At 62.2% G+C, this 55777-nt stretch carries 57 protein-coding genes (1 of these 57 running past the window's edge); 31 read left to right on the top strand and 26 right to left on the bottom strand.

All coding sequences use genetic code 11. The annotated features are described in order from the left end of the window. The first annotated feature begins 14 nt into the window (after positions 1-14). From LAD35_RS08725 to LAD35_RS08735, 3 genes are all read left to right on the top strand, one after another. Positions 15-845 carry an ABC transporter ATP-binding protein gene (locus LAD35_RS08725; protein WP_224152622.1) on the top strand — a complete coding sequence of 277 codons (831 nt, stop codon included), beginning with the start codon at positions 15-17 and terminating at the stop codon, positions 843-845. Between the two features lie 20 nt (positions 846-865). After that, positions 866-1762 (top strand): ABC transporter permease, encoded by an 897-nt coding sequence (locus LAD35_RS08730; protein ID WP_224152288.1) that lies wholly within the window; start codon positions 866-868, stop codon positions 1760-1762. Between the two features lie 224 nt (positions 1763-1986). Continuing rightward, the gene (locus tag LAD35_RS08735; RefSeq protein WP_224152289.1) at positions 1987-2613 is read left to right on the top strand and encodes a hypothetical protein; all 627 of its coding nucleotides are present in this window, start codon (positions 1987-1989) and stop codon (positions 2611-2613) included. 130 nt (positions 2614-2743) lie between these two features. On the opposite strand, the gene LAD35_RS08740 is transcribed toward LAD35_RS08735, so the two are convergent. Further along, the gene (locus LAD35_RS08740) at positions 2744-3856 is read right to left on the bottom strand and encodes an NAD(P)/FAD-dependent oxidoreductase (protein ID WP_224152290.1); all 1113 of its coding nucleotides are present in this window, start codon (positions 3854-3856) and stop codon (positions 2744-2746) included. 133 nt (positions 3857-3989) lie between these two features. Next, positions 3990-4928 (bottom strand): LysR family transcriptional regulator, encoded by a 939-nt coding sequence (locus tag LAD35_RS08745; RefSeq protein ID WP_224152291.1) that lies wholly within the window; start codon positions 4926-4928, stop codon positions 3990-3992. A 166-nt stretch (positions 4929-5094) separates the two neighbouring features. On the opposite strand from LAD35_RS08745, the gene LAD35_RS08750 reads away from it, so the two are divergent. Then, positions 5095-5796, top strand: coding sequence for a pirin family protein (locus tag LAD35_RS08750; protein WP_224152292.1), 702 nt, complete (start codon positions 5095-5097; stop codon positions 5794-5796). 72 nt (positions 5797-5868) lie between these two features. Then, on the top strand, positions 5869-6279 hold the full coding sequence (locus LAD35_RS08755) for a DoxX family protein (protein ID WP_224152293.1): 411 nt from the start codon (positions 5869-5871) through the stop codon (positions 6277-6279). A gap of 112 nt (positions 6280-6391) precedes the next feature. Here LAD35_RS08755 and LAD35_RS08760 read toward each other — a convergent pair whose 3' ends face one another. Together LAD35_RS08760 and LAD35_RS08765 are read right to left on the bottom strand one after the other, a co-directional pair. Further along, positions 6392-7141 carry a sulfurtransferase gene (locus tag LAD35_RS08760; protein WP_224152294.1) on the bottom strand — a complete coding sequence of 250 codons (750 nt, stop codon included), beginning with the start codon at positions 7139-7141 and terminating at the stop codon, positions 6392-6394. A gap of 66 nt (positions 7142-7207) precedes the next feature. Beyond that, positions 7208-8920 carry a SulP family inorganic anion transporter gene (locus LAD35_RS08765; RefSeq protein ID WP_224152295.1) on the bottom strand — a complete coding sequence of 571 codons (1713 nt, stop codon included), beginning with the start codon at positions 8918-8920 and terminating at the stop codon, positions 7208-7210. A 246-nt stretch (positions 8921-9166) separates the two neighbouring features. Here LAD35_RS08765 and LAD35_RS08770 point away from each other — a divergent pair, with 246 nt between their 5' ends. The 3 genes from LAD35_RS08770 to LAD35_RS08780 all read left to right on the top strand — a co-directional run bounded on the left by LAD35_RS08770 (position 9167) and on the right by LAD35_RS08780 (position 11988). Continuing rightward, a complete protein-coding gene (locus tag LAD35_RS08770; protein ID WP_224152296.1) occupies positions 9167-9634 on the top strand; it encodes a BON domain-containing protein in 468 nt (155 codons plus the stop codon). Between the two features lie 221 nt (positions 9635-9855). After that, entirely contained in the window at positions 9856-10875 is a 1020-nt protein-coding gene (locus LAD35_RS08775) for an LD-carboxypeptidase (RefSeq protein ID WP_224152297.1), read from the top strand. Positions 10876-11082: 207 nt separating this feature from the next. Beyond that, entirely contained in the window at positions 11083-11988 is a 906-nt protein-coding gene (locus LAD35_RS08780; protein WP_224152298.1) for an adenylate/guanylate cyclase domain-containing protein, read from the top strand. A 17-nt stretch (positions 11989-12005) separates the two neighbouring features. Here the strand turns inward: LAD35_RS08780 and LAD35_RS08785 are convergent, their stop codons facing one another. Together LAD35_RS08785 and mobA are read right to left on the bottom strand one after the other, a co-directional pair. Then, on the bottom strand, positions 12006-12338 hold the full coding sequence (locus LAD35_RS08785; protein ID WP_224152299.1) for a thioredoxin family protein: 333 nt from the start codon (positions 12336-12338) through the stop codon (positions 12006-12008). Between the two features lie 84 nt (positions 12339-12422). Beyond that, the gene (gene mobA, locus LAD35_RS08790) at positions 12423-13094 is read right to left on the bottom strand and encodes a molybdenum cofactor guanylyltransferase MobA (RefSeq protein ID WP_224152300.1); all 672 of its coding nucleotides are present in this window, start codon (positions 13092-13094) and stop codon (positions 12423-12425) included. 119 nt (positions 13095-13213) lie between these two features. Between mobA and LAD35_RS08795 the strand changes: the two genes are divergently transcribed. Then, positions 13214-14782, top strand: a complete 1569-nt coding sequence (locus LAD35_RS08795) for a hypothetical protein (protein WP_224152301.1) — start codon at positions 13214-13216, stop codon at positions 14780-14782. A gap of 222 nt (positions 14783-15004) precedes the next feature. After that, positions 15005-16204, top strand: coding sequence for a polyphosphate kinase 2 (ppk2, locus tag LAD35_RS08800; protein WP_224152302.1), 1200 nt, complete (start codon positions 15005-15007; stop codon positions 16202-16204). Between the two features lie 42 nt (positions 16205-16246). Here the strand turns inward: ppk2 and moaA are convergent, their stop codons facing one another. The 3 genes from moaA to LAD35_RS08815 all read right to left on the bottom strand — a co-directional run bounded on the left by moaA (position 16247) and on the right by LAD35_RS08815 (position 19883). Continuing rightward, positions 16247-17401 (bottom strand): GTP 3',8-cyclase MoaA, encoded by a 1155-nt coding sequence (gene moaA, locus LAD35_RS08805; RefSeq protein ID WP_224152303.1) that lies wholly within the window; start codon positions 17399-17401, stop codon positions 16247-16249. 121 nt (positions 17402-17522) lie between these two features. Continuing rightward, on the bottom strand, positions 17523-18146 hold the full coding sequence (locus LAD35_RS08810) for a DUF2889 domain-containing protein (protein WP_224152304.1): 624 nt from the start codon (positions 18144-18146) through the stop codon (positions 17523-17525). Positions 18147-18449: 303 nt separating this feature from the next. Next, positions 18450-19883: an aldehyde dehydrogenase family protein gene (locus LAD35_RS08815; RefSeq protein ID WP_224152305.1), complete on the bottom strand. Its 1434-nt coding sequence runs from the start codon at positions 19881-19883 to the stop codon at positions 18450-18452. 281 nt (positions 19884-20164) lie between these two features. Here LAD35_RS08815 and ppa point away from each other — a divergent pair, with 281 nt between their 5' ends. From ppa to LAD35_RS08865, 10 genes are all read left to right on the top strand, one after another. After that, positions 20165-20698, top strand: coding sequence for an inorganic diphosphatase (gene ppa, locus LAD35_RS08820; protein ID WP_224152306.1), 534 nt, complete (start codon positions 20165-20167; stop codon positions 20696-20698). Between the two features lie 231 nt (positions 20699-20929). Next, a complete protein-coding gene (locus LAD35_RS08825; RefSeq protein ID WP_224152307.1) occupies positions 20930-22045 on the top strand; it encodes an NAD(P)/FAD-dependent oxidoreductase in 1116 nt (371 codons plus the stop codon). A 265-nt stretch (positions 22046-22310) separates the two neighbouring features. Further along, the gene (locus tag LAD35_RS08830; RefSeq protein ID WP_224152308.1) at positions 22311-22628 is read left to right on the top strand and encodes a DUF883 family protein; all 318 of its coding nucleotides are present in this window, start codon (positions 22311-22313) and stop codon (positions 22626-22628) included. A 97-nt stretch (positions 22629-22725) separates the two neighbouring features. After that, positions 22726-23121 carry a phage holin family protein gene (locus LAD35_RS08835; RefSeq protein WP_224152309.1) on the top strand — a complete coding sequence of 132 codons (396 nt, stop codon included), beginning with the start codon at positions 22726-22728 and terminating at the stop codon, positions 23119-23121. Positions 23122-23219: 98 nt separating this feature from the next. Next, positions 23220-23546, top strand: coding sequence for a hypothetical protein (locus LAD35_RS08840; protein ID WP_224152310.1), 327 nt, complete (start codon positions 23220-23222; stop codon positions 23544-23546). A 450-nt stretch (positions 23547-23996) separates the two neighbouring features. Continuing rightward, complete coding sequence (locus LAD35_RS08845; RefSeq protein ID WP_224152311.1) at positions 23997-25001, top strand: BMP family protein; 1005 nt, start codon at positions 23997-23999, stop codon at positions 24999-25001. 248 nt (positions 25002-25249) lie between these two features. Then, on the top strand, positions 25250-26848 hold the full coding sequence (locus LAD35_RS08850; RefSeq protein ID WP_224152312.1) for an ABC transporter ATP-binding protein: 1599 nt from the start codon (positions 25250-25252) through the stop codon (positions 26846-26848). A gap of 9 nt (positions 26849-26857) precedes the next feature. After that, the gene (locus LAD35_RS08855) at positions 26858-27919 is read left to right on the top strand and encodes an ABC transporter permease (RefSeq protein ID WP_224152313.1); all 1062 of its coding nucleotides are present in this window, start codon (positions 26858-26860) and stop codon (positions 27917-27919) included. A 94-nt stretch (positions 27920-28013) separates the two neighbouring features. Beyond that, the gene (locus LAD35_RS08860) at positions 28014-28937 is read left to right on the top strand and encodes an ABC transporter permease (protein WP_224152314.1); all 924 of its coding nucleotides are present in this window, start codon (positions 28014-28016) and stop codon (positions 28935-28937) included. An 85-nt stretch (positions 28938-29022) separates the two neighbouring features. Further along, positions 29023-30294, top strand: a complete 1272-nt coding sequence (locus LAD35_RS08865; RefSeq protein ID WP_224152315.1) for an amidohydrolase family protein — start codon at positions 29023-29025, stop codon at positions 30292-30294. 96 nt (positions 30295-30390) lie between these two features. On the opposite strand, the gene LAD35_RS08870 is transcribed toward LAD35_RS08865, so the two are convergent. The 7 genes from LAD35_RS08870 to LAD35_RS08900 all read right to left on the bottom strand — a co-directional run bounded on the left by LAD35_RS08870 (position 30391) and on the right by LAD35_RS08900 (position 38681). Next, positions 30391-31410 (bottom strand): diguanylate cyclase, encoded by a 1020-nt coding sequence (locus tag LAD35_RS08870; RefSeq protein WP_396022780.1) that lies wholly within the window; start codon positions 31408-31410, stop codon positions 30391-30393. Next, positions 31407-32414, bottom strand: coding sequence for a chemotaxis-specific protein-glutamate methyltransferase CheB (gene cheB / locus LAD35_RS08875; RefSeq protein WP_224152316.1), 1008 nt, complete (start codon positions 32412-32414; stop codon positions 31407-31409). Before cheB ends, LAD35_RS08870 begins: the two co-directional genes overlap by 4 nt. Next, positions 32411-34618 carry a hybrid sensor histidine kinase/response regulator gene (locus LAD35_RS08880; protein ID WP_317986738.1) on the bottom strand — a complete coding sequence of 736 codons (2208 nt, stop codon included), beginning with the start codon at positions 34616-34618 and terminating at the stop codon, positions 32411-32413. Before LAD35_RS08880 ends, cheB begins: the two co-directional genes overlap by 4 nt. 85 nt (positions 34619-34703) lie before the next feature. Then, on the bottom strand, positions 34704-35387 hold the full coding sequence (locus LAD35_RS08885; RefSeq protein ID WP_224152318.1) for a chemotaxis protein CheW: 684 nt from the start codon (positions 35385-35387) through the stop codon (positions 34704-34706). Then, a complete protein-coding gene (locus tag LAD35_RS08890; protein WP_224152319.1) occupies positions 35371-36630 on the bottom strand; it encodes a CheR family methyltransferase in 1260 nt (419 codons plus the stop codon). Before LAD35_RS08890 ends, LAD35_RS08885 begins: the two co-directional genes overlap by 17 nt. Beyond that, a complete protein-coding gene (locus LAD35_RS08895) occupies positions 36627-37109 on the bottom strand; it encodes a chemotaxis protein CheW (protein ID WP_224152320.1) in 483 nt (160 codons plus the stop codon). The genes LAD35_RS08890 and LAD35_RS08895 overlap by 4 nt, the downstream gene beginning before the upstream one ends. 3 nt (positions 37110-37112) lie before the next feature. Next, a complete protein-coding gene (locus LAD35_RS08900; protein WP_317986739.1) occupies positions 37113-38681 on the bottom strand; it encodes a methyl-accepting chemotaxis protein in 1569 nt (522 codons plus the stop codon). On the opposite strand from LAD35_RS08900, the gene LAD35_RS22280 reads away from it, so the two are divergent. After that, positions 38680-38814 (top strand): hypothetical protein, encoded by a 135-nt coding sequence (locus LAD35_RS22280; RefSeq protein WP_263434677.1) that lies wholly within the window; start codon positions 38680-38682, stop codon positions 38812-38814. The genes LAD35_RS08900 and LAD35_RS22280 overlap by 2 nt on opposite strands. A 426-nt stretch (positions 38815-39240) precedes the next feature. Here the strand turns inward: LAD35_RS22280 and LAD35_RS08905 are convergent, their stop codons facing one another. The 6 genes from LAD35_RS08905 to LAD35_RS08930 form a co-directional block, all read right to left on the bottom strand. Then, positions 39241-39459: a hypothetical protein gene (locus LAD35_RS08905; RefSeq protein ID WP_224152321.1), complete on the bottom strand. Its 219-nt coding sequence runs from the start codon at positions 39457-39459 to the stop codon at positions 39241-39243. A gap of 466 nt (positions 39460-39925) precedes the next feature. After that, positions 39926-40720, bottom strand: coding sequence for a substrate-binding domain-containing protein (locus LAD35_RS08910; RefSeq protein WP_224152322.1), 795 nt, complete (start codon positions 40718-40720; stop codon positions 39926-39928). 246 nt (positions 40721-40966) lie between these two features. After that, positions 40967-41806: an anti-sigma factor family protein gene (locus LAD35_RS08915; RefSeq protein ID WP_224152323.1), complete on the bottom strand. Its 840-nt coding sequence runs from the start codon at positions 41804-41806 to the stop codon at positions 40967-40969. Positions 41807-41808: 2 nt separating this feature from the next. Next, positions 41809-42345 carry an RNA polymerase sigma factor gene (locus LAD35_RS08920; RefSeq protein WP_224152324.1) on the bottom strand — a complete coding sequence of 179 codons (537 nt, stop codon included), beginning with the start codon at positions 42343-42345 and terminating at the stop codon, positions 41809-41811. Between the two features lie 43 nt (positions 42346-42388). Continuing rightward, the gene (locus LAD35_RS08925; protein WP_224152325.1) at positions 42389-42763 is read right to left on the bottom strand and encodes a COG4315 family predicted lipoprotein; all 375 of its coding nucleotides are present in this window, start codon (positions 42761-42763) and stop codon (positions 42389-42391) included. Positions 42764-42865: 102 nt separating this feature from the next. Next, positions 42866-43762, bottom strand: coding sequence for a LysR family transcriptional regulator (locus tag LAD35_RS08930; RefSeq protein ID WP_224152326.1), 897 nt, complete (start codon positions 43760-43762; stop codon positions 42866-42868). Positions 43763-43886: 124 nt separating this feature from the next. Between LAD35_RS08930 and LAD35_RS08935 the strand changes: the two genes are divergently transcribed. Then, positions 43887-45056, top strand: a complete 1170-nt coding sequence (locus LAD35_RS08935) for an agmatine deiminase family protein (protein ID WP_224152327.1) — start codon at positions 43887-43889, stop codon at positions 45054-45056. Between the two features lie 24 nt (positions 45057-45080). After that, complete coding sequence (locus LAD35_RS08940; RefSeq protein ID WP_224152328.1) at positions 45081-46172, top strand: agmatine deiminase family protein; 1092 nt, start codon at positions 45081-45083, stop codon at positions 46170-46172. Positions 46173-46205: 33 nt separating this feature from the next. Here the strand turns inward: LAD35_RS08940 and LAD35_RS08945 are convergent, their stop codons facing one another. Then, entirely contained in the window at positions 46206-46898 is a 693-nt protein-coding gene (locus tag LAD35_RS08945; RefSeq protein WP_224152329.1) for an alpha/beta hydrolase, read from the bottom strand. A gap of 195 nt (positions 46899-47093) precedes the next feature. Beyond that, the gene (locus LAD35_RS08950) at positions 47094-48248 is read right to left on the bottom strand and encodes an IPTL-CTERM sorting domain-containing protein (protein WP_224152330.1); all 1155 of its coding nucleotides are present in this window, start codon (positions 48246-48248) and stop codon (positions 47094-47096) included. A gap of 449 nt (positions 48249-48697) precedes the next feature. Between LAD35_RS08950 and LAD35_RS08955 the strand changes: the two genes are divergently transcribed. From LAD35_RS08955 to LAD35_RS08970, 4 genes are all read left to right on the top strand, one after another. Beyond that, positions 48698-49201, top strand: a complete 504-nt coding sequence (locus tag LAD35_RS08955) for an MgtC/SapB family protein (protein ID WP_224152331.1) — start codon at positions 48698-48700, stop codon at positions 49199-49201. Positions 49202-49464: 263 nt separating this feature from the next. Then, positions 49465-49761 carry a hypothetical protein gene (locus LAD35_RS08960; RefSeq protein WP_224152332.1) on the top strand — a complete coding sequence of 99 codons (297 nt, stop codon included), beginning with the start codon at positions 49465-49467 and terminating at the stop codon, positions 49759-49761. Positions 49762-50010: 249 nt separating this feature from the next. Then, a complete protein-coding gene (locus tag LAD35_RS08965; protein ID WP_224152333.1) occupies positions 50011-50961 on the top strand; it encodes an IS481 family transposase in 951 nt (316 codons plus the stop codon). A 24-nt stretch (positions 50962-50985) separates the two neighbouring features. Continuing rightward, entirely contained in the window at positions 50986-51201 is a 216-nt protein-coding gene (locus LAD35_RS08970; RefSeq protein ID WP_317986740.1) for an MgtC/SapB family protein, read from the top strand. Here LAD35_RS08970 and LAD35_RS08975 read toward each other — a convergent pair. Further along, a complete protein-coding gene (locus LAD35_RS08975) occupies positions 51192-52118 on the bottom strand; it encodes a LysR family transcriptional regulator (protein ID WP_224152334.1) in 927 nt (308 codons plus the stop codon). The genes LAD35_RS08970 and LAD35_RS08975 overlap by 10 nt on opposite strands. Positions 52119-52197: 79 nt before the next feature. On the opposite strand from LAD35_RS08975, the gene LAD35_RS08980 reads away from it, so the two are divergent. The 4 genes from LAD35_RS08980 (at position 52198) to LAD35_RS08995 (ending at position 55251) form a co-directional block, all read left to right on the top strand. Then, positions 52198-52974 carry an SDR family oxidoreductase gene (locus LAD35_RS08980; RefSeq protein WP_224152335.1) on the top strand — a complete coding sequence of 259 codons (777 nt, stop codon included), beginning with the start codon at positions 52198-52200 and terminating at the stop codon, positions 52972-52974. After that, on the top strand, positions 52967-53368 hold the full coding sequence (locus LAD35_RS08985) for a GlcG/HbpS family heme-binding protein (protein WP_224152336.1): 402 nt from the start codon (positions 52967-52969) through the stop codon (positions 53366-53368). The genes LAD35_RS08980 and LAD35_RS08985 overlap by 8 nt, the downstream gene beginning before the upstream one ends. Positions 53369-53497: 129 nt before the next feature. Further along, positions 53498-54784 (top strand): TIGR03862 family flavoprotein, encoded by a 1287-nt coding sequence (locus tag LAD35_RS08990; protein ID WP_224152337.1) that lies wholly within the window; start codon positions 53498-53500, stop codon positions 54782-54784. Between the two features lie 2 nt (positions 54785-54786). Then, positions 54787-55251 (top strand): acetyltransferase, encoded by a 465-nt coding sequence (locus tag LAD35_RS08995; RefSeq protein ID WP_224152338.1) that lies wholly within the window; start codon positions 54787-54789, stop codon positions 55249-55251. 130 nt (positions 55252-55381) lie between these two features. Here LAD35_RS08995 and LAD35_RS09000 read toward each other — a convergent pair whose 3' ends face one another. Then, positions 55382-55777: the 3' portion of a GntR family transcriptional regulator gene (locus tag LAD35_RS09000; RefSeq protein WP_224152339.1), read on the bottom strand. It continues 240 nt past the right edge of the window; 396 of the gene's 636 nt are visible here — the last part of the coding sequence; its start codon lies beyond the right edge, outside the window — the gene reads right to left on this strand; its stop codon occupies positions 55382-55384.

Below are 55777 nucleotides of genomic sequence, written 5' to 3' on the forward strand. Positions count from 1 at the left end.
AGGCGGTTGCCAGCATGCAGCCGCCCAGCATTCTGCAGCCCCAAGGTGCTGCAGCGCCCGCCCAACAAGCGGATGCAGCGATTGAGTTTGACAAGGTGTCGCTGCGTTTCATCGCCCCCGACGGCACAGCCACCCTGGCGCTGCGCAATTTTTCGATGCGCGTGGCCAAGGGGGAGTTCATCGCCATCGTCGGCCCCACGGGCAGCGGCAAATCCACCACGCTCAACCTGATCACCAGCTTGCTGCAGCCCACGGTGGGTGAGGTGCGGGTCATGGGCAAAAAGGTGGAGCAGATCGATCCGCGCATCGGTTTCGTCTTTCAGGCTGATGCCGTGTTTCCCTGGAAATCGGTGCGCGAGAACGTGGCCGCCGGTCCGATCTTTCGGGGCAAGCCCCGTGAGCAGGCCCTCAAGCTGGCTGACGAGTGGATTCACCGCGTGGGACTGGCCAATTTTGGAAACCATTACCCGCACCAGCTCTCGGGCGGGATGCGCAAGCGCGTGGCGCTGGCCCAGACCTTCATCAACCAGCCCGAGATTCTGCTGATGGACGAGCCGTTTTCGGCGCTGGACATGCAGACCCGTACCCTGATGCAGGACGAGCTGCTGCGGCTGTGGTCGGGCTCTGGTGGCTCGGTGGTGTTCGTGACACATGACCTGGAAGAGGCAATCGCCCTGGCCGACCGCGTTTTTGTGCTGACCGCACGCCCCGCCACCTTGAAGCGCGTGTACGAGATCGATCTGCCGCGCCCCCGCGTCATGAGCGAGGTGCGCTACGACCCGCAGTTTATCGACCTGTCCAAGCGCATCTGGGATGACCTGCGCGAAGAAGTCCATATCCAGTAATACGAGGGAAGGAACACACCATGTCTGAACTCACTCTGAACCAGGGCATTCCCTCCGCGCAGGCGGCGCCCGAGCAGACCCCCGCTGCCGTGAGCGACGCCGCGCTGGCGCAGGAATCCATCGCTGCGCAGGCGGCCATCAAGCGCCGCAAGGCCGTCATCATCGCGCTACGCCTGCTGGTGCTCGTCGCGGTGCTCGGCGGCTGGGAAGTCTCTGCCCGCATGAAGTGGATCGATCCGTTCTTCTACTCGATGCCATCCATGATCTGGAGCCAGATTGTGGAATGGATGCGCGACGGCACATCGCAAGGCCCGCTGTGGCAGCAGGTGCTGGTGACGCTGGAGGAAACGGTGATCGGCTTTCTGATCGGCTCGATCGCCGGCGTGATCTGCGGCATTGTGCTGGGCCGCAACAAGCTGCTCTCCGATGTGTTTTCGATCTATATCCAGATCGCCAACTCGATTCCCCGCGTGGTGCTGGGTTCGGTGTTTGTGATCGCACTGGGCCTGGGCATGGCGTCCAAGGTGGCGCTGGCCGTGGTGATGGTGTTCTTTGTGGTGTTTGCCAATGCATTCCAGGGCGTGCGTGAGGCAGACAAGTACATGATTGCCAATGCCCAGATTCTGGGCGCATCGCCGCGCCAGGTGACGATGTCGGTCGTCATTCCGTCTGCCATGTCGTGGATTCTGGCCAGCCTGCATGTGAGCTTTGGCTTTGCGCTGGTGGGGGCCGTGGTGGGTGAGTTTCTTGGTGCCAAGGAAGGGATTGGCCTGTTGATCTCCACTGCGCAGGGCGCCTTCAATGCCAGCGGTGTATTTGCCGCCATGATCGTGCTGGCAGTGGTTGCGCTGGGGGCGGATTTTCTGCTCACCCGTCTGGAAAAGCGTCTGCTCAAGTGGCGCCCTGCGGCTTTCTGACGCAGTGCGAACCAAGGAAGGACGCCAATCTCATAGCTCATCCTCCTCGTCGGTAGTCCAAGCACTCCATGCTCTACCGGCCTTGTGCCACCTCTGCCAACCGAGGTGGCATTTTTTTGTCCGCTGTGCAGGAAGCAGCGGCAACCCGTGGCGCAGGGCGCAAGTCACAAGGCGGCTGGCTAGAATGGCGCGTTTTCAACCGCCTTGGCCTCAGTGCTTCTTCCATGTCCCGTTTGACCGTACCCGACCACCAGATAGGCAGCCCCACCTTTGCGATCAATATCGTGGTCAGGCCCTCGCCGGATGTGATGCAGGCGCTGGTGGCGCTGCAGGACCGGATCGAGGCGCTGGCGCCAGCGGGCATCTTTCACCGGGCGCCTGCGCCAACGCTGCACCTGAGTATTTTTCAGCTCGTCTGGGCGCGAACGCAGCATGTGGCCATCGGGCCGCAGGAATGGCTGGGGCTGGAGGCCGACACATTCACGGCCTTGCAGGCCCTGGCCCCGCGATACGAGCCATTTTTGCTGCACCAGGGGCAGGTTCAGGTGGGTGACAAGGCCATTTATCTGCAGTTTTCGCCATCCGCTGCAATGGATCGCCTGCGTGACGAGATCGAGCACCATGCCAGAGACCGTTTTCCCGGCAGGCACCGGCCACAGATTCAGCACATCACGCTGTTTCGCTACCAGCAGGCGGTGCCTTTGGCGCCCCTGGCCCACGGTTGTGCCCAACTGCCGCCATGGCAGCAGGCCTGGTCGATAGAGCAGATGGAACTGGGGCAGGAGACCGCTTATCCGCTGCTGGCAAGCCGCACGGTGGGCAATTTGGCCTTGGGCTCCAGCGAGACCTGACCGCCCTGGTGCATGGATTGCTCGGGCGAAAAAAAGGTACCAGCGGCTGCAGGGGCCACTGGTACCGGCCTGATGTCGCTATGAGAAGCGCTATCAGGCGGAGATAACGGAAGCGGTACCAGGCGAGGTATCAGGCCTTTTCGCCAAGCATGGCCAGGGCCAGTTCCAGCCCGGAGACAAATGCGTCTTCCACACGGTAACCCAGGCACCAGTCGCCAGCCAGGCCCACGCACTGCGACGCATCCCACAGGTGGCTGCGTGGCTTGCCTTGTGCATCCTTGGGCAGGGGGTTGATGGTTTTGGCGTAGCCCCATTGCACCACGCGCATCTCCGTCGGCGTGGCACGGATGCGGGTGAGTTCGGAGAATGCCTGCAGCATCTTGGCGGCCACGCGCTGGGGTTCGTCGTTTTCATGCTTGCGGGCCCAGTCGGGGCTGGCCTGCACAGTCCAGCGCTCCATCTTGCCGCGCCCGGGCTTGGAGGATTCACGCGCCAGCCAGGTGATGCGCGGGTGTTCGGTGCGGGCGGCATTCCACTGCGGGCCCATATTGGTCAAGGCCGGGTCCACGGCGTGGGCAAAGCTCAGCAGCAGGGTCCAGCTGGGGGCAATGTACACATCGCCCAGGTTCCAGTCGGCGGGCGGGGTGAGGTCGCTTTCCTCCAACAGCACCTCGGCTTCGGGGGCGGGGACGGCCAGCACCACGCCATCGAGCCCGGCGTAGACATGCACGCCGCCATCGGCGTCTTCGGTACGGATCTGCCATTGATCGGGGTTGAGCGCATCACGCTCGAAAGCCACGGCCTCCTCGCCCAGGCGCACGGCCAGCGGCGCGGCCCAGACCTGCAGCAGGCTGTCCATGGTGGGAACGCCCAGCAGGTGCGGCTCCATCGATGCCCGGCTGACCACGGCCTTGCCAGACGAATCCAGTGTGCGGATGGCGTTCACGCTCCAGGGCCGGGTGACGCCGGGGGCGGTGTCCAGCGCCTGCTGGAAGCGAGGGTCGCGCACGGTAAAGAACTGCGCGCCCAGGTCAAAGCTGCCGTGGCTGCCATCGCGGCTGGCCATGCGGCCCCCGACCTGGGTCTGTGCCTCGATCACGGTGACCTGGTGGCCCGCTTGCTGCAGCGTGCGGGCGCAGGCGATACCGGCCATGCCGGCACCGACGACGGCAAAGTGGCGCGGAGCGCCGGATTTTGGGGTTTGTTTGGATCGTTTGGGCTTGGGAGGGATGCGAGAAGGCATGCGAGACTTTCTGTTCTGGTTCGGCAAGCGGGACAAGGAAGAATCAGTGTTTCCAAAAAACTCCAGTGGCAATCGAAAGCTGGGCTTTCAGCGATCCACTCTACACGTTGTGGAAGGCAATTCTGGTCAGGATTTATCCCACGTAGTGGTTGTTGAGCAGTGAATCGCGCGTTGCCTGCGACTGTAGCCTGTCCAGCCACCATTGCAGGGCTTTGCCCGGCGCATTGCTGCACCACGCATAGCGCAGCTTGATCTTGCGCAATGGGCGCATCAACTCGCGCTCCACCAGCTGGCCGCTGCGCAGGTAGGGCAGGGTCATGTTGTCGGGCAGAAAACCCGCGCCAATGCCGCGTAGCTGGGCCTGCAGCTTGGCCTGCATGGTGTCGACGGTGAGCACGTCCTGGCCGCTCATCACGCCGATGGTCTGGCCTTGGCCGCTGCGCGACGAATCGGCCACCGCGATGATGCGATGGCGGCGCAGCACATCGTCGCTGATGGGCTGGATCTCGTCGGCCAGGGGGTGGTGCGGCGCCACCACGTAGCGGAAGGTGATCTCGCCCAGATCGAGCTGTTGCAGGCCGGACACGTTCGACGCATCGACCGCGATGCCGATGGCGAGGTCGGCCCGGCCGCTGGTGAGGGATTCGAGCGTGCCCGCCAGGATGCTGTCGACGATCTTCAGGCGCGTGGGCGGCGCAATGGCGTAGAAGGCCTCGACCAGCTCCAGCAGGGTGGTGCGCGAGATGACACCGTCGACCGCAATGCGCAGCTCTGGCTCCCAACCGGTGGCCACGCGGCGCACGCGGTTGGCGACGGCATCCACCTCCTGCAGCAGGCGCGCGCCTTCGCGCAGCAGCTCTTCGCCAGCTTCAGTGGGGCGAGCCTGGCGAGCGCTGCGGTCAAACAGCAGCACATCGAGGGCGTCTTCCACCTGGCGGATGCGGTAGGTGAGGGCGCTGGGCACCAGGCCCAGCTTGCGTGCAGCGGCGGCAAAGCTGCCGGTGTCGGCCACCAGTTGCAGCAGTGCCAGGGTGTCGGGGGTGAGTACATCGCGGTCGCGCAGTACGGCCATGTCAGGGTCCTTCGGCGTAGGGAGGGGCGGATGGGAAAGCACCATCAGTTTTTTTGAATGATGCCATCAAACCCGCAGTCTCACAGGAGGATGGCGCAGTTTTACAGTTACGGACATGGTGATGAACACGGCATTTCAGCGGTGTTTCACAAGAAGGAGATCAAAAATGTTGATGGTTCGTAAATCTGCCGATCGTGGCCATGCCGACCATGGATGGCTCCGTTCCAACCACAGCTTCTCGTTTGCAGGCTACTACGACCCCCGCTTCATGGGCTGGGGCAATCTGCGCGTGATCAACGAAGACCGCGTTGCCCCTGGTACCGGCTTTGGTACCCATGGCCACCGCGACATGGAGATCATCAGCTATGTGCTCGAAGGCAATCTGGCGCACAAGGACAGCATGGGCCACATCGAAGGGTTGCCCCCGGGCGATGTGCAGCGCATGAGCGCAGGCACCGGCGTGCAGCACAGCGAGTTCAACCATGCCGAGGGCGCGGAAACGCACTTTCTGCAGATCTGGATCGAGCCCAGCAAGACGGGCATTGCTCCGAGCTATGCGCAAAAGGCGTTCCCCGACGCCGAAAAGCGCGGCAAGCTGCGCCTGGTGGTGTCACCCGATGGTGCCGATGGCTCGCTGTCCATGACGGCTGATGCCCGCATGTACGCAGGCCTGCTCGATGGCGCGGAAACCGCCGAGGTGGCCATTGCCCCGGGTCGCAAGTCGTATGTGTATGTGGTCAAGGGAGAGGTTGCCGTCAACGGCACGCCGTTGCACACTGGCGATGCGGCCTACATGGACCAGGAAACGGCCGTGAAGCTGGACCAGGCCAAAAATGCCGAAGTGCTGGTGTTTGACCTGGAAGCTTGATCCATCCCAAACCCTGAAACGAGGCTACCCCCGCCCGCAGCCCGCGGGTGGGCAAGGCCAGAGGAGCGTTAAATGAATGCATTGCAAAATCCGCTGGCCTTGCTGGGCCGTATTCTGGTGGCCTGGTTCTTCGTGATTCCGGGTTTTGGCAAGCTCACGGGCTTTGCCGGCGCCGTTGGTTATGCCGCCTCTGCGGGCATGCCTATGCCCGAGATTGCCGTGGGCGTCGGCCTGTGTGTCGAGATTCTGGGCGGCCTGGCCATTCTGCTGGGCTGGGGCACGCGCTATGCCGCACTGGCGCTGGCGTTCTTCACCCTGGTGGCCAGCTTCTTCTTCCATGCCTACTGGTCGGTGCCCGCCGAGGCGCGCATGGTGACGCAACTGCTGTTCAACAAGAACATTGCCATCGTGGGCGGTTTGCTGGCCTTTGCAGCCTTTGGCGCCGGTGCCTGGAGCATGGACGCCAAGCGCAGAGCGGCATGACGGACTCCATGGATTTACCGCCCGCAGCTTGAGGCGGCTTCACAAGAAAGCCCTTTGCACCATGCAAAGGGCTTTTTTATGTGTGATGCATGAAAATGGCTTAGGGCAAGCGTCAGATTTGCGCTTTAAGCTCTGTTTTTTGTAGCGAATCATCCACGACACGGCGTTCGTCGAACACAAAGCAACTACCCTGGTAACCGGTGCCATCGGTTTCCTCAAAGTATTTCAGGATGCCGCCTTCGAGCTGGTAGACGTTCTCGATGCCTTCGTCCTGCATCAGGATTGCGGCCTTTTCGCAACGGATGCCGCCGGTGCAATAGCTCACCACGGTCTTGCCCGCCAGATCAGCCTTGTGGGCCCGCAGCTGGGCTGGAAACTCGGTGAACTTGCGGATGCGCCAGTCAATGGCACCTGTGAATGCGCCTTCATCCACTTCATAGTCGTTGCGTGTGTCGAGCGTCACCACGGGGCGGCCCGCATCATCGTGCCCCTGGGCCAGCCAGCGCTGCAGGTCTGCAGGCTTGACGGCAGGTGCGCGACCATTGGCCGGGCGAATCGCCGGGTAATCCATGCGGATGATTTCGGGCTTGACCACCACGCGCATCTTGCGAAAAGGCACCGTGCTCGACCAGCTCTCCTTGGGGGCCACGTCGGCAAAGCGCGCATCGGTGCGCAAGGCGTTCACCCAGCCATGCACGGCTTCGGCCGGGCCTGCCAGAAAGAAGTTGATGCCTTCTTCTGCCAGCAATACCGTGCCCTTGAGCGCCCATTGCGCCGCACGCTCGGCCAGCAGCTCGCGCAGCTGCTGCGCATCGGGCAGCGGAACGAACTTGTAGCAGGAGATGTTCAGAATGTCGGGCACGGCAGGGAATCTATCAAATTAATAGCGAAGGGCACCCTCCAGGTGGGCGCCAAAGGCCTATTTTACTTAGATCGAATACTCAATTGTGGCATTGGCCGTGTGTTGCGCCAGGGCCTGCAGAAACTCGGCGTCGGTGCGGTACAGGCGCAGGTGGGGGTTGTCCTGCAGCAGGCCGGCGCGCTTGAGGCGCTGCTCCACGGGCAGCTTCATGCCCACGATGTGCAGCAGGCCGCCGCGCTTGGCGGCCATGCGCTCCAGCCGCACAAAGGCTTCTACGCCGGTGATGTCGATCTGGTTCATGGGCTGGGCCAGCAGGGCCAGCTGCTTGTACTGCGGGTGGCGGGCCCAGTCATTGGCGGCGCGGGTTTCCAGCGCGGCGGCGGATGCGAAATCCAGCTCCGAATCCATGCGCAGCGCCAGCACATCGGGCGCCAGGGTCGGCAGATGCCACAGGTGGCGGTCGCGCAGGCTGCCGTCGGGGTGCAGGCCCACTTCCACAATGCGCGGGTGCAGCCGGTTGTACAGAAAGTAGCAGGAGCTCAGCAGAATGCCTGCCAGCACGCCCCAGTAGATGCGCGGCGCCGTGAGGATGGTGATGGCAAAGGTGGCCACGGCAATGCCGCCTTCGATGCGCGAGATCGCAAAAAGCCGCAGAATCGCCCGGGGCTTGACCAGGTTGGCGACGGCCGTCATCACGATGGCCGCCAGTGCCGATTGCGGCACATGGTAGAGCGCAGGAGTGAACCACAGCACCACGACTACCACCAGCAGGATGGAAAACAGGTTGGAGTAACCCGTCTTGGCCCCGGCCAGCAGGTTGACCGCCGAGCGCGAGAAGGAGGCGCTGGTGGCAAAGCTGCCAAACAGGCCTGCGCTCATCTTGGACATGCCCTGCGCAATCAGCTCCTGGCTGCTGTCCCAGCGGGTACCTGCCTGCTGGTGCTCCACCTGGGCGCTGGAAGCGGTCTCCAAAGCGCTCACCAGCGATATCACCAGCACGGGCATCACCAGAAGGCCAAATTCGTCCCAGCCCAGCAGGCCGGGCCAGACGAAGTGCGGCAGCCCCGACGGCAGATGGCCCACCACGGCGCCGCCTTTGTCCGCAAAACCGCCTGCCCAGCTGACGATGCCGGTGATGCCAATGACGAAAATGGCTGACGGAAACGCGGGCCGCCATTTTTTAGCCAGCACCAGGCCTGCAATGCTCAACACGCCAAACAGGATCGAGCGCCAGTCGAACAGCCCGAGCGACGGGTTGTCCCACACGGTGGCCCAGTCGCTTTTCATGCCCAGCAGGCTGGGCAGTTGCGACGCCAGAATCAAGATGGCTGCCGCCTGGGTGAAGCCGGCCAGTACCGGCGAGGTCACCAGATTGAGCAGCCACCCCGCGCGCACCAGCCCGAGCGACAGCTGCACCAGGCCCGACAGAATCGCCATCCAGGCCGCCAGCACCACCCATTGGGCCGAACCCGGCTCGGCCATGCCGGTGAGCGAAGCGCCGATCAACAGGGCGGACAGCGCCGTGGGCCCCACGCCCAGGCGCGGCGATGGGCTGAAGAGGATGGCCACTGCCGCTGGAATGATGGAGGCATAGATCCCCGTGATCAGCGGCATGCCTGCCAGATGCGCATAGGCCACGCCCTGTGGCAGCAGCATCAGGCCGACGGTGATGCCGGCCATGGCTTCGCCCCGCAGCAGTTGCAGGGTGGGGCGGGGCCAGGAGAGGAACGGAAAAAGTCGGTAGAGCAGCGGCGCGAGCATGGCGCATTGTCGCCTCATGGCGGGCAGGCCTGCCGCAAGCCGTGGATTTATGCGACAGCGTTCCATGGATTCAGGGACGCTGCCGAGGGGTGCGAGCCGTACCGCGGCTGGCCGCATGAAGAAATCGTGGACAAATGTGTAGCCAAGGTTTCAGTTGCAGCATTTGGCTGACAAAGCTGGGCAAGACCGCCAGGATCGCCAACAATCTACACTCAACGCTTTCATTACCGATCCGCTCTCTTTGACTGTATGCCTCCGCACCGAATGGCCCCGCCTCACCGTTTGCGCAACGCTGATCCGACACGGCAATCCGGGCGTGCTCGCCTGTGGTTGGCGGGTGCCGGTCTGTGCGTGGCTATCGCCTTGGGCATTGCTGCGCCATGGTGGCTTGTCGAGGCGGATGCCTCGGGTACCGGCCAGCAGGTGGCGCAATGGGTGCACGGCCTGCACCAGAAACTGCGCAGCTCCGGAGCACGGGTGAATGCGACGGTGGAGCAGACCGCCAGCCGCCAGCGGGTGCTGGCGGAAGACGATGCGATATCTGCTGCTGTGAGTGATGCGCTGGCCGCTACCCAAAACGACGATCTGCGCATGCTGCAGGTGCAAACTGGCAATGCCATGGTGACACTGGAAGGTACCCTTCCTTCGCCAGACCTGCGAGACCGCGCCATCGCCATCACGGAGGGTGTGAGCGGCGTACACGGCGTTTTCAGCCTGATCCAGATCCGGTAAGGCTCGCTGCGTGCGGCAGTTGCCTTAGATCGTAAACACGTTCTGGCAACCGGGCCAGGTGGCCTGAGCGCATAATGCGAGCCATTCTTGAAACAAGCCTATGGTTGCTGCTTTGAAGGCAGGCCCCTTTGGCAGCGCGGCGCTACGCTATTGTGTGCGCTGCGAACTTCTATCCATGATCCGGGCAGATCTGTCTGCCATGCTTTTATCGACTGCGCACCATGCATCAGCACGACAACCACTCGCATGACCATGGCCATGACGGCCCATGCGACCATGCCCATTGCGACCACAACCACCACGCTGGCCCGCGCAGCATCTACATCTATTCACCGTCAGGCGCAGTACGCGACAAAAAGGGCTTTCGCCGCGGCGTTGCAAGGCTCAAGGAGCTGGGACACACGGTGGAGGTGGACCCTGCGGCCCTCGACTCCTGGACACGGTTTGCCGGAGACGACGACACGCGCCTGGCGGCCATTGCGCGCGCAGCAGCCAGCGGCGCCGACGTGACGATGATGACGCGCGGCGGCTACGGCATCTCGCGCCTGCTGCACCGCATCGACTATGAGCAGATTGCCCGCTCCATCGAGGCCGGCACGCAATGGGTGGGCCTGAGCGACTTCACGGCCTTGCAGATGGCGCTGTATGTTCGAACCAAGGCGGTGACCTGGGCGGGGCCGTCGCTGGTGGCCGACATCGGCGCAGAAGAGGGCATGGACGACATCATGCTCGATTGCTTTGAAGACCTGCTGATGGGCCACGGTGAAGGCGCTGGCTGGCGCACGCTGGCAGAGCGCGCGGGTACCGTGCAGGGCCCGTCTGCGGATGCGGAAACCTACATTCCCAAAGCCACACTGTGGGGCGGCAATCTGGCCATGCTGGCGTCGCTGGCGGGCACGCCGTACCTGCCCAAGATCAAGAATGGGGTGTTGTTTATTGAAGACGTGGGAGAGACGCCGTACAAGATCGAACGCATGCTGATCACCTTGCTGCATGCCGGTGTTCTGGCCCAGCAAAAGGCGGTGGTGTTCGGTCAGTTCAGCGACTACAAGCTCAATGCGCACGACAAAGGCTACAAGCTGGCCACCGTGGTGCAATGGCTACGCAGCCAGTTGACCATTCCGGTGTTCACCAACCTGCCGTTTGGCCATGTGCCGACGAAGGTGGTGCTGCCGGTCGGGGCGCAGGTCTCGCTCAGCGTGGAAGGGCGCGACGCCCTGATCTATTGGGGGCATATGTAGCGGTATTGCCGCATTGCTGCACCGCGCCATGCAGCGGCGGCAGCGGATTTGCGGCAAGGCACGGCCTGCGGCATAGATTTGTTGATGCTGTGCGAGCGAATCAGCTTGGATATGGACCCCGGTTTGCGGTGTAATATGCGGAATAACAATTCTTTGAGGGTGTAGGCGCTCCGAGGGAGGAGGTGACCGCATCCGCGTGAACTATCCATGACAACTGTCGCCACCGTGGTATTTATCGATATCTCGGGCAGTACTGCTTTGTTCGAAACCTTGGGCAATGAGCGGGCTGCGCGGGCGGTCGCAGGCATGACGGATGCATTCAAGCAAGTCGTCGTGCAAGCGGGCGGGCGGGTCGTCAAAACCTTGGGTGACGGGGTTTTGGCCATTTTCAACAGCAGCGGGCTGGCCGTGAGCGCCATGACCATGCTGATGCGCCGCCATTACGGCCAATGGGATTCGCTGCCCCCGACGCAGAAGTTCCATGTACGTGTGGGCATGAGCACCGGTGAGGTGGTGCTGATGGAGGGCGACTGCTACGGGGACTCGGTCAACATGGCCTCGCGCCTGTGTGAAAAGGCCAGCCACCGCGAAATCTGGGCCAGCGCGTCGACCATGGAATCGGGCTCCCGCGCTGACACCACCTTCGTGCCCATGGGCTGGATGGAAGTGCGCGGCAAATCCGAGCAGCACATGCTCTACCAGGTGCAGTGGAGCGATCTAGAAGCCCAGGAAGTGATCACCGCCTACGACTCCTCGCTGCCCATGCGGCAGGAAACCGTGGTGCCGGTGCGGCTGCGTCTGGCCAGCGGCGGGGTCGAAAGGGTCTTCGAAACCCATGAAATGCCGATTTTCATCGGACGTTCCTCCGATTCGGAATGGGTGGTTCTGGACCGCCGCGTCTCCCGCCAGCATGGCCGTATCGACTGGCGCGGCGGCAATCTGATCTTCACCGATCTGAGCCGCTACGGCACCTGGTTGACCTTTGGCAGCAGCCCCGCTACTGTGGTGCGCCGCGAGACCGTGCAACTGCACGGCGCCGGGGTCATGTATTTTGGCGTGTCGCCTGAAGACCCGACAGCGCCCAGTGCCGCCTTTTCGATCAAGCCTGTGTAGCTAGGGAAGGGTGCGGCTCAAAGCGCTGCGCCCAGCGGTGCCAAGGCTGCTGCAATGGCGGCGGCATCGGTGGGGCGCACCACGCGCGCCACTTCCTGCCCGTCTTTCAGCACCACCAGGGTCGGCCACAGCTTGATGCGATAGCTGCGCCCCAGTGGCTTGCCCGGGCCGTCCTCCACCTTGATGTGGCGGATATCGGCGCGTGGGGAGAGTGCCGCTTCAATCAGCGGTTGTGCGCCCAGGCAGTGCGGGCACCAAGGGGTGCCAAACTCAATCACGGTGTGGCCGGGCAGCGTGTCCACTTCGGCGCGGCTGGGCTCCTGCGCCAGATGCTGGTTAGCGAAAGTCATGCGGTCTCCAGGGTAAGCATATTTGCGACTATTCAATTGATAGCAGATTGCGGGCATCGGCCTTATACCCATGCCGGATTGGGATCATCCTTCTGCGCTTTTAACGGGGCATTGGCGGGCCAGTATCTCCAACTCCTGCAGCGTGTTGGCGTTGTAGAAGGCGGCTGTATCGTTGAACTCGACCATCACCATCGGGTGCTGCGCCGCCCACTGACGGACCTTGCGGCCGCCGGAATCTACAAAACTGCGCACGCTCGCCGCCAGGCTGGCATGCAGCAGGCAGAACGTAGGCTGGGCCAGGCGGCCATCGGGGCCGCGGGTGCAGGCCATCGCAATCAGCGCCTGGTCGCGAACAGCCGCCCGCGCCAGCTCGGCTGCCAGGTCGGCCGGAAAAAACGGTGTGTCGCAGGCCACCGTCAACAGCCAGGGGGTGCGGCAGGCATCCAACCCCGCTGCAAACCCTGCAAGCGGCCCGGGGTAGGGTTCGGCGGGGGCGTCTGCCGCCGCTGAGGCGGCAGGTGCCAGATCGGTGATCACCGTGTGGCCCAGCGCCGCATAGGCTTGCAGATGCCGGTTGGCATTGACCAATACCCGGCCCGTCTGCGCCGCCAGCCGCTCTGCCGCCCACCCAGCCAATGGCCTGCCCGCCAGCAGTTGCAGGCCTTTGTCCACCCCGCCCATGCGCGAGCCCTGGCCGCCAGACAAAACCAGCCCGGTGATCTGTTCGCGGGGAATGGACAAGGGGATGGCTGGCATTGTGCTATGGATTGATGAGCTGGAAGCGGTTGATGAATGAGTGCTGGAGGTCATTTTGCCTCGAAATAACAATAGCCGCCTATACTGCGGCGATGACCCAAGGAACGATCAGAAGCGCCATGAAAGCATTGACCAATCTCAAGGGGCGCAGTGCGCGCGCCGCTATTGCCGTCCTTGGCCTGGTAGTTCCGGTGGCCAGCAGCTGGGCCGCACGGGATTTCACCCCGCAGGCCGGTACCTGGGTCATCAGCGAAGAGCTCGACGGCAAACCTGGCCGGGGCCTCGCGATTGACGTGCAGGGCAACACCTTCTTCATGCAAGTGTTTGGGTATGAAAAGAATGGCGATGCCACGTTCTACACCGCGACTGGGCAGATGGACGGCAACCGCGTGACTGCACCGTTGATGCAGTACCAGGGAGGCCGCAGTTTTGGCAGTGAAGCAAGGGATGCCGTCGAGGCCGGATCTGCTGGAAACGTGACGGTCTCCTTCACCAACGGCCTCCATGGAAGCATTCAACTGCCGGGTGAAAAGGTCTTGCCCATTCAAAGGTTTGAGGTGAGGTCTGCGCAGTTCGAAGACGACTACCTGGTGTCCAAGAACGGGGGGCGCAGTTTTCAAACCGTGGCCTTGGATGGTGCAGGGCAGCCGGTTTTTTACTGGCGAGGCTCGATCGGGGGAGACCCGAAGGGCATGGCGCATTGGATCAATCTGGAGATGGGCGGCGCATACGCTGATTTCTCCTGCCTGCGAACGGGTGCCGACATGTACAGCTGTTCCGAGCCGATAGTGCGGCCGCTTTCGAGCCCGCGCTTGCCTGTCAATGCCGTGGAGTTGCGCATTTCGGCTGGTGCTCTGCAGGGATTTGTGGACGTGAACCAGAACGGAGTGGTTCAGCGGTATTCCTTGTTGGGCAGGCTGGTGACAGGCATGAAGAAGCCAGGCATAAGCATTCCGGAGTGCCCTCCATATTCGGTGGTCTATGCAGAGCCCTTTGGAAGCTGTACCGTGGGCTACAGGGTTCCAGCCAGTGGCACCTGGGTGGTGGAGAGTGAGCTCAACGGAAAGCCGGGGCGCGGCTTTGCGCTGGATTTCCAGAACGGTGTCGCGATAGCCCAGGTGTTCAACTACCAGCCCGGCGGTCAGCCCACCTTCCACATGGGGAGCGTGGATGCCCCCAAGACACCGGTCACCTTGCCCCTAGGCCAGTATGCTGGCGGGCGCTACCTGGGTGGGCCTGGGCAGGCTGCCACCCTGCTGGTAAACGCGGGCAGCATGCGTCTGGAATTCGTGGAAACTGTGGGCAGTTTCTCGAAGGAAAGCCATACCGTGGCAAAGCTGGATCTTCCTGGTGAGCCCACCCGTCGCCTGGTTCGCATGGAGCTGGAGCCCGATGCGAAGGGCTCTCAAAGCCTGCTCGGCCAATGGGTGCTGTCAGACGACACCATCGTATCGCTGACGCGCGATCTTGGAAGCAGGGCCGCCAACGCCGATGAGACTGCATGGTGTGAACGCGCGCCCCAGGAGCTCCTGCCCCATCTGGTTTCTTGCCAATGGATGCATGTTTACGATGACAAAGTGGTGTGGCAGAAAGCAAACTTGATCATGCGGCCCAATAGCCCGGGCTCAGCACTGCAAATCAGGGATCGCCATGGCAATCTGACGGGGCTGGGGTTGCTGCAGGATTGACTGGAATGCTCACCCGCTGCGCTCCCCCATGCCCTGTGGCCAGGCTTGCCGGGATTGCGCTTTCTCGCCTGCAACAAGCGATGCGCGGCGCTGTTTGATGTAGCTCAAGCAGGTTTTCACCGCTGCGCACGATGATCGATCAGGAGCCTGCCATGCACATGCTGTGCGTGCGGGCCCTCTACAGTCTTTCAATAGAAAATTTCAATTCAAAAGGCTAATTCGATGACCGTGCGAAAAACACCAACTCCGTCGACCGTACCCAGAACCACATCTACTAGGACCAATGCAAGAGCGACAGGCAGCGCCCGTTCCACTCGGCGCCAGGCCCGTGACGTGCGGCCCGCCGCCCAAGGCGATACGGCTCCCGCGCTGACTAGCAAGGCCATCGCGGCCCACGTTGAGCACAAGGCAACCACCGGCGCGCAGCAGGAATTGGTGTCGGCCGCATTACACATTGCTGACAACAAGTCCGGGCAATCCGCCGCAGAGCGTGCAAAGAGTCTGCGTACATTGCTCGACGGCGCTTCGCCAGATGACCGCGAAGCCTTGCGGCGTGCATTCAGCGGCGCAGATGCACAAGGTATTGACAAAACCAACCCCGACGAAGAACTGGCTCCCGGCTGGCGCGATGGTGGCTACCCCTACAAGAACCTGTTGCGCCGCTCGGTCTACGAGAGGGAAAAATTCAACCTGCAGGTGGAACTGCTCAAGCTGCAAGGCTGGGTCAAGACCACGGGTGAGCGCGTGGTGATCCTGTTTGAAGGGCGTGATGCGGCAGGCAAGGGTGGCGCCATCAAACGCTTCATGGAGCATCTGAATCCACGCGGCGCGCGTGTCGTGGCATTGGAAAAACCGTCTGAATCCGAGCAGGGGCAATGGTACTTTCAGCGCTATGTGCAGCACCTGCCCACGGCGGGCGAGATTGTGCTGTTTGACCGCAGCTGGTACAACCGCGCCGGCGTGGAGCGGGTGATGGGTTTTTGCTCGGACCGTGAATACCAGGATTTCGTGCGTCAGGCGCCCGAGTTCGAGCGCCATCTGGTGCAGTCGGGAGTGCACCTCATCAAGTTCTGGTTCAGCGTCAGCCGTGAAGAGCAGCGCCGTCGCTTCAAGGAGCGCGAATCCCACCCTCTCAAGCAATGGAAGCTCAGTCCCATTGACAAGGCCAGCCTCGACAAGTGGGACGATTACACCCGCGCCAAGGAGGCCATGTTCTTTGAGACCGACACCGCTGACAACCCCTGGACGGTGATCAAGAGCAACTGCAAGAAGCGCGCGCGGCTCAATGCCCTGCGCTACGTGCTGCACAAGCTGCCCTATGCCCAGAAGGATGCAGGGCAGATCGGCAAGCTCGACCCGCTGATCGTGGGTCGCGCCCATGTGGTCTACGAGCGCGGGGAAAAGCCGGAATCACTGATGTGAATCACTGATGCAATATAGGCAGGCTTGCCTGCCGCAGCCTCGTCAGCCGCCGATATAGCTCATCTCCACCCGCTTGCGCAACTGGGCGATTTCGGGGTGCTGGCTGCGTTGCTCGCTGTAATTGTCGTTGCGCTCGCCCCAGATGTGGGCGATGGCAGCGGCAATGTCCTCGTCGCTGGCGCCGCCGCGCAACAGGCTGCGCAGATCCCAGCCTTCGCTGGCAAAGAGGCACAGGAACAGGCGCCCCTCGGTAGAGAGGCGGGCGCGGTTGCAGGCGTGGCAGAAGGCGTGCGTCACGCTGCTGATGAGGCCGATCTCGCCCAGGCTGGCATCGTGCTGGCCGTTGGCATCGGCATAGCCCCAGCGCACGGCGGTTTCACCTGGTGTAGTGGCGTCCAGCGGCAGCAGTTCGAATTCACCCTGCAGGCGCTCCAGCAACTCGTCGGACGGCAGCACTTCTTCCATGCGCCAGCCATTGGTGGCGCCCACGTCCATGAATTCGATGAACCGCAGGGTGACACCGCTGCCACGGAAGTGGCGCGCCATGGCGGTCACCTCGTGGTCATTGACGCCGCGCTTGACCACCATGTTCACCTTGATATTGGTAAAGCCCACGGCCTGCGCCTCTTCAATACCTTGCAGCACGGTGGCGACCGGGAAATCCATGTCGTTCATGCGGCGAAAGAGCGTGTCGTCCAGGCTGTCAAGGCTCACGGTCAGGCGCTTCAAGCCTGCGTCCTTCAGCGCGCGGGCCTTGCGCGCGAGGATGGAGCCATTGGTTGTCAGGGTCAGGTCCACCGGCTGGCCATCGGGCGTGGTGAGCGCAGCCAGCTGCTCGATCAGCGCTTCCAGGTTCTTGCGCAGCAGAGGCTCGCCGCCGGTGATGCGCAGCTTGCCCACGCCCTGGCCCACGAAGATGCGCGCAGCCCGGGTGATTTCCTCGAAGCTGAGCAGGTCGCTATGCGGCAGATACTGGTAATCCTTGCCAAACACATCCTTGGGCATGCAGTAGCTGCAGCGGAAGTTGCAGCGATCCGTCACGCTGATGCGCAAATCCCGCAGCGGGCGCTGGCGCTGGTCGCGCGGCCCTTGGGTGCCCGCTGCTCCGCCTGCCGGGCTTCCTGCCACAACCATCGGACGGGTGGCAGGAAGGGTCTGTTGACGCTCGTCGCGCAGCGGAATGATGGGGTGGGACATAGGCCAATGGTACCGCAGGCCAGAGGGGGCGATGGTCCGCCAGCCCGCATGAACAGGCGCTATGGCAGGAAATGAATAGCGCCCATGGAGCCGCAGGGGCAACGGTGTGCCAGGTGCGGCGTCAGGCCTTGGCCTTGCCGGGGTCGGGTGGCATATCCGCTGCAGCAGGGGCTTTGGCGGCTTCGGCCAGGGAGGTCTGGCGCAGCAATGGTTGCCAACCGACAAACTGGGGGTAGATGGCCGCAACTCCGCTGCCGTTGAAATCCCAGCCTGCACACTGGCCCAGGTGGCGTGGCGGCTGGTTCGGATCGGCCGATACAAAGGCCTTGTGCACGCTCTGGAAGGCGGCGGTGGCCATGTTGAAGAGCAGCTCGCGCATATGGGTGCAGCCGGCAATGCTGCCCAGGTTGGCCTCGATGGCCTTGCGCCAGCCGCGTGCCATGCTGCAGCCCACCATGTTCTGCATGGCAGGCAGGGCCTGGGGGCAGTCGCCAAGCGGGTGCGCGTCCATGGCCACTTCGATGGCCTGCACCACGAGGTCGGTGTTGATGGTGCAGCGGATCCACATATGGTGGATGGCGTCGCCCGCCTTGCGCTTGCGCTCGCCCGAGAGCACCAGGTCATAGGCCTTGGTGTCGAGCAATTCGCCCTCGATGTCCCACAGCCCGTCCTCGCGCTCGAAACTGCGAAAGCGCACATCGCGCAGGTGCTTGGGAATACGGTTGGCAACGGGGGAAAGCGGCATGTTCTTGTAGGCGTGGGTGGCGTTGCCGTGGGGCTGCTGCCGATAGAGACACTATGCGCCCGGCTGTGGCTTCTTGTCTGTGCAGCAAGTGACAGGGAGCACTGCGGCGCGAAGAGCCGCCAACAGGCAGAAAGCAGGCAGAAGCACGCCGGGCAATGCCGCTATTGTAAAAACAATCGCGCCGCCATGTTGCATTGCGGCATTTGGCGGCGCGTCAAGGTTTCGAGTGAGCGTATTTTGGCCGCTGGCACGCGCGTGGCGCGCGCCAGAAAGTCAAAACTGATAGCGACTTAGCCGGGCCAATCAACCGTGGCGGATGGCCACGGTCTTCAGTGTGGTGAAGCCGTACAGCGCCTCAAATCCTTTTTCACGGCCATGGCCGCTGGATTTGACGCCGCCAAATGGCAGCTCCACACCGCCTGCGGCACCATAGTTGTTGATGAAGACCTGGCCACTGCGCAGCCGCTTTGCCACGCGGAACTGGCGGCCGCCGTCACGCGTCCAGATTCCAGCAACCAGGCCGAACTCGGTGGCATTGGCCATCTGGATGGCTTCTTCCTCGGTATCGAAGGCCATCGAACTGAGCACCGGGCCAAACACCTCTTCCTGCGCGAGGCGGTGGTCAACCGGCACATCGCGCAGCAGGGTGGGCGCCTGGTAGTAGCCGCCTTCAGGGGCATCGTCCACAATCTGGCCCTGCGCAACGATGGAGATGCCGTCATTGTGGGCATCGCTCAAAAAATCCCATACGCGCTGCTGCTGCGTCTGGCGGATCAGCGGGCCCAGGTCTAAGTCCATCGTGGCCGAGCCCACGCGCAAGGCCTCGAAGGCAGAGGCCAGGCGAGCGAGCAGGGTTTCATAGATGCTGCGTTCGACCAGCAGGCGCGATCCGGCCGAGCAGGTCTGGCCCGAGTTCTGGATGATGGCGTTGATGATGGTGGGAATGGCCGCATCCAGGTCCGCATCGGCAAACACGATCTGCGGGCTTTTGCCGCCCAGCTCCATGGTGCAGGGGCAGTGGCGCTCGGCAGCGGCCTGTTCGATCAGGGTGCCGATGCGGGGGCTGCCGGTAAAGCTGATGTGGTCCACGCCGGGATGGCGGGCCAACGCATCGCCCACCTCGTGGCCGTAGCCGGTGACGATATTGATGGCGCCGGCAGGAAAGCCCACGTCGGCCGCCAGCTGGGCCACGCGGATCAGGCTCAGGCATGCGTCCTCCGAGGGTTTGACCACGCAGACATTGCCTGCCGCCAGCGCACCGCCCACGCAGCGGCCAAAGATCTGCATCGGGTAGTTCCAGGGCACGATATGGCCGGTCACGCCATGGGGTTCGCGCCAGGTCAGTACGCTGAATTCCTGCGGGTAGGGAATGGTTTCGCCATGCAGCTTGTCGCAGGCGCCAGCGTAGAACTCGAAGTAGCGTGCCAGCGCTGCCGCATCGGCCTTGGCCTGCTTGGTGGGCTTGCCGCAGTCGCGCTGCTCAATGGCGGCCAGCTCGTCTGCGTGCTCCAGCACCTTGGCCGACAGCTTCATCAGCAGGCGGCTGCGCTCCACCGGCGGCAGCTTGCCCCATACGTTCTGGTAGCACAGGCGGGCGGCCTGCACGGCGTGGTCGATGTCCTCGGCATTGCCGCGCTGGATTTCGTCGTACTGCTGGCCATCGGACGGGTCGATGACGGCAATGGTCTTGCCCGAGAGGGAGGGCACGGAGGCGTTGGCGATGTAGTGCAGTTGCATGGCGTTTGGGGTGCATGGGTGCCGCTGCGGCGCAGCGGCAAAACAGTTCTCACCTTAGCGCAGGATGGGCAGGGCGCCTACCGGGAATGGCCCGGGTCTGTCACGGGTTTGACGAAGGGCTGACATCGGCGTCCGGGCTTTTTTCAGCCAGGTGTCAGCCAATGCACCTAAAATCATCGGGTTTTGCACGCTGCAGCCAGTGGCCTGCGGGTCGCAAGCCTGTGGCCTCACCGGCGCTGGCGTGCTCCAGACACCCAACCATTTGACTCATAAGGAATCGCATGTCCTTCGAAAAACTGACCCCTGGCGCCAAGGCACCTGAAGTCTTCAACGTCGTGATCGAAATCTCGGCCAACTCCGCTCCCGTCAAGTATGAAGTGGACAAGGATTCGGGCTGCGTGTTTGTGGACCGCTTCCTGGGCACCGCCATGCACTACCCCGTCAACTACGGCTATGTGCCCCAGACGCTGTCTGGCGACGGCGACCCCGTCGATGTACTGGTGATGACGCCATTCCCGCTGCCTACCGGCGTGGTCGTGCCTTGCCGCGCCATCGGCATCCTGCACATGGAAGACGAATCGGGCGTGGACGGCAAGGTGCTGGCCGTGCCAACGCAAAAGCTGCTGCCCAGCTACGACAAGATCAACCACCTGAGCGACATCCACGATCTGGTGCTGCAGCAGATCTCCCACTTCTTCGAACACTACAAGGACCTGGAAAAGGGCAAGTGGGTCAAGGTGCTGGGCTGGAAGGGCGTGGACGAAGCACACAAGGAAGTCGTGGACGGCATCGCCAACTACAACAACAAAAAGTAATATTGATTGTTGCTGCTGGCGCCCGCACGATGGGCGCCATGGCATCAAAATAGATAGCAAAAGCCGGCCTTGCCGGCTTTTTCTTTGCCTTGGCCTGCTGCGGGTAAAGGGCCGCAGTCCCATGCAGCGGTGAGCGGGGCAGGCAATTTTCAGCGTCGGACAGCGCTTTTTGCATGCGTGCGCTCCAACTGCCTGTAAGCTCCCTGCATCAAAAGAATTCAGGAGTGCATTGTGGTGGATGTTGTCGATTGCGTCGTGGTTGGCGCAGGCGTGGTGGGCTTGGCCGTGGCGCGTGAGCTGGCGCTCGCCGGGCGCGAGGTGTTGGTGCTGGAGGCGCAGGATGCCATCGGCACCGGCACGAGTTCGCGCAACAGTGAGGTGATTCACGCAGGCATCTACTACCCGCAAGGCTCGCTCAAAGCCCGGTTGTGCGTGCAGGGCAAGGAAATGCTCTACCAGTACTGCGCAGAGCGGGGCATTGCCCACCAGCGCTGCGGCAAGCTGATCGTCGCAACATCCGAAGCGCAACGCGCCAAGCTGGACAGCATTGCCCTGCACGCCGCCGCCAATGGCGTCAACGATCTGGTGCTGCTCTCCCGCGACGAGGCCCGCGCCATGGAGCCTGCGCTGGAGTGCGTGGCGGCGCTGCATTCGCCCAGCACTGGCATCGTCGACAGCCATGGCCTGATGCTGGCCTTGCAGGGTGATCTGGAAAACGCGGGCGGCATGGTGGTGTTCAACAGCCCATTGGCCGGTGCGCAATGCAATGCGACGGTGGACGGCCACAAAGGCATTCTGCTCACTGCGCAGGATGGCACCCAACTGCTGGCGCAGACCGTGGTCAACGCGGCAGGCCTGTGGGCCCCCGACCTGGCGCGCCGGTTCGAGGGCCTGGCGCCCGAGCACATTCCTGCGGCGCACTATGCCAAGGGCAATTACTTCACGCTGAGCGGCCGCGCGCCTTTTTCGCACCTGATCTACCCGGTGCCCGAGGCAGCCGGCCTGGGCGTGCACCTGACGCTGGACTTGGGCGGCCAGGCCAAGTTTGGCCCTGATGTGCAGTGGGTGCAGAGCGCAGACGACCTGTTGGTGGATCCTGCGCGTGGCGAAGTGTTCTATGACGAGGTGCGCCGCTACTGGCCAGGCCTGCAGGATGGTGCACTGGCAGCAGGCTACGCAGGCATCCGCCCCAAGATCAGCGGTCCGGGCGAGCCCGCGGCTGACTTCGTGATTCAGGATGCCAGCACGCACGGCGTGGCCGGGCTGGTCCATCTGTTTGGCATCGAGTCGCCGGGTCTCACCAGCTGCATGGCCATCGGAAAAGCGGTGGCGCAGCGGCTGCAGTAGCGCACACACTGTGGCGCAAGGCCGGCCGGTAGGCCTTGTCTGACACCTACGCGGGTGCATGCGGGGCGCGTGGGGGCTGTGTTCTCCGGTAACATGTAAGCCAGCTGATGCCGCAGATGCTTGCTGTGGGGCTTGCGCGGCTGAAGTGCATCTCTCATGGATTTGCGCAGCAGGGGGGCTCGAAGAACATGACCCATGTTGGGGTCTCTGCCTGATTGACGTAAGCTATGGTTTCCCAAGCCTGATCAAGAAAAGGATGATGAATATGCGTAAATCGAATCTGTTTTCCGACACCGTAGAAAGCGCCCAGGCTGATCTGGAAAAGTTGGTGGGTGACGTGCGCAGCGTCCTGTCCAGCAAGGATCTGGACGGCGTGCCCGAGATCCGCGCCCTGCGCGCCCGTCTGGAAGACTCCGCAGGCAATGCCCGCGACAGCGCCGTACGCGCCGCGCAGGATGCCGCCCGCCAGGCCAAGGAAGCAGCGCTGGCTGCCGACCGCTATGCGCACGACGAGCCATGGCGCGTGGCAGGTGCCGCCCTGGCAGTCGGTGCCCTGATCGGTTTCATCTTCTCTCGCCGCTGATGGACGGCGCCGCGCCCAGGCGCGGCGGCCCGATCCAGCAGTGTGATTCAATAAGAAAAGCAGGGCGCCTATGCCCTGTTTCCATCGAGGAGCATCAATGAACTGGTTGTCTTTGCTGGGGCTCGAAGACACCCTCGCGAGGGGGCGTACGCTGCTGGCCGAAGGGGCCATCGCGGCGGAAGACCGTCTGGACCTGTTGTCCATCGAATGGCAGGAGCAGAAACGGAACATGCTCTGGATGGTGGTGATGGGCCTGGTGGTAGCCGGCCTCACCATCGTGGCGCTGACGGTGCTCTCGGGCGCCATCATCATCTCCTTCTGGGATACGCAGAGCCGCATGCTGGTGACCTGGCTGGTGGCAGCGGTCTGGCTGGTGCTGTGGATCGGCGTGCTGGTCTTTCTGGTGGTGACGGCCAAGAAAGCCACCAACCCGTTCCAGCTGACCAAGGCCGTGCTGAAAAAGGACTGGCAAGCTGCCAAGCGCCGCATCTGATGCGCCTGTGCTGCATTTGCGCGCCTGCACATGGTTGAGCGGGCAGCGCGGCGGAGAGTGCTGGATGGCGGAGAAGTGAAACAAGCCTGGAGCAATGGATGAAAGAACAAACCAAAGACATCGACCTGGTGCTGTTGCAGGATGCAGAACCCGAGGCGCGGGCCGTGCTGGAGCGCATCCAGGGCCAGCGCGAGCGCCTGTATGGACGCCGCCTTGCCCGCGAACAGGCCCTGGCCCTGAGGCGCGATGCAGGCCCTGACTACGCCCTGAGCCACGGCTCCATCGTGGAGCGCGTGATTGGCTTTGGTCGCCAGCACCCGGTGGTCTGTGTGGGTGCTGTGGGCCTGGGTCTGCTGCTGGGCCCGCGCAAGCTGCTGCGCATGGCAAGCGTGGTGCTGCCGCTGGTGATGAAACTGCGGCGCTGAGTGATCGATCAAACCGGGCTCCCGCAGGTTTGAATAGCCGCAGACCATGGCCGAGCGCACGTATCCAGGCAAAAAATAACCTGACTGCCATTTTCTCTGGTTAGAATTCCAACGCTTTGCGTATATGCGCAAAGCGTTGGCGCATTTTGAGCGTGCAAGCTGTCGTTTCCCCTCGGTACGACCCGGGGCCAAGCATTCACAATCCAAGTCGCAGCAATCGAAAGATGCGCGGCTTTTTTTTCGCCTGCAAAAAGGCGGTTGAAAAGGCCACTGGTGTGGCATCGCAGGTCCTGCGGCTCTGAGGGCCTCTCTCTGGGAGACCCAGCCGCTCGAAGTGAATGCGTGAATGCGCTTGGGGGACCCTGTTTCCATCCGGTACGGAACTTGCTGCAAACCGCCTGGCCACTGGTTCGACCCCGTGGACGTTCTACACAACAAGGAGTTTTCGGTATGAGTACAAGGCGTCGTATTGTTCAAGCGTGTTTGGCAGCCATTCCTGCGGCCATCGTGGCCGGCAGCCCTGTGGCGGCGCTGGCGCAGGCCAAGCTCAAGGTGGCGGCGGTCTACACCGTGCCCTACGAGCAGCAATGGGTCAGCCGCATCCACAATGCGCTGAAGGCGGCCGAGGCGCGTGGCGAGATCGAGTACAAATCCAGCGAGAACGTGGCCAATGCCGACTATGAGCGCGTGATGCGCGAATACGCCACCGGCGGCGCGCAGCTGATGTTTGGCGAAGTGTTCGGCGTGGAAGCCGCTGCCCGCAAGGTGGCCAAGGATTTCCCCAAGATGGCCATCGTGGCTGGCTCGTCCGGCAAGATCCAGGCGCCCAACTTCAGCGTGTTCGACAATTACATCCAGGAGCCTGCCTACCTCACCGGCATGATTGCTGGCGGCATGACCAAGACCGGCAAGATCGGCATGGTCGGGGGCTTTCCGATCCCCGAGGTGAACCGTCTGATGCACGCCTTCATGGCGGGCGCCAGGGAGACCAATCCCAAGGTGGAATTCACCGTTACCTTCATCAATAGCTGGTTTGACCCGCCCAAGGCCAAGGAAGCGACCTTTGCCATGATCGACAAGGGCGCCGACGTGCTCTACGCAGAGCGCTTTGGCGTGAGCGACGCCGCCAAGGAAAAGGGCAAGCTCGCCATCGGCAACGTGATCAATACGCAGGACAAGTACCCCGACACCGTGGTTGCATCCGCCCTGTGGCACATGGAGCCGAGCGTGGACCGCGCGATCAAGGCCGTCAAGGACGGCAGCTACAAGGCGGAAGACTACGGCCCGTACTCGATGATGAAATACAAGGGCTCGTCGCTCGCGCCGCTCGGTACCTTCGAGAAAAAGGTGCCTGCCGATCTGGTGGCCAAGGTCAAGGCCAAGGAAGCCGACATTCTGGCTGGCAAGTTCACCGTGAAGGTGGACGACTCCCAGCCCAAATCCACCGCCAAGTAAGGCGGCGTGCAGTGCACAGGGCGTGAAGGGCCAACCCCGGAGCGGCCTGCGCACGCTTTGGTATCAAAAGAATAGCGCATAGCGCTTTTCTGCATTGGGTTTTATTGGTTTTTCTAATGAAAAACCAATAGCCGCAAGCGCTGCCAGCTATTCTTTTTCCGCTTGATCATTCATTCTGGTGAACCGACACCAGAGAGCTGCACCCAGCACCACAGCGGTGCACAACCGGCGCTCCCGTGCCCCACACCATGCCGCCTTCATCATCTTCCGCCGCGCAGCCCGATCTGCCCGTACTGCAGCTGCACGGCATCACCAAACGCTTTGGCCCGCTGGTTGCCAACGATGCCATCTCGCTCACCCTGCACCGGGGCGAGGTGGTGGCATTGCTGGGCGAAAACGGGGCGGGCAAATCCACCCTCATGTCGATCCTGTTCGGGCACTATGTGGCCGATGAAGGCCATATCGATGTGCATGGGCAGCCCCTGCCGCCCGGGCAGCCGCGTGCATCGCTGGCTGCTGGCATCGGCATGGTGCACCAGCACTTTGCGCTGGCAGACAACCTGAGCGTGCTCGACAACATCATGGTGGGCAGCGAATCGCTGCTGCGCCCGGCATCGGCCACCGCGCAGGCACGCGCCAAACTGGTGCAGGTGGCCGCGCAGTTCGGGCTGCCGGTGCAGCCCGATACGCGAGTGGCGGGCCTGACGGTTGGCGAGCGCCAACGGGTGGAAATTCTGAAGGCCCTGTACCGGGGCGCGCGCATTCTGATCCTGGACGAGCCCACTGCCGTGCTTACGCCCCAGGAGAGCGAAGCGCTGTTCGCCACCCTGGCGCAGATGGTGGCCCAGGGTCTGTCGATCATCTTCATCAGCCACAAGCTGGGCGAAGTGCTGCGCGTGGCCGACCGCGTAGCCGTGCTGCGCCATGGCAAGCTGGTGGCCGAGGCACCCACGGCAGGCACCACACAGGCGCAACTCGCACAATGGATGGTGGGCGAGGCAGTGGCCCTGCCCGAGCGCCGCCCTGCGCAGAGCGTAGGTGCCAGCGTGTGCCAGCTGAGCCATGTACACACAGTGCTCAGCAAGAAAAGCACGGCGCGTGACCGCCTCGTCGATGTATCGCTCGATCTGCGGGCGGGCGAGATCGTTGCCATCGCCGGTGTCTCGGGCAACGGCCAGGTGGCGCTGGCCGATGTGCTGTGCGGCATGCGCCGTGCGGGCAGCGGTACGGTCAGCTACCAGGGGCGGCCGATGCCCGCGTCGCCCGTCGCGCTGGTGGCGCAGGGCGTGGCGCGTATTCCGGAAGACCGCCACAGCACGGGCGTGGTGGGCGATCTGCCGGTGTGGGAAAACGCCGTCTCCGAACGGCTGCGTAGCCGCTGGTTCTCGCGCCTGGGCTGGGTAAGGCGCGCCGCAGCGCGTAGTCAGGCCCAGCACGTCTCTGCGCAGTTTGATGTGCGCGGCGGAGGGCTTGATGCGCCGGCGCGCTCACTGTCGGGCGGCAATATGCAAAAGCTGATTCTGGGCCGGGCCTTGCTGGCGCCACAGGCGCAAGGCCCGGGTGGAGAGCAGGGCGCTCCGCGCCTCATCGTGGCGCACCAGCCCACCTGGGGGCTCGACATCGGCGCCGTGCGCTTTGTGCACCAGCAACTGCTGGCTGCGCGCGATGCAGGGGCTGCCGTACTGTTGATATCGGACGACCTGGACGAAGTACTGGCCCTGGGCGACCGCATTGGCGTGATGCACGAAGGCCACCTGTCGCCCGCGCTGCCACACGCCGAGTGGAGCCGCGAAACCATTGGCCTGGCGATGGCGGGGGCTGGTGTGCCCGCTGCTCGCGAGGCGTGAGAGATTGCCATGCGATTAGAAAAAAGACCCACCCCTTCCAAAGCCGCCATGGTGGCTGCGCCGCTGGGCGCTGTGTTGTTTACCTTGCTGGTCAGCGGCCTTTTAGTGCTGTGGGCGGGCGCGCCCGTGGGGGCCACGTACGCGGCGCTGTTCAAGGGCGCGTTTGGTTCGCTGTTTGCGCTGTCGGAGACGCTCACCCGCGCCGTGCCGCTGATTCTGACGGGGCTGGCCGCTGCCGTGGCCTTTCGTGCGCGGCTGTTCAACATTGGCGCGGAAGGCCAGTTGTATGCCGGCGCGGTGGCGGCTGTTGCCGTGGGCGGCATGCATGGGGGCACCGGGTTCGAGCTGCCGATGTACCTGCTCTTTCCGCTGATGCTGCTGGCAGCCGCTCTGGCCGGTGCAGCCTTGCTGCTGGGCCCGGCCCTGATGAAAACACGCCTGGGCGTGGACGAGGTGGTGACGACCTTGCTGCTCAATTTCGTGATGCTGCTGCTCGTGGCCTATCTGCTCGACGGTCCGATGAAGGACCCGATGGCCATGGGCTGGCCGCAAAGCGTGGCGCTGCAGGGCGATCTGGAATTGGGCAAGCTCATCCCGCAGACCCGTCTGCACACCGGCTTGGCGGTAGCCGTGGGGCTGGCGGTGGCGCTGTGGCTGCTGCTGCAACGCACGGTGGCGGGGTTTGATATCCGCGCAGCCGGTGCCAACCCGCGCGCTGCCGCATTTGCAGGTGTGTCGGTCACCCGAACGGTGGTGCTGGTGGCGCTGCTGTCAGGCGGGCTTGCGGGCCTGGCCGGAGCCATCGAGGTGGCGGGCCGCACAAGCTATCTCACGCTCGATATGTCGCCCGGCTACGGCTACAGCGGCATCGTGATTGCCATGCTGGCCGGACTGCACCCGCTGGGCGTGGTGGCGTCTGCCATCTTTGTGGCCGGCATGCTGGTGGGGGCCGACAGCATGAGCCGCGCCGTGGGCGTGCCCAATGCGATTGCCGATGTGATCGTGGCTGCGTCGCTGCTGTCGGTGCTGGTGGCCAGCCTGCTGACCCAATACCGCCTGCGCAGAAAGTGAGAAGCGCCATGTTTTCAGAAAAAACAGCCCTTGGTGCCCATCTGGTAAGCGCTATTTGCTATCGAAATGAGAGTATTGCAGTGCGAGGTGCGGCATGAGCGAGTTGATGGACATTCTGGCCAATGGTGCCTTCTGGGTGGCCGTGCTGCGCACCGCCACACCGCTGCTGCTGGGCACCCTGGGGGTGCTGCTGTGCGAGCGGGCCGGTGTGCTCAACCTGGGGATCGAAGGCATCATGGTGGCGGGGGCCTTCACCGGCTGGCTCACGGTGTATGCGGGCCATGGCCTGTGGACTGGCGTGCTGGTGGCGGCGCTTGCTGGCATGGTGTTTGGCGCGCTGCACGCATGGTTGACGGTAGGGCTGGCGCTGTCGCAGCACGTCTCGGGCCTGGGCATCACCATGCTGGCCACGGCCTTGTCGTATTACGGCTACCGCGTGAGTTTTCCGAAGGTGAACACGCCGCCCACCATCGCGCCGTTCGAAGCCATGGATTGGCTGCCGATACCGATTCTGGGCGAGCAGACGGCGCTTACCTTGCTAGCGCTGCTGCTGGTGCCGTTGCTCGCCTGGGTGCTGATGCGCACACCGCTGGGCCTGGCCGTGCGCATGGTGGGCGAAAACCCGCAGGCGGCTGAAGGGCAGGGCATTCCGGTGATGGCGGTGCGCAGCGGCGCCATCATTGCGGGCTCGGCGCTGATGGGCGTGGCGGGCGCCTTCCTTACCCTCTCGGCGTTCAATGCCTTTTTCTTCAACATGATCAATGGCCGTGGCTGGATCTGCGTGGCGCTGGTCGTGTTTGCGTCGTGGCGGCCGGGCAAGGCACTACTGGGGGCGCTGCTGTTTGCGTTTTTTGATGCGCTGCAGCTGCGACTGCAGCAGTCGGGCGACGGGCTGCTGCCATACCAGTTTTACCTGATGCTGCCGTACCTGCTGTCCATCCTGGCCCTGGTGCTGGTGGCCCGCAAGGCAGCCTATCCGCAGGCGCTGATGAAACCCTATCGCAAGGGTGAGCGCTGAACTATTGTTTTCATAGCAATCAGCGCTTGCCAGTTGTGCGCCAGAAGCCGGTTTGGCACCAAGACGCACCTTGAAAGGACAAAAAATGCTCGATCTCCTCATCACCAATGCCACGCTGCCCGATGGCCGGCAGCGCATGTCCATCGCCGTGCAGGGCGGCAAGATCACCGAAGTGACCGAAGGCCTGCAGGCGCCTGCACACGAGGTGGTGGACGCCCAGGGCCTGCTGCTGACCCCGCCCTTTGTCGACCCGCACTTTCACATGGATGCCACGCTCAGCTACGGCATGCCGCGCTTGAACGAAAGCGGCACCTTGCTTGAAGGCATCGCGCTGTGGGGCGAGCTCAAACCCCAGCTCACGCACGAGGCGCTGGTGGAGCGTGCCCTGGCCTACTGCGACTGGGCCGTGGCGCGCGGCCTGCTGGCCATCCGCAGCCATGTGGACACCAGCGAGCCGAGCCTGCTGCCCGTGGAGGCCATGCTCGACGTGCAAAAGCGCGTGGCCCCCTACATCGACCTGCAACTGGTTGCCTTTCCGCAAGATGGCGTGCTGCGCACCCCCGGCGGGCTTGATAACCTCAAACGCGCCCTGGCCATGGGGGTGGATGTGGTGGGCGGCATTCCCCACTTTGAACGCACCATGGCCGATGGTGCCGAGAGCGTACGTATTCTGTGCGAGCTGGCAGCCGAGCAGGGCAGGCGCGTGGACATGCACTGCGACGAATCGGACGATCCGCACTCCCGCCATGTCGAAACCCTGGCCTACCACACGCAGCGCCTGGGCCTGCACGGCCGTGTCACCGGCTCGCACCTCACCTCCATGCACAGCATGGACAACTACTACGTCAGCAAGCTCATACCGCTGATGGCAGAAGCCCAACTGGGCGTGGTCAGCAATCCGATGATCAACATCACCTTGCAGGGCCGCCACGACACCTATCCCAAGCGCCGTGGCATGACCCGCGTGCCCGAGCTGATGGCAGCGGGCCTGACCGTCGCCTTCGGACACGACTGCGTGATGGACCCCTGGTACAGCCTGGGCAGCGGCGACGCTCTGGATGTGGCCCACATGGGGCTGCATGTGGCGCAGATGACGAGCCGCACCGGCATGCAGCAGGCCTTTGATGCGATCACCCGGAACCCGGCCCAACTGCTGGGCCTGCAAGGCTACGGGCTGGAAGCAGGCTGCAATGCAGACTTTGTGCTGCTGCACGCCCACAACCCCATTGAAGCCCTGCGCCTGAAGGCCGCCCGCCTGGGCGTCTGGCGCCGTGGTGTCCGGATTGCAAGCTCGCCAGCGCCGGTGGCGACATTGAATCTAGCCGGACGGCCGACGGCTGTGTCGATGCTGCGCTGATCGTACGCCGGGCGCCCTGATACGGTGCAATGGCGGCTGCCAGGCCACAGGGCATTCCGTAGCTGCAAATATCGATAGGCCATGGCGCAAAGCGATTCAGGCCACGCCGATGCGATTGCGCCCCTTTTCTTTGGCCTGGTACAGCCCGGTGTCTGCACGCTGTATCAGGGCAATGGGTGCGGTGGTGTCCTGCTCGGGCACCATCGTGGCTACACCGACAGAGATGGTCAGTGTGGCGCCGGGTGCGGGCAGCACATGGGCAATGGCCAGGGCCTGGACGGCACGCCGTGCACCATCGGCCAGCGAGCAGGCGCCTTCGTGGGAGGTATTGGGCAGGATGATGGCGAATTCTTCGCCGCCGTAGCGGGCCACCATGTCACCGGAGCGGGAGCACGATTGTGCGAGAACCTGGGCTACGCTGCGCAAGGCTTCGTCGCCCATCACATGGCCAAAGCTGTCGTTGTAGGGCTTGAAGTAGTCGACATCGATGATCAGCAGAGAGAGCTCCAGCTGCTCTCGCCGCGCACGCTTCCACTCAAGGTCCAGTTGCTCATCGAAGTGTCGGCGGTTCGACAGGCCGGTCAGACCGTCGAGCTTGGTCATGCGCTGCAAGGCAAGATTGCTTTCCACCAGCTGCTGCTGGCTCAGGCGCAATGCCTGGTTGGCCAGGTCGCGTTGCTTCAATGCCAGATAGGCGCGGGAATGGTAGCGGATGCGTGCGATCAGCTCGACCGCATCGGGCAGTTTGACGAGATAGTCATTGGCGCCGATCGCAAATGCCTGGCTCTTGATCTTGGGGTCTTCCTTGGACGACAGCACGATGATGGGGAGATCGCGCAGTTTCGGGTTGCTGCGATACTGGCTCACCAGGATCAGTCCATCAACACCGGGCATCACCAGGTCCTGCAGGATGACGGTCGGCTGAATGCGCTCGGCCATCTCAACGGCTTGGTTCGCGTCGCCGCAGTAGTGGAAGGTGACTCCCGCCTCCTGGGTCAGCATGCGCCGTACGGCCTCCCCGATGATGGCCTGGTCGTCCACCAGCAGAACGCTGACGGCGAACTCGTCCGGCTCCGGGAGGGACATGTTGTCGGGCAGGGTTGGAATGTGAATCATGGATTTCTCTTTACGGCTATCCAGCGACATAGTTCGGCCAGGCGATGGGGTATGCGGTCCAGAGGAAGGATTTCAGCGGCCGCATCGATGGCGGCTGCAGCCTTGGGCATGCCCCACACCACGCTGCTGGACTGGTCCTGGGTAATGGTGGCAAAGCCACGTTCGCGCATGGCCTTGAGGCCATGGGCCCCGTCGCGCCCCATGCCGGTCAGCAGCACACCGATGGCATCGCCTCGCCATTGTTCGGCAAGGCTGTGAAAGAAGACGTCGATCGACGGACGGTAGATCTGCTCGTCGGGCTTGGGGGAGTACTGCAGTTCGCCACGGCGGCTTACCGTCAGGTGCTCATTGCGGCCCGCCAGCAAAACCACACCCGCCTGGGGCATCTCTCCTGCCTCCACCAGCCGTACCGGTAGCGCCGATTCACGTGCCAGCCATTCAGCCATGCCGGCCGAGAATTTGTCATCCAGGTGCTGGACCAGCACCACAGCGGCATCTAGATCCGCCGGTAACTCGTGCAGCAACTGGTTGAGCGTCGCAGGCCCTCCGGCGGAAGCGCCGATTGCAATCAGGCAGGGGCGCTGCGAACTGGTGCGCGGGGCGCGGTGGGCGGGAGGCTGCTGGGAGGTGGTCAGCCAGGCGATGTTCTGGATCTTTCGCAGCAGCAGCGCGGGATTGAATGTGCTGCTGCCAGCCAATTCGGGCAGGTGAACCACATCGAGCGCGCCATGGCCCAGGGCATTGAACGCCCATTCGGTATTGAGCTCGGTCGCCAGATCGAGCAGCAGCAAAGGGCAGGGGGCTTCGTCCATGATCCGCCGCGAGAACGCAACCCGGTCGGCGGTGCCCAGTTGCAGCAGCAGCAACTCGGGAGGGGTATCGCGGCACAGGCGCAGTGCCTGGGCCTCGTCCTGCGCGACCCAGTGGATGTCATGCAGCGGCGCCAGAGCCCGTTCGAGGCGCTGTGCCAACTCAGGGGTGTTGACCATCAATCCAAGCTTCATTCAACGGCCTCGCCGATCAGCATTTGTACTGCTTCTAGTAATGTTTCATCGTGAAAGCTCGACTTGGCAAGGTAGTAGTCGGCTCCCGCATCCAGGCCGCGTCGGCGGTCTTCTTCCCGGTCCTTGTAGGACACAACCACCACGGGCATGGACTGTAGTTGTGCATCACGTCTCACCAGACCTACCAGCTCGATGCCGTCCATGCGAGGCATGTCGATATCGGTCACCAGGAGGTCGTATTTTTCGGACCGAAGGATGTTCCAGCCATCCATGCCATCGACTGCCACGGAGACCGCGTAGCCGCGCCCGACCAGGAGCTTGCGCTCCAGCTCACGCACGGTCAGCGAGTCGTCCACGACCAGGACGCGCTTGCGCCGCAGCGACGGTCCTCCGGACAGCCGTGCAACCCGTTCGACCTGGCCTGCACCCAACAGCTTGTCAGCGGAGTTGAGCAGGTCATCCATATCGATGATGAGCACCGGGCTGCCGTCGTCGAGCAGTGCACCTGCCTCCACGCCGCGCAGCAGGCCCAGACGGGGATCGATGGGCACCACGGCCAGGTTCTGTTCGCTGATGACGCGGTCCACCGCAATGGCGAGGCTGCGATCGTGGTGCGGCACCAGAACCACCGACAGCCCCAGTGGATCGGATTTTCCCTGTGGCAGTTGCAAAAGCTGGTGGGCGGCGACCAGGCCGACAGCGTGGTCGCGCACCCAGACATGCTGCTGGCCTTCGACCATGCTGACGGCGTCTGCAGGAATGCGCAGAGTCTGTTCCACCTGCGCGAGGGGCAGCGCAAGGGCTTCGCCCCCGACCTCCACCACCAGGCAGCGCAGCATCGACAGGGTCAGCGGCAGTTGCAGCTGGAACACGGTTCCACGCCCTTGCTGCTGGCGAACGCGGATGGTGCCGCGCAGCTGGCGCAGCGTATGCTGGACCACATCAAGCCCTACGCCCCGGCCGGAAATCTCGCTGACTTTTTCGTTGACGCTGAAGCCCGGCAGGAACAGAAAAGCCAGCAATTCCTCCTCGTGCATGCGCTGGGCCATGGCTTCGGTGGCCAGCTTGCGTGCGATGACGGTGGCGCGTACGCGATCAAGATCCACGCCGCCCCCGTCGTCCTCGACTTCCAATACCAGAAGCCCGGCGGCATGCCGTGCGCGCAGCACCAGATTTCCCTGCGCGGGCTTGCCGCAGGCCAGGCGCTGCGCGGGGCTCTCAATGCCGTGGTCCACTGCATTGCGCAGCAGCTGGATCAGCGGCGCCTCCAGTACCTCCAGCACATCGCGGTCGCCCTGTATGTCTTCGCCTTCCAGGTTCAGCCACACCTCTTTGCCCAGGCTGCGACCGAGGTCGCGCACCATGCGTGCCTTGCCTGCCATCAGATCGGCGCAGGGCCGCATGCGCGAGGCCAACACGGTGTCATACATGCGCTGGCTGCGCTGCTCGAAGGACCAGCCAAAGCTGTCGAAAGCTTCCGTGTGTTGCTGCAGGTGGCTTTTTGCCTCCAGCGTCCAGTGACTCGCATCGGACAGCAGGGCCTTGGCGCGGGGTGGCAGATCCTGCCCCAGCAGGGCATCACGCAGCCCATGCAGGGAGCGATCCAGATGGTCTTGCAGGCGCTTGAGGCGTGCCAGATCCTGGCTCAGGGATTTGGTGCGCTGCGCCGCCACCAGTGAGCGCCCCGCCAGATCGAGCATGTGGTCGAGGCGTTCGGCCGACACGCGCAGTATGCGGTCGTGCAGCTCGCCAGGAGGCTCGGTCTCGGTGGTTTCAATGACGGCGGCTTCCTCTGCAAGCGCTGGCGTGGGGGCAGGCCAGGCATCTGGTATTTCTGATGTTTCTGGTGCTTCATCCTGCTGCGCATCTGCCGCCAGAATGGCTTGCAGTGCAGCCAGACCTTCGACATTGGCGCCTTCGCTCAGTTGTCGCAAGGCATCCGAGGCGCGTAGCAGCGCATCGATGCGTGTCGTGTTCAGGCGGAGCTTGCCGCTCTGGGCGGCGACCAACAAGTCCTCCATCACATGGGCCAGGGATACGGCGGCGTCGAGCCCGACAATTCGCGCTGCGCCCTTGAGCGAATGCGCTGCGCGCATGCAGGCTTCCAGCTGGGTGGGGTCGGCAGGCTCCCGCTCAAGAACCAGCAGGCCGGTATTCATGACCTGGGTCTGTGCTTGCGCTTCCTGCCGGAATAACTCCAGCATGGAACTGTCTTGATATGCATCAAGGCTCATGGCTTCACCTTTGGAGCCCAGAGGGCGCGGTGGAACGCTGGCATGGCTTGCTGGCTCATCGGAGGCTCCTCAACAAGGCCTGCGACAGGAGATCGGCATCGAGCACGGTGACACTGCGCTGCTGCCACTGCGTCACGGCAGAGGCCAGCTGGCTTGCTGCCAGGCCGCTGGCATGGCTGGTTTTCTGCAGCATGGCGTTCGCCAGCGTGTATATGCCTTCCACGGCCTGGACCTCGGTGACCAGCGCGCCGCCGGGCGCGTCCAGTATCAGCATGCGGGGGCGGTCCTGCGGCGTGGTTTCGGTAGCCAGCCCCAGCACCACCTCCAGCGCCAGGCAGGGAACCAGCGTGCCCCGTACATTGCACAGGCCTCGCAGTGATCGGTTGCGGGGGTATGGCAGTCCGTGAACGGGCACCGGCACGGAAACCTCCAGCAACAGCGTGGAGGGAACGGCCAGCCAGTTTTGCCCCATGCGAAAGATCAGGGCCGACAGGGTGCCGCCCTCCGTCTGGGGGGCAGGCTGCTGGTCTTCGGCGGAGGGCTCATCCATCGCTTCCAGATGCAGTTCATGCCGATCGAGCAGCTGGGAGGCAGCCTCGGCATGGCGCTCGCAGTTATGGCAGTGCACATGCTGGAGCAGCCGCTCGCAGGACCGGTCGCCGCGAACACCGATGCGCTGCCAGCAGGCATCAATCGCCTGGGACTCTGGCGTGAAAATGGAATCAGGACTTGCCGGCATCGTGGGTTTCTCGTTGCTTCAGCCGCTGCTGCAATCGCGCCGCGCCGCTGTGGTCTCCGTGCGTCACCAGGAGGGCTGCCAGGTGTGCCAGCGCGCGGGCGTGGTAGGGATCCAGGTAGAGGGCCTTGCGGTAGTGACGCAGTGCCGCATCGGTCTGGCCTGCGCCGTCACAGATCAGTCCCCACCAGAAGAACAGCTCGGCAGACGGCCCATGCTGGGCCAACTGCCGCGCACAGGCACCGAGCGCTTCTGCGCTGCGTCCCGCGTTGGCGAGCGCGGCAATTTTGCTCAGTCCGGCGGCGGCATCCGCTCCTGCGGGTGTATCCCCTCTGGTGACGGGCGATGGCGCCGGATGGCGCGCTGCCGCCGTGGCGCGGGGCAGCGCAGGCATAGGGATTCTCGGCCTGGCCGCCGCGGGCGACACGGGGCGCGGTGCCATCTGGGGGCTGGACGGGCTGCGCCGACGGAAGGCGAAACTATGCGCTGCATCGAGCGATTCGAAGCCTTGCTGGCTCAGCATGCCTGCTTCGGCAGGCCCGGCAAACAGAAGCCCATCGGTGTGCAACCAGCGCTTGAGATTGGTCAAGGCGCGCAGTTGAGTGGGCTGGTCAAAGTAGATCAGCAGATTGCGACAGAACACGATGTCGTAGGTAAGCAGCGAAGGCGACACGATGCTGTCGAGGATGTTGCCGCACTGAAAGTTCACCATGGCGCGCAGCCTCTCGTGAATACGGTGGGTGCCGTCCTCTTCCCGTTGAAAGTAGCGCTCGCGGATGTCCGGGTCATCGCCGCGAAAGGCATTCACGCCGTATCTGCCGAGAGCCGCCTGCTCTATGCCGCGCTGGCTGATATCCAGTGCATCGATCTGAAACTGCTCTGCGGAAAAATCGGCATCAAGCATGGCAATTGCCATGGAATAGGGCTCTTCACCACTGGAGCAGGGCAGGCTGAGCAGGCGCAGGGGCCGCCCGATGGCGAGCCTGCGCTGCAGCGCCCGCGCTTGCGTGGCCAGCAGGGCGAATGACTCCGGGTAGCGAAAGAACCAGGTCTCCGGAACCACAATGCTCTCGATCAGGGCACGTTGTTCGGTGGGTGATTGGCGGACATGGCTCCAGTAGGCCTCTTCGTCCATGGCGCTGGCCTTCAGCCGTTGCCGCAGCGCGCGCTCGACCGCACCCCGGCCCAGCGTGCTCGCATCGAGCCCGATGAGCGACCGCAGAAGTTGTTCCAGTCTTTCAATCATGCGTGCCTGTCTTCCGGCGGAAACAGCATTTGGGCAACGTCCGGAGGCAACAGCCCTTCAATGGAGATGCGCTGAATCACATCGCCCGGGCCCTGGGCCTGCACCGAGCCGAGATAGGGCACTCCTGCATCCAGACCCATGGGTTGCTGCGCGAGGCTGGGCAGGCGTACCACCTGGTTGGCCTTTTCGAGGATCAGGCCCAGGGACTGGGTGGGCGAATAGTGCAGCAGCACCAGGCGGGTGTTGATGCTGTGCCGGGCCATGTGGCCAAAGATGCGCTGGCACAGATCCAGCACTGGAATGATCTCACCACGGTAGGACAGCAGCCCCGCCACCCAGGCCGGAGCCTCTGGCACATGCTTGAGCCGTTGCAGGGGCATGACTTTGCGCACCACGCTGGCAGGCAGGGCGTAGCGGTCGGCGCCCAGGCTGAACAGCAGGTGCAGCGGCGCAGGTTCCGGTGCGGAAGTCAATGCCACAATTCAGACCTTGAAGCGGCTGACTCCGCTGCGCAGGTTGTTGGCGACATCGCTCATGTTTTCAATGGCCATGCCAGCCTGGTGCAATGATTCGACGGTTTGGCCGCTCGCCTCGGTCAGCTGACTCAGTGCCTGTTCGATCTGCTCGGCACCGCTGGACTGGGTCTGCATGCCTTCGCTGACCTGCTGCATCTGCGGGGCCAGAACCTGAACCTCGTGGATGATCTGGGACAGCTGGTCGCCGACCTGGGTCATTTCGGTATTGCCACGGCGCATTTCCTCGGAGAACTTTTCCATGCCCATGACGCCTGCGGACACCGCAGACTGAATTTCGCGCACCATCTGTTCAATGTCGTAGGTGGCGACGGCGGTCTGGTCCGCCAGTCGGCGCACTTCGGTGGCTACCACGCCGAACCCGCGGCCATATTCGCCCGCCTTCTCGGCCTCGATGGCGGCATTCAGGGAAAGCAGGTTGGTCTGGTCGGCTACCTTGACGATGGTGGTGACGACCTGGTTGATGCCTCCGGCCTTTTCGTTGAGCAGGGCGAGCTTGGCGTTGACCAGTTCGGAGGCGCTGGTCAGCTCCTGCATCACCTCTGCCATGCGCACCACGCCCCGGTGGCCAGAGCCGGCCAGTGTCGCGGTCTGTTCGGAGCGGGCCGAGACATCGCCCATGGTACGCACCAACTCGCGAGAGGTCGCGGCGATCTGGCGCGAGGTGGCACCAATTTCACTGGTGGTGGCGGCAGTTTCCGTCACCGTGGCCTGTTGCTGCTTGGTGGTGGCGGCAACCTCGGTAATGGAGGTGGTCAGCTGCACAGAAGAGCGCTGCGCTTGCACCACCAATTCACGCAACGACGTCACCATGCCGTTGAAGCCTTCTTCAATGGCGGCGAATTCATCGCGGCGGCTGAGGTTGAGCTTGCTGGAGAGGTCGCCGGTGCCTAGGGTCTTCATGGCGGCCAGCGTCGCTTCAATAGGGCGCATGATCGAGCGGTGCAGCAGCAGGCCGCAAACGATGGCCAGCACCAGAGCCAGCACCAGAGCGCCGACGGCCAGGCGTTGGTTGGAGCCCGCGATCTCCTGCATTATCTCCATGGCCTCGATCACTTCATGCTGGTTCATGTCGACAATGCCGCTCACCTGTTCCTGGGCCTTGCGCCACTGGGGAAGCATCTGCTCATTGCGCAATTGCGCAGCCTGCGCAATCTGGCCGCGATCCAGAAAGTCCACCAGCTGATGCGCGTTCTTCTGGTATTCGTCACGCGTGCGCGCGAATTCCGCAGTTGCGTCTCGGTCTACCTGGCGGGTGATGGTGGCGAGGTAGCTGGAATAGGCCTTGTCCAGACTGGCTTCAATGGCGTTCAGCCTCGCCTTTCTTTCGGTGAGCACATCGCCAGCGCGCGATGCATTCGTCTCGGCCTCCCGCAGCAGATTGAGCGTCTGGTAGAAATGGAAGGCCAGATCCTGGCGCATCTGGCCTGCGAAGCCCATGCCCGCCAGATCCGAGGAGAGAACCTCGGCTGCCCGCTCATGGTTGGACGCTGCACGTAAATAAAAGGTGGTGGACATGCCGAACATCACCGCAATAATGAGTGCAAAACTGGCGGAAATCCGCTGGCTGACTGTTAGACCTCTCATCGTATGTCTTTCTGTAGAGCGTGCTCAAATTGTAATGGGTTGTGAGTTTTTGATTCACATTTAATTACGGGGTGCGACTTGTGTTACATAAGCCGAATTGGGAATGAAATCTCTCAAGGCTCCAGGCTGCAGACGTAGTTATATTTCGCAGTAGCTCCTGCGACTGTGGCATTAGAGTATGTCCAAAGCGCTTGGGGCTCGATGCATGGCACTATGTCTGTTGTTTTCCTAATACCAATTCGGGAGACATCAACAGTATTGATGCGGGAATGCGCGCTATTGCGCATGCAGTTAAGACCACGGGGTGTAGATAGCCTGCAGGAACGACAGCAAACACGGCAACTACAGCCAAGCGGTTGCCACACTGACGTTTGCCCATGGTGGCCTGAATTCATTTTCTGCTCCGCAGCCACCCTTGCATTGAAAGGTCTCAGCCTCTCGTCAGGCATGCGCCAGGGCGTTTTGCAGAGGGCCCCTAGGATACATGCATTCAATCACCCCGCAGGGCTTTATTGCGCCATGCTTCCCGATAGATGTATCCGCCAATTTCCGCAAGGGTATGCATTTCAGCCTCTGACAGATAACCTTCGACATCGTGCATCAGGCGAGCAAGCAGGGCCAACGGTGTGTCCAGCTCGAACGGTTCACCCCTTGTATCCAATGCCCGAGCACAGCGCTTGAAATCATCAATGAATGGCTTGAACTCCATGATCCATGGCCCCTCCAGCCCTCCGTCTGATTTGGAGGCTGAAAAAATGCCACCCGGAGGTGGCAAAGTTCACTGTAAAAAGGCCGATCCTGGAGGTACAGGATGTCGTGCAGAAGCGTTTGGGAGAGGGAGAGGCACGAACTCGGCACAAATCTCTATGGAGATATTAGCTTGGAACTATTGAATTGATAGTTCTGTTTGTGTCTTATTCGCTACCAATTGGTAAAAAAAAGAGCCCGCAGAATGCGGGCTCAAGCTTGGGCTAGCTCTGATGTGCTTCTTCTCTGCTCCCTCTCCGGAGTAATAGCATCATAGATCAAATGAATCAAAAAATGAATTCGATTGTTTTAACAAATGTAAGCCCAATGTAAGAAATCCGCCTTGCACCTTCTTGCACTGCCTGGGGGCAAAGGAGAGGCGCGCAGGAATGGCCGGCAGGTGTTCTGTGCCAGAGAATGGTGGCATCTCAAGGTGTCTTCCAGCCCCACTTGGCAAAAATGGCTTGTCCGCCAGGCGATTGCAGAAATTTCACGAATTCCTTTGCCTCGGGAAGTTCTGCTCCCCGATGGGTCAGCACAACACCGGTATCCCGGTAGATACGGAAGGGCTCGTCCATCTCGACAAGTTGCGCCAGTTCCGGGTTTGCCACCTGCCAGATGTTCCAGATCAGCCACACATCGATGTCTGTCTGCTCGATCCAGCGCTTACGTGCCTCGGCGCTATTGGCAGCTTCGGGCAGAAGGAGGTTCTTGCGGAAGGCCCGCAGCGTATCGATATCGCCGGTACGGCCGGCAACGTCTTCCCACAGGCCGTTCTGACCGGCGCCCGCAACGGCAAGAACCTTGATGCCGGGGGCGAGCACATCACGGAAGCCTTTGATGCCCTTGGGATTGCCGGGCCTCACCAGGATGGCGACAGGCCGCAGGTACAGGGGCTCTGCGTCCCGCAGGTCGAAGATGCCGGGCATGGCCTTGGCGAAATCGCTCATCATGTTTTCGGCGCCGCTGAATACCACGTGGGCATCGTTTCTGGCCTTGTCCACCCACTGCGGCGTAGGCCCGGCGACGATGTTGACCTTGACCTTGCTGGCTTCGCCAAATTCCTTGGCCGCCTGCTTCATGGCTGGGGCGGGGCCGCCGGGCCCGTATACGTTGATCACTGGATCGGCGTGGGCAACATGGGATACGGCGAAGCCAATGCATGCTGCCAGCGAGACCAGCAGTGACTGGAGGGAAAGGCGAAAGTGTCTGGTTTTTTTCATGGTGCTTGTTCAATCGAATTCAGGGAGACAAGGCACGGCCATGGGTCTTTCAACCCTGGGCATGCAGGCCGAGCTGGCAATGGATGGAAAAGATAAATGGAGGCAAGGAGATACCTTCGGTGGACGTTTGAGAGGTGCGGAATATTCCAGTCCCGCGCACAGGGGGCTGTGATACGGTGGCAACCACCTTCGGCGTTCCGCCAGAAGCAAGCCGCCAACTGGCTGGCTGCTGCGTGTTGCGCAGGGTCATCCGTGCTTGAGTTGCCGGTAGACCTCTTGCGAGACCCGCATCAGCTCTGCCTTGTCGGCACCCGCAGAGATGGCGTAACCCAGGTTGTCCTCCACCCAATAGAACACGTTGACGGGGCCATCCTGGCCGAACTTGAATTGCGCATCGCCTTGGCCGGGAACCTCGCGTGTCACATAGAGCGTCAGGCGCTGTCCGGCAGGGGTGCCGTACATGAACTGGGCGACCGGGCCATTGCCGCCGGGCAGAAGGCGCCCACCCATCAATTCATAGCCCAGCCCGGCCAATTGAGGCGGGCGTACTTCCGTCCCCATGCGTTTGGTGAGCCAGGTGACCAGTGCCTGCTCCTGGTCGGCGCCAATTTCCACGGGCCGCCGGACATCCGGGCTGTACACGACGTGGGCAATGGCTGCGCGTTGCGCAAACCCGCTCAAAGCGCCATTGCTGGCGGCCACCGTCTGGGTGTGGCGCGCCAGGGCAAGCCGTGTCGTCTCAGCATCGACCGCACCCCGAATGGACCATGCCGACCCTGCGCTGACAACCGCAATCACCACCCCGGCTGCCAGGCTGCGCCATGGAAACCTTGATGCCACTGGCCGGAGTGGCAGGCCAAGGGGCAACGGCTCGTCGAGCACCGGGGCCAGCATTTCGCGCAGGCGCGCATTCTGCTGTTGCCAATCCTGCACACGGGCAAGCTCTTGCGGGTGTTCCGCGAGGTATTGTTCCACCTGGATGCGCCGCGCATGGGTCAGTTGCTGGTCTGCATAGGCGTGCAGATCGGCTTCTGTGACGGGTGGCACCGTGCTGGAGTCGAGGGCCTTGATCTGTGGGGTGTCCATGATCACTTCACGCGTTGAATTTTGTGGGAGGCGACCGTGACCTTGTCCGGGCTGCTGCCGCTTGCAGCAATCTCGTCGCGCAAGCGGGCACGGGCGCGGGAGAGGCGGGACATCACGGTGCCTATCGGCACGCCGACGACGGTGGCCACCTCCTGGTAGCTGAGCTCTTCGACACTGACAAGCAGCAGCACCTCCCGCTGCTCGGGAGGGAGCCGTTGCAACAGGCGATCGAGATCACGGATTTCCAGTGCGTCGGCCTGCTGCGGCCGCTGGGGCATTTCAGGAAGGTCGTCACCCACGCTGTCCTCGGGCCGGCTGCGCTGCGCACGGATGCGATCAATGAACTGGTTGTGCATGATGCCGAACATCCAGGCCCGCAGTTCACTGTGCTTTTGCCACATGGAAAAGCGCGACCAGGCGCGCTCCAGCGTATCCTGCACCAGGTCGTCAGCCCGGTCAGGGTCTGACATCAGCCCGCGCGCATACCGCCGCAGGCTGGGAATGCAGGCCACGATCTCCGCTTCGTCCTGTGCGCGCATAGAAGTCCAGGCAGGTTCAATCCAGATCAGCAGTGGCTGCGGCTTACTTGATGACGTGCCACACGCCCTTGAAATTGTCGCCCGTTGCGTCGCCCGCCTTCTTGTCTGCTGCATAGGTATACAGCGGCTTGCCCTTGTGGGCCCATTGCTTGCTGCCGTCGTCGCGGGTGATCACGCTGAAGTCGCCTTCGGGTTTTGCATCGGCCGAGGCAGAGACTGCCGGCCACAACTCGATGCAGGGGCCATTGCACATGCTCTTGTTGCTGCCGGCCACGTCCTTGTCGAAAGTGTAGAGCGTCATGCCGCTGGCATTGACGAGCACGCCGCCAGCCATGGTGGCTACAGGCTCGGCCTGGGCCACGGAAGCAAAAGCGGCTGCAAGGGCCAGGGCCAGCACGGGGAGATTACGGATTTTCATGGCGTATATCTTTCAAGATGAAGTGTAGGTATCCAGGTAGACGTACGCCGGGCTTTCGATATTCCACGGTGGCCGAAAATTTTTTTCGATGCTTCGCCACAGTCAGGGTTTCGACCCCAGGCCTTCGGAGATAAGCCATTGGAATACCTGCGAGACGATGGGAGAACGCGTCTGCCCCGCAACCCCTGACAGCCACCAGGTTGCCCCGGGCAGACGAGGGTACTGCTCAAGAATCTGCAACTGGCCGCGCACGAGGCTGGCATCGACGAGCAGGCGCGGCAGACAGGCGATTCCCCGACCCTCCAGAATGGCGTCCAGCACGAGGCGCGGGTCGTCATAGATGGCACGCTTGCGAAAGTGCGCGAGCGGCCCCAGAAAGACCGCGGCCGTTGCCTCGCCGGTCAGGCTCTCTTCCAGGCAGATCAGATCGGCGTGCAGATGGTGTTGGGCCTGCGCAAGAGGGGCAAGTTTCCCAGCCAGGTCGGTATTCGCCACCAGTACCCATTCGTCCTGCAGGAATGGTCTTTCATCCAGGCCCGCCTGCTGAAGCGGCCTGTCACTGATGGCGATATCGACATCGATTTCATCGACAAACCGGGCGCTTTCGTCCACGGACAGCAGCAGGCACAACTGCGGGTGCCGGGCTTCCAGAGCGCGCAATCTCGGCTGCAGCCAGCCGTGCAGCAATGGCGCGGGGCAAACCAGCACCACCAGACCGGGATCCAGGTAGGTGCTGATCCGGCCCAGGCCGCTGCGCAGGACGGTGAGTGTGCGTTGAACACTGCGCAGCAGCACCTCGCCAGCAACGGTCAGCTCCACACCACGGCCTGCGCGGCGAAACAGCGGTTGCATGATCTGCTCTTCCAACTGCTGCACCTGGTGACTGATGGCCGACTGTGTCACATGCAACTCGTCTGCCGCTCGCGAAAAACTGCCATGCCGGGCCGCCGCCTCAAAGCCCATCAACAGTTTCAGCGAAGGGATACGATGTTCTGACATATGAGAAAAATTAATTTGCTGAGGCAAATATTATCATTTGATCTCATATCTTGATCCATCCACAATGCGACCAGCCTGATGCGGAAGGGATTTCCGTATCGATTCTGTAAGCGGACAAGGATGGATGATGAGGACACGTCGATATTTCATGCGCCATTGCGCAGCGGGGGGCAGCGCGATTGCGGTAGGCAGCTTGCTGACCGCCTGTGGTGGCGGTGACGCGGGAGAGGTTGAAGCTCGGCCCCCTGCGGACAGCAGCAATGCCCACGGTCAGGGCGAGCAGGACCCAGCCAACGGCTGGCGCATGCCCGATGAGGCAGAAGCCCACAAGGCGACGTGGATGGCTTTCGGCGCCTCGGATGCCATCTGGTCACGTGCGCAAGTGCCACAGGTGCAACTGGCGCTGGCGCGCATTGCCAATGCCATTGCTGCCCATGAGCCTGTCAACATGCTGGTGCGACAGGCGGAAATGGACAGCGCACGTCAAATGCTCGATGCGCGTGTCGTGCTCATTCCCGCCCAGATGGACGACCTGTGGATGCGCGATACCGGCCCCGTCTTTGTACGCAAGCAAAACGGCGAGCGGGCCTGCGTCAAGTTCAATTTCAACGGCTGGGGCAAAAAGCAGCAATCCGGCTTTGACAGCAAGGTGGCCGATGAAGTCAGCGCCAAGGCGCAACTGCCGCTGCTTGCCACGCGTCTGGTGCTGGAAGGTGGGGCGCTGGAGGTCGATGGCAAGGGCACGGCCATCATCACCGAGAGCTGTGTGCTCAATGACAACCGCAACCCAGGCTGGAGCAAGGCCGACTGCGAAGCGGAGCTGCGCCGTTTGCTGGGTATTCGCAAGGTGATCTGGTTGCCGGGAATCAAGAATCGGGACATTACCGATGCGCACACGGACTTCTATGCCCGCTTTGTGCGGCCAGGCGTGGTCGTGGCGCACCGGGAGATGCATCCGGACTCCTACGACTATGCGTTGACCCGGCGGCATCTGGATATCTTGCGCAGTGCCACCGATGCGGACAACCAGCCGCTGCAGATCGTGGTCATCGACGGTCCTGAGCAGATCCGGCCTGGAAACAATCCGAATACCTTCGCTGCAGGCTACATCAACTACTATGCGACCAGCAGCGCCATTTTTCTGCCGGAGTTCGGGGATGTGATTGCGGATGCTGGCGCCAAGGCGATGTACATGCAGTTGTATCCAGGGCGTGAGGTGATCCAGATCAATATCGACCCCATCGCCGCTGGCGGAGGTGGCATTCATTGCACCACCCAGCAAGAAGTCATCTAAGAACCTGTTCAAAGAGAGAACAACATGCAAAGACGACAACTTCTTTCGGCAACCATGGGGCTGGTGGCAGGTACCACGGTGGGCCTGCCAGCTTTTTCTGCCCCTGCTGCCAATGCCGGATGGCGCATGCCGGACGAAGGGGAACGCCACACGGCGACCTGGATGGCTTTTGGTGCCAATGATGAGGTGTGGGGCAGGCGGCTGAAATCAGGGGCGCAGGCCAATCTGGCGCGTATCGCACAAGCCATCGCCAGCGTCGAGCCCGTGCACATGCTGGTCAACGAGCAGGATTACGACCTGGCCGCGCGGCTGTGCGGCAACAAGGTCAACCTGGTGGTGCAACCCATTGATGACCTGTGGATGCGCGATACCGGACCGGTCTTCGTGAAAAATGCAGGCGGCGCGTTCTCAGGCGTGAACTTCAACTTCAATGGCTGGGGCAGAAAGCAGGAACACAGGGATGACGCGCGGGTCGCTGGCTTCGTCGCCGGCAGAGCTGGTGTCCCCATTCTGAAAAGCACCCTGGTGCTGGAAGGCGGCGGTATCGAAGTCGACGGCCAGGGAACGGCCATCATCACGGAAAGCTGTGTGTTGAACCCCAACCGCAACCCCGGCGTCAGCAAGGCGCAGTGCGAGCAGGAGCTGCAACGGGTACTGGGTATCGAGAAGGTCATCTGGCTGCCCGGCATTGCCGGCCGAGACATCACCGATGGCCACACGGATTTCTATGCCCGATTCTGTGCGCCCGGGGTAGTGGTTGCGGGTTTTGAGAGCGACACCTCATCGCCGGAACATGCGATCACCCAGCGCCATCTCGATATCCTGCGCAAGGCCACGGACGTGCGTGGCAGCCAGTTGAAGGTGGTGCGCATGCCAGGGCCCGATTACGTGCGACCGCAATATGAAAACAAGGACTTCGCTGCCGGGTACATCAATTTCTACGTGTGCAATGGAGCGGTGATCAGCCCCGAATTCGGCCACGCGCAGGCCGACCGCAACACCAAAGCCATCCTGCGCGAGCAGTTTCCCGGGCGCGAGATCGTGCAACTCAATATCGACGCCATTGCCGCCGGTGGTGGAGGGATTCACTGCACCACGCAGCAGCAGCCAGCCTGAGAACGCAAACACGTTCTCAGAATTCGTCCGTGCTCAGGCAGCAGTAGCCACTGCCGCTTCGTCGATCAGCGCGGCGACATCCACGGGCAAGGAGGCAAGGGATGCGTGGCTTGCATTGAGCGTCACCACCTTGCGGGCATTCATGCGGGCTGACATCCATTTCTGGTTTTCGGGGGCAATCATGTGATCCTGGCTGGAGACCTGGTACCAGGAGGGTTTGTGCTTCCAGGCGGGGGCGGTCACGGGGTCGCCAAAAGTCTTTGCCAGCGGCGCTTTCTGGGTCACGGCCATCACCAGGCCTTCTTCTGCGGAAAGATCCTGGCAGAAGCTCTCATGGAACTTGTCAGCCTTCAGCCACAGATAGCCATCGCTGTCAGGCGCCAGATTCGGCGCTGCCGCGGGCAGGTGCTGCTGCGTGATGCCGCCCGGGCTCTCTCCGGCATCGGGGGCAAATGCCGCAATGTAGACCAGCGCCTTCACATCGGGATGATTGCCTGCCTCGCTGATGACTGCGCCCCCATACGAGTGGCCCACGAGCACCACCGGGCCATTGACCTGCGCAATCATCTTGCGTGTTCTTTCCGCATCATCGGCAAGGGAGGTCAATGGGTTTTCCACTGCGCGGATGTCCGTGTAACCACGCCTGCTCAGTTCAAGTATCACCTTGGCCCAATGGGCGGCACCGCCCCAGAAACCGTGCACTAGTATGACCGTTGGTTTGCTCATGGCGCTATCTCTCCATTTCACTCGGGTGACCTGGGTTGGTGGAGGCTCTGGCACTGACGCGTACCCAGCATGCACGTCAGAACAGCCGCGAATGTCAGGCCCCATGATGGATGGACAGTGGCACCAGGTCAACTCAGCGCGGGGACCCAGGCAAGTATTGGGGCAAAAGAAAACCACCCGAAGGTGGTTGTCGTTTCAGACGGATTGCCTGCGGATTGCGGCGATGCCCAGCAGGGCAAGCAAAGCAGCCATTCCCATCAAAGCCCACTCGCCCAGCGTTGGAACATTGGCGGGTTGTGCAGGCGGCTTGGGAGGGGCGATGATCTTGCCGGATGCCGCACTGCAGGTTTCCGTACCTGGTGATGTGCCGGTCTTTGCGGCCGGGGTCACGCAGTAGTAGAGGTACATATCCGCATCAGCGGCCTGCAGCGTGTACGACGTGCTTGCAGCTGCGCCGCCCGTAGAGCCACTGGCGACGGTGGTGCCGTCGCCGGAGCTGGCAATCGATGCATTGGGGCTGGTGACGAACTTGTAGGTGGTTCCTGCAGGATCTTCCACATCCGACTCGGTGTCCGCATAGGTGTAGGTTCCCGTCATGGTGGAGCCGACCTGGGTGGCTCCCGAGATAGCGGGCACTGCAGTGGGTGCAACATTCGGGGCACATGCATTGGTGCCGGAGATGGCTGCGGCAAATCCCATGAAGTTCGGGCTGCTCTTGACGTAGACGGTGAGAGTGTTGGCGCCGGGCTGCCAGTCGGGCGAGGCCATGCTGGCAATCGTCAGCCAGCGGCCGGTGCCAAATCCGTTGTAGTTGAACTGGTTGGTTCCGCCGGCTTGTGGCAGACCCCAGGTACCGGCCCCACGCGCGAGCTGTGATTTGCCGTTGATGAAGATATCGACGACGGAGTTGTCTGCGCTGTAGGTCATTGAGGGCTGAAAGCTGCCCAGAGAGACGGTGGATGCAAGATTGAACTGCACCTGAAAGAGCCCATCGATGTTGCCGAAGTTCGAGCCATCGGTGTAGGGTTGGCTGCCAAAGGCATCCATGCCGATCCATTTGGCGGTGCTGCTGTTGGCAGGCGTACTGCTCCAGCTTGCTGTAGGGGCGGTCACCAGCTTCGCATCACCAAATGCACCCCAGTTGGCGGGATCGCTGCCAGAGTACGTGCGTAGGTATTGAAACTTCCAGTTCAGGTCTGTCGCAGGGTCGCCTGCACTGGTCTGTCCCGTGTTGAGTTGCGCAACCGAATTGGGCTTGCAGTCGATCGTCGGCAGAACCTGGGCTTGAACCTGCCCGGCAAACCAGAGGCCCGCCAGCAGAGATGAGGCGGCCCATCTGGCGCTAGTCAATTTTTTGATTTGCGACATTTATAGCCTTTTTCTATTAAAAACAAAAAATCATTCTAATAATAAATTGGAGGAATTTATCAATGAAATCAAATCAATTCTTAACGGCTAAGCTGGAATGGCCAACGCAGCCTGCACTGGAGCGGACGAAGTGGGGGGGGCTGCAGCGTTGCCGTTGAATGCCACTTCTGCAATGGGGCACCATTACCCGGGGTGGAGCCTGTGAGTGCTCCGTTTTACATAGCGTAAGGCACAAATCGTTTGTGCACTGGAGGGCGAAACACGCTTGCATCGCAAAAAGCGGATGCCATTAGCTGTTGCCAGCCAGACGGGCTTCACGGCACACCTGCCGGCGCAGTTGTGAGGGGCAAAAGCCCATTCGTGTCCTACGCGGGCAAAAGCGAAGGCGCACTAGGATCTGGTGTCTGCTTGCAACTGGAGGGCACTGCGCCATGAACCCCACCGATTCTGCTGTCTCCGTGATCTGGAACACGATTGCCAAGGAGCTGTCCGACCTGCCCGACCTGGAGCAGGCGACACGCATTGTCTTCAAGCTGGTACTGGCGGCGCTGTTGGGCGGTCTGCTGGGGTTTGAGCGTGAAGCCAGTGGCAAGGCGGCGGGTTTGCGCACGCATATGCTGGTGGCCATGGGGGCTGCCATGTTTCTGGCGATTGCGCAGTTGCTGGGCGTGAATGCGCAGGAGTCCAGCCGGGTGATGCAGGGCGTGATTGCAGGCGTGGGCTTCTTGGGCGCAGGCGCGATCCTGAAATCGTCCAAAGGCGGCGAGGAAGATGTCAAGGGGCTCACGACAGCGGCTGGCATCTGGTTCACCGCCGCCATTGGCGTCGCCGTCGGTGTGGGCGAGGAGTCTGCCGCCATCTTCTGTACGGTGATTGCGCTTATCGTGCTGATGGTGGTGCCCTGGCTCACCAAGGATCGTTGGTCCAAAAAATAGAGCGCTGGTTCAATTCATTAAGATATTAAATATATAGCAATCATGAATGTCTGATGGCAGCCGGGACAGTGGTTTCGCTGAGGTCGTGTTTCTCAAGCCTCCTTGGCCATGCATGGGTTTTCCGTGCAGTCAAGGCGAAATTGGCCTTCCTGCAGCAGCCGGTATTTTTCGCTGCAGTACATTCTGAGGCAGGGCTAGGTGCACCAGCTAGCTCCTTCAATATGGCGGATTGTGGGCTTGCCGGGTGAGGAGGATATTTCGCTATGGGCTTCGTGATAGATCTGATTCTCGGTATTTTCGATTTTGTCGTGGATGTCCTGCTGTTCAGGCATTTGCGTGGCAAGGCAGGCCATGCCCCTCGCAGTGTGGCTGATGATGCCATGACCGTCGCGTACTTCGACTATGTGACGCTGGTATGGGTGGCATTGGTCAGTGTCGGGTTGATGTTCCTTCTGATTTTTGCTTTCGATGTGCCGGTAGTCTGGGGCATCGGTATCGGCCTGGTCGTGGCTGCTGTCTGGGGATGCCGAAAGTATTACCAGCTGATCCGGCAGGAATAGCGATTGAGGTGATCGCGGCCGGAGTAATGCCCAGTACGTTGTGGCTGTAGGCATAGGGCGAAAGTGCATGGGTGACCAATGTGGGCGTCGGGGGCTGAACGCTAGGATCGGAGGCGATTCCACATAGCAGTGTGCTGCGCCATGAACCCGTCTGATTCGGCTGTAGCCATTATCGGGATCACCATTGCCTAGGTGTATGGTCCCAGATTTTAATGGTGCAATCTTCTCTCATGAATGGAAGGAAGCACTATGGGCCAGGTTCTGCACGGCAGCGCCACAACGACGGAGGCGATCCGTCGAGCGATACAACATAGTCAAGAGAGCCTGAGAGCGCTTTCTGCACGCTATGGCATCAATCAGAAGACGGTGGCGAAGTGGAAGAATCGGCCTTCGGTCACCGATCTGCCGACAGGGCCCAGGCAGCCGCGCTCCACCGTTTTGTCCGTTGAGGATGAGGCAGCGATCGTCGCCTTTCGCAGGCATACCATGCTGCCGCTGGATGACTGTCTCTACGCGCTGCAGCCGACTATCCCGCATCTGACGCGCTCGTCTCTGCACCGCTGCTTGCAGCGGCACGGTATCTCGCGGCTGCCCGAGGTGCAGGGCGATAAGCCAGCCAAGAAGCGGTTCAAGAGCTACCCCATTGGCTACTTCCATGTCGACATCGCCGAAGTGCAGACAGTCGAGGGCAAGCTCTATCTCTTCGTGGCCATCGACAGGACGTCCAAGTTCGCACTCACCGAACTCCATCCCTCGGCTGACAAGATGACTGCGGCGCAGTTCTTGCGCAATGTGATCGCAGCGGTGCCGTACACCCTCCATACGGTGCTCACCGATAACGGCATTCAGTTTGCCAACCGCAGTTCAGACCGGTACGCCTTCCAGCACATCTTTGGTCGAGTCTGCGAGGAACACGGTATCGAACATCGCCTCACAAAGGTCAAGCATCCGTGGACCAATGGGCAGGTCGAGCGAATGAACCGGACCATCAAGGAAGCCACCGTCAAGCGCTTCCACTATGACGATCACGCGCAGTTGCGGCAGCACCTCGCCAACTTCATCGATGCATACAACTTCGGCCGCAGGCTCAAGACCCTCAAAGGCCTGACACCCTACGAATTCATCTGCAAACAGTGGACATCCGAACCTGAACGGTTCAAGATAGATCCGATCCATCAAATGCCGGGACTGAACACCTAGGATCTGCCCGATCTGGATCAGGCCATGCGCATTGTTTTCAAGCTGGTGTTTGCTGCGCTGTTGGGCGGTCTGCTGGGGTTTGAGCGTGAAGCCAGTGGCAAGGCGGCGGGTTTGCGCACGCATGTGCTGGTGGCCATGGGGGCTGCCATGTTTCCGGCGATTGCGCAGTTGCTGGGCGTCAGGCGCCTGGCGCATGAGATACGGCATGGGGACAGGGGGAGTGCAGGCCTTCACCGGTGATGTACGAATGGGTCATTTTCTTTGATGAGATCGATCAGCGCTCGCAAGCCTGTCGAGACATGGCGGTGGCCCGGGTAGCAAAGGCAAAGGCCTGGAAACGAAGGGCACCAGTCCTCCAGAAGACGGATGAGCCGGCCATCGCGCAGTGCGTTCTGGACCAGATGGTCGGGAACGAATGCAATGCCGATACCGTCAATGGCAGCCTCCACCATCAACGGCTGGTCGGTGAGCGTGAGCGGCCCTCGGACATCAATGGTTTCGTTGAGACCGTGCTTCTCAAACTCCCACTGATAGATTTTTCCGCTTTCAAAGCGAAATCTTATGCAGGCGTGTCGATGCAGGTCCTGGGGTACTTCCGGGCGACCGAATCTTGCAATGTACTGAGGGGAGGCTACTGCTGCAAAGCGCACATTGCCAAGTATGGGAACGGAAATCATGTCCTTGGGCACCGCTTCGGCCAGACGGATGCCGGCATCGAATCCTTCCCCCACGATATCGCTGAGTCGCCCGTCACTCACGATATCCAGATGAACCTGCGGATACCGCTGCAGGAACTGCGCCAGAACAGGGCGAAGCACCATGCGAATGGCGCCTTCACTGGCATTGATGCGCACGGTGCCTGAGGGGGTCTGGCGCAACTGGTCGACTTCTGCAAGCGCCTCATCAATCGCCGCCATTGCCGGACGCAGCCTGGCAGCAAGACCCTGGCCCGCATCCGTCAGCGAGACGCTGCGGGTGGTGCGATTGACGAGCCGAACGCCCAGTCGCTGCTCCAGTCCCTTGATCGAATGGCTTACCGCAGATGGTGTGATGTCCAGATCCGTGGCGGCACCGCGAAAGCTGGCTCGCGCGGCAACAGCCAAGAAAACCGTAAACGCGAAAAAGTCGCTGTTTCTTGATTGATGAGTGCTGTTCATCTAGGTGTAAAGCATTGGCCTATTGTTAATCAACAATGGGATTTTTACACTTTCCGAGACAACTTCAAGGAGTGCATAGATGTCTCAGAAAATCTTGATCACCGGTGCCAGTTCCGGTTTTGGGCGGGGGGCGGCCATTGCGTTGGCTCGCCTGGGTCACACGGTGATTGCGGCCGCTGAAACCTGGCCCCAGGTACGCACCTTGCGCGAAGATGCTGCAAAGGCGGGCGTCCATCTCGAAGTGATCAAGCTCAATCTTCTCGATCCCATCGATATTGCCCATGCGGGGTCCTTCGATCCGGATGTATTGGTGCTGAACGCAGGGGTGATGGAAGGCGGATCGGTCGTGGACATTCCGATGCAGCGCGTGCGCGAGTCCTTCGACATCAACGTATTCGGGCACCTTCAGCTCGTACAGGCCATCGTTCCGAAGATGGTGGCGCGAAAATCGGGCAAAGTGGTCTGGACCTCTTCCATGGGCGGCATTCTGGTGGTCCCCTTTTTGGGGATCTACTGCGCAACCAAGCATGCCATCGAGGCCATTGCAGGTTCAATGAAAGCGGAGCTGGAGCCCCACGGCGTCAAGGTGGCGACTGTCAATCCCGGTGTCTTCGGCACTGGCTTCAACGATACGGGCGCCGAGAGCCATGTGCAGTGGTACGACCCGCAGACCGCCGTGGTTCCCACGCCCGACTTTGGCGACAGCCTCGCTGGTCAGGCCGATCCTCAGGAAATGATCGACGCGATGGTGGAGATTATTCCTGCGCAAACCCATCTCTATCGCACCATGCGTCCTTTGGCCACCATCGAGGCGGCCAAGCAGTGGCAGCAAACCGAATGGTCCCAAAATGCCTGAGTTGAGCCTGGACCACGCCAGCCGGATCGTGGCGTTCGGGCGCGCAGCAGCGAAGGAGGCGGGTCTGAACGCTGTTTTCGCTGTCATGGACACCGGTGCGAACCTGGTCACCTTTTCGAGAATGGATGGCGCCTGGCTCGCCTCCAACGAATTGGCGATTGCAAAGGCGCGTACCGCCGTGATGTTCCAGGCTCCTACGGAAGCACTGAATGCACCGCTTCAGGTGGGGATGCCGTTGCCGCACTTCGACCACATCCATTCGGGTGGCTTGCTGCTTATGGGAGGCGGCCTGCCGCTGATGAACGACGCGGGACTCCTGATCGGCTCGATCGGGGTTTCCGGAGGAACGCCCGAACAGGACGCGGCCTTGGCGCGCGCGGCATCGATGGCATAAGAACGTGTTTACGATTTCCTCGGATGCGTAGAGATCGTAAACACGCTCTAAAGGGTACCGAATTCCGCCCACAGGGCATTGCAGTTAGTGTAAGGTTCGCCCCCTTGCTGTTCTCGATTGCGCCTTGCCATGACGGTGTCTGTTACTTCCTTCCCTGCTCTCGATGTTGCTGTTGTCGGGGGCGGCCCTGCCGGCCTGATGGCGGCACACCGCCTCGCGCTGCAAGGCTTGAGTGTGGCGGTGTTTGACGGCAGTGCATCGGTGGGCCGCAAATTCCTGCTGGCCGGGCGCGGTGGCCTCAACCTGACCCATTCGGAGCCCGCCGAGCCCTTTGTCGGCCGCTACGGTGCGCAACAGGGTGTGGTGGGCGATTGGCTGAGCGATTTTGGCCCGCAGCATGTGCAGGACTGGGCGCATGGCCTGGGTATCGAGACCTTTGTGGGCACATCGGGACGCGTCTTTCCCACTGATATGAAAGCGGCGCCATTGCTGCGCAGCTGGCTGGTGGCGATGCGCGCAGCCGGTGTGCGCTTTGCGATGCGCCATCGCTGGCTGGGTTTTGGCGAGAACAATGCGCTGCGCTTTGCAACGCCGGAAGGCGAGGCGGCGGTGCAGGCCCGCGCCACGGTGTTGGCCCTGGGCGGGGGCAGCTGGGCCCGGCTGGGCTCGGACGGCGCCTGGGTGCCCGTGCTGCAGCAGGCGGGTATCGCAGTGGCGCCATTGCAGGCGGCCAATTGCGGCTTTGAGGTGCGTATGCAGCGCGGCGCCGATGGCGCGGCGCAGGCCGGATGGTCGCCGTTTTTCAGCACCAAGTTCGCGGGCCAGCCTTTCAAGTCGGTAGCTATCACTTTTGATAGCAAGAGCGGCAGCCCGTTTGTGCGCAAGGGCGAGTTTGTCGCCACGGAGCAGGGGGTTGAAGGCAGCCTTGTGTATGCGGTCTCCAGCGCCTTGCGTGAAGCCATCCATGCCGAGGGCAGCGCCACTTTCACTGTCGATCTGCTGCCGGACCACAGCGCGGAGCGCGTGCTGGCTGAAGTGCGTCATCCACGCGGCTCGCGCAGCCTCGCCAGCCACTTGAAGGGACGCCTGGGCCTGGACGGCATCAAGGCGGCGCTCTTGTTCGAAGTGCTGGGCAAGGACGGCATGCAGGATGCCGACCGCTTGGCTGCAGCCATCAAGGCCGCCCCCATCACCGTGACGGCCACGCGACCCTTGGACGAGGCCATCAGTACCGCAGGTGGTGTGACGTTTGCAGGTTTGACGCCCGGTCTGATGTGCCAAGCCAAGCCGGGCCTGTTCTGCGCGGGCGAGATGCTGGATTGGGAAGCGCCCACGGGGGGCTATCTGCTGACGGCCGCGCTGGCCAGCGGCGTGCGCGCGGCGCAGGGCGTGGAGCGGTTCCTGGAAGGCCGCTGAAAGTGATTGGCACACCTGCACTGAAGATACGCGCATCTACCATCGCCGACGGCGCCCGCGTGCTGCAGATCTGGCAGCGCGCGGTGGATGACAGCCACGATTTTCTGGCGGAGGCAGACCGCCATGCGATTGCACAGGAGGTGGCAGGTTTTCTGCCGCAGGCACCGCTTGTGCTGGCCGTAGATGCTGCAGACCGGCCCCTTGGCTTCATGCTGCTGTCCAGTGGCCCTCTCGGAGGTCATATGGAAGCATTGTTCATCGACCCAGCCAGCAAAGGGCAGGGCGTGGGTACGCTCCTGGTGCGTTGGGCGCTCGGTATGCATCCGCAATTGACGACCGATGTGAACGCGCAAAACCCCCAGGCCATGGCCTTTTACCGCGCGCTCGGTTTTGTGGAAACAGGCCGATCCCCGCTGGACGGCCAGGGCCGTGCCTATCCGCTGGTGCATCTGCGCCACCAAGGCTAGCCAGCGGTTCTGCAACCGCTACGAAGGCAGTTTCAGAAAAACTGGCCTTTTGCGCCCAATGGATAAGCGCCAATTGCTCTCTTAATGATAGCAATGGATGCCACTGCCTGGCCTGCAAACGTCAATCGCGCTATACCGCTGCCGCCAATCCGTTCCTGAAATGCAGCTTCACGCAGGTCTGGGCGGCGCCGGGGTCGCGTGTGGCCAGTGCCTGCATCAGTTCGCGGTGCTCCTGCAATGATTCTTCGATGCGCCCCGATTTGAACAGCGAGTTGTGGCGGTTGAGCTTCATCACCTTGCGCAGGTCGGCCACCATCTGGCTGAGCCACTTGTTGTCCAGCATCTCCAGCACGCGCATGTGAAAGCGCTCGTTGGCATTGAAGAATTCGTCGCGGTCATTCACCGCCGCTTCCAGCGCGTCATGCAGGGCTTGCAGCTCGGCAATCTGGGCATCGCTCGCGCCCCGGGCCAGTTCGGCGGAGGCGTCGCTCTCCAGCAGGGCCAGCAGGTGGTAGACCTGCAGCAG

The sequence above is a fragment of the Comamonas odontotermitis genome, assembly GCF_020080045.1.
Lineage (GTDB): Bacteria > Pseudomonadota > Gammaproteobacteria > Burkholderiales > Burkholderiaceae_C > Comamonas > Comamonas odontotermitis.

Coding starts and splice junctions, on each gene's coding strand:
- LAD35_RS08725 (WP_224152622.1), top strand. CDS start 15: ATGCAGCCGCCCAGCATTCTGCAGCCCCAAGGTGCTGCAGCGCCCGCC.
- LAD35_RS08730 (WP_224152288.1), top strand. CDS start 866: ATGTCTGAACTCACTCTGAACCAGGGCATTCCCTCCGCGCAGGCGGCG.
- LAD35_RS08735 (WP_224152289.1), top strand. CDS start 1,987: ATGTCCCGTTTGACCGTACCCGACCACCAGATAGGCAGCCCCACCTTT.
- LAD35_RS08740 (WP_224152290.1), bottom strand. CDS start 3,856: ATGCCTTCTCGCATCCCTCCCAAGCCCAAACGATCCAAACAAACCCCA.
- LAD35_RS08745 (WP_224152291.1), bottom strand. CDS start 4,928: ATGGCCGTACTGCGCGACCGCGATGTACTCACCCCCGACACCCTGGCA.
- LAD35_RS08750 (WP_224152292.1), top strand. CDS start 5,095: ATGTTGATGGTTCGTAAATCTGCCGATCGTGGCCATGCCGACCATGGA.
- LAD35_RS08755 (WP_224152293.1), top strand. CDS start 5,869: ATGAATGCATTGCAAAATCCGCTGGCCTTGCTGGGCCGTATTCTGGTG.
- LAD35_RS08765 (WP_224152295.1), bottom strand. CDS start 8,920: ATGAGGCGACAATGCGCCATGCTCGCGCCGCTGCTCTACCGACTTTTT.
- LAD35_RS08770 (WP_224152296.1), top strand. CDS start 9,167: ATGGCCCCGCCTCACCGTTTGCGCAACGCTGATCCGACACGGCAATCC.
- LAD35_RS08775 (WP_224152297.1), top strand. CDS start 9,856: ATGCATCAGCACGACAACCACTCGCATGACCATGGCCATGACGGCCCA.
- LAD35_RS08780 (WP_224152298.1), top strand. CDS start 11,083: ATGACAACTGTCGCCACCGTGGTATTTATCGATATCTCGGGCAGTACT.
- LAD35_RS08785 (WP_224152299.1), bottom strand. CDS start 12,338: ATGACTTTCGCTAACCAGCATCTGGCGCAGGAGCCCAGCCGCGCCGAA.
- mobA (WP_224152300.1), bottom strand. CDS start 13,094: ATGCCAGCCATCCCCTTGTCCATTCCCCGCGAACAGATCACCGGGCTG.
- LAD35_RS08795 (WP_224152301.1), top strand. CDS start 13,214: ATGAAAGCATTGACCAATCTCAAGGGGCGCAGTGCGCGCGCCGCTATT.
- ppk2 (WP_224152302.1), top strand. CDS start 15,005: ATGACCGTGCGAAAAACACCAACTCCGTCGACCGTACCCAGAACCACA.
- moaA (WP_224152303.1), bottom strand. CDS start 17,401: ATGTCCCACCCCATCATTCCGCTGCGCGACGAGCGTCAACAGACCCTT.
- LAD35_RS08810 (WP_224152304.1), bottom strand. CDS start 18,146: ATGCCGCTTTCCCCCGTTGCCAACCGTATTCCCAAGCACCTGCGCGAT.
- LAD35_RS08815 (WP_224152305.1), bottom strand. CDS start 19,883: ATGCAACTGCACTACATCGCCAACGCCTCCGTGCCCTCCCTCTCGGGC.
- ppa (WP_224152306.1), top strand. CDS start 20,165: ATGTCCTTCGAAAAACTGACCCCTGGCGCCAAGGCACCTGAAGTCTTC.
- LAD35_RS08830 (WP_224152308.1), top strand. CDS start 22,311: ATGCGTAAATCGAATCTGTTTTCCGACACCGTAGAAAGCGCCCAGGCT.
- LAD35_RS08835 (WP_224152309.1), top strand. CDS start 22,726: ATGAACTGGTTGTCTTTGCTGGGGCTCGAAGACACCCTCGCGAGGGGG.
- LAD35_RS08840 (WP_224152310.1), top strand. CDS start 23,220: ATGAAAGAACAAACCAAAGACATCGACCTGGTGCTGTTGCAGGATGCA.
- LAD35_RS08845 (WP_224152311.1), top strand. CDS start 23,997: ATGAGTACAAGGCGTCGTATTGTTCAAGCGTGTTTGGCAGCCATTCCT.
- LAD35_RS08850 (WP_224152312.1), top strand. CDS start 25,250: ATGCCGCCTTCATCATCTTCCGCCGCGCAGCCCGATCTGCCCGTACTG.
- LAD35_RS08855 (WP_224152313.1), top strand. CDS start 26,858: ATGCGATTAGAAAAAAGACCCACCCCTTCCAAAGCCGCCATGGTGGCT.
- LAD35_RS08860 (WP_224152314.1), top strand. CDS start 28,014: ATGAGCGAGTTGATGGACATTCTGGCCAATGGTGCCTTCTGGGTGGCC.
- LAD35_RS08865 (WP_224152315.1), top strand. CDS start 29,023: ATGCTCGATCTCCTCATCACCAATGCCACGCTGCCCGATGGCCGGCAG.
- LAD35_RS08870 (WP_396022780.1), bottom strand. CDS start 31,410: ATGATTCACATTCCAACCCTGCCCGACAACATGTCCCTCCCGGAGCCG.
- cheB (WP_224152316.1), bottom strand. CDS start 32,414: ATGAAGCTTGGATTGATGGTCAACACCCCTGAGTTGGCACAGCGCCTC.
- LAD35_RS08880 (WP_317986738.1), bottom strand. CDS start 34,618: ATGCTGGAGTTATTCCGGCAGGAAGCGCAAGCACAGACCCAGGTCATG.
- LAD35_RS08885 (WP_224152318.1), bottom strand. CDS start 35,387: ATGCCGGCAAGTCCTGATTCCATTTTCACGCCAGAGTCCCAGGCGATT.
- LAD35_RS08890 (WP_224152319.1), bottom strand. CDS start 36,630: ATGATTGAAAGACTGGAACAACTTCTGCGGTCGCTCATCGGGCTCGAT.
- LAD35_RS22280 (WP_263434677.1), top strand. CDS start 38,680: ATGCCGAACATCACCGCAATAATGAGTGCAAAACTGGCGGAAATCCGC.
- LAD35_RS08900 (WP_317986739.1), bottom strand. CDS start 38,681: ATGTCCACCACCTTTTATTTACGTGCAGCGTCCAACCATGAGCGGGCA.
- LAD35_RS08905 (WP_224152321.1), bottom strand. CDS start 39,459: ATGGAGTTCAAGCCATTCATTGATGATTTCAAGCGCTGTGCTCGGGCA.
- LAD35_RS08910 (WP_224152322.1), bottom strand. CDS start 40,720: ATGAAAAAAACCAGACACTTTCGCCTTTCCCTCCAGTCACTGCTGGTC.
- LAD35_RS08915 (WP_224152323.1), bottom strand. CDS start 41,806: ATGGACACCCCACAGATCAAGGCCCTCGACTCCAGCACGGTGCCACCC.
- LAD35_RS08920 (WP_224152324.1), bottom strand. CDS start 42,345: ATGCGCGCACAGGACGAAGCGGAGATCGTGGCCTGCATTCCCAGCCTG.
- LAD35_RS08925 (WP_224152325.1), bottom strand. CDS start 42,763: ATGAAAATCCGTAATCTCCCCGTGCTGGCCCTGGCCCTTGCAGCCGCT.
- LAD35_RS08930 (WP_224152326.1), bottom strand. CDS start 43,762: ATGTCAGAACATCGTATCCCTTCGCTGAAACTGTTGATGGGCTTTGAG.
- LAD35_RS08935 (WP_224152327.1), top strand. CDS start 43,887: ATGATGAGGACACGTCGATATTTCATGCGCCATTGCGCAGCGGGGGGC.
- LAD35_RS08940 (WP_224152328.1), top strand. CDS start 45,081: ATGCAAAGACGACAACTTCTTTCGGCAACCATGGGGCTGGTGGCAGGT.
- LAD35_RS08945 (WP_224152329.1), bottom strand. CDS start 46,898: ATGAGCAAACCAACGGTCATACTAGTGCACGGTTTCTGGGGCGGTGCC.
- LAD35_RS08955 (WP_224152331.1), top strand. CDS start 48,698: ATGAACCCCACCGATTCTGCTGTCTCCGTGATCTGGAACACGATTGCC.
- LAD35_RS08960 (WP_224152332.1), top strand. CDS start 49,465: ATGGGCTTCGTGATAGATCTGATTCTCGGTATTTTCGATTTTGTCGTG.
- LAD35_RS08965 (WP_224152333.1), top strand. CDS start 50,011: ATGGGCCAGGTTCTGCACGGCAGCGCCACAACGACGGAGGCGATCCGT.
- LAD35_RS08970 (WP_317986740.1), top strand. CDS start 50,986: ATGCGCATTGTTTTCAAGCTGGTGTTTGCTGCGCTGTTGGGCGGTCTG.
- LAD35_RS08975 (WP_224152334.1), bottom strand. CDS start 52,118: ATGAACAGCACTCATCAATCAAGAAACAGCGACTTTTTCGCGTTTACG.
- LAD35_RS08980 (WP_224152335.1), top strand. CDS start 52,198: ATGTCTCAGAAAATCTTGATCACCGGTGCCAGTTCCGGTTTTGGGCGG.
- LAD35_RS08985 (WP_224152336.1), top strand. CDS start 52,967: ATGCCTGAGTTGAGCCTGGACCACGCCAGCCGGATCGTGGCGTTCGGG.
- LAD35_RS08990 (WP_224152337.1), top strand. CDS start 53,498: ATGACGGTGTCTGTTACTTCCTTCCCTGCTCTCGATGTTGCTGTTGTC.